The 57,671-nt window shown below is 51.3% G+C and carries 56 protein-coding genes and 1 tRNA gene (2 of these 57 running past the window's edge); 23 read left to right on the top strand and 34 right to left on the bottom strand.

Translation table 11 applies throughout. The features are described from left to right. The 19 genes from cmk to K6V98_RS06545 form a co-directional block, all read left to right on the top strand. Positions 1-169: the end of a (d)CMP kinase gene (cmk, locus tag K6V98_RS06635; protein WP_222199735.1), read on the top strand. Its footprint begins 509 nt before the window's first position; the window shows 169 of its 678 coding nt (coding positions 510-678); its start codon lies beyond the left edge, outside the window; it ends in the stop codon at positions 167-169. After that, a complete protein-coding gene (locus K6V98_RS06630; RefSeq protein WP_222199734.1) occupies positions 166-897 on the top strand; it encodes a lysophospholipid acyltransferase family protein in 732 nt (243 codons plus the stop codon). The genes cmk and K6V98_RS06630 overlap by 4 nt, the downstream gene beginning before the upstream one ends. A gap of 3 nt (positions 898-900) precedes the next feature. Next, positions 901-1,803, top strand: coding sequence for a 4-hydroxy-3-methylbut-2-enyl diphosphate reductase (locus tag K6V98_RS06625; protein WP_222199733.1), 903 nt, complete (start codon positions 901-903; stop codon positions 1,801-1,803). After that, entirely contained in the window at positions 1,784-3,211 is a 1,428-nt protein-coding gene (locus K6V98_RS06620) for a DUF512 domain-containing protein (RefSeq protein ID WP_222199732.1), read from the top strand. Before K6V98_RS06625 ends, K6V98_RS06620 begins: the two co-directional genes overlap by 20 nt. A gap of 24 nt (positions 3,212-3,235) precedes the next feature. After that, on the top strand, positions 3,236-4,582 hold the full coding sequence (gene der, locus K6V98_RS06615; protein ID WP_222199731.1) for a ribosome biogenesis GTPase Der: 1,347 nt from the start codon (positions 3,236-3,238) through the stop codon (positions 4,580-4,582). Between the two features lie 4 nt (positions 4,583-4,586). Next, positions 4,587-5,249 (top strand): glycerol-3-phosphate 1-O-acyltransferase PlsY, encoded by a 663-nt coding sequence (plsY, locus tag K6V98_RS06610; RefSeq protein ID WP_222199730.1) that lies wholly within the window; start codon positions 4,587-4,589, stop codon positions 5,247-5,249. Then, positions 5,246-6,253 carry an NAD(P)H-dependent glycerol-3-phosphate dehydrogenase gene (locus tag K6V98_RS06605; protein ID WP_222199729.1) on the top strand — a complete coding sequence of 336 codons (1,008 nt, stop codon included), beginning with the start codon at positions 5,246-5,248 and terminating at the stop codon, positions 6,251-6,253. Before plsY ends, K6V98_RS06605 begins: the two co-directional genes overlap by 4 nt. Before the next feature lie 11 nt (positions 6,254-6,264). Beyond that, the gene (gene rpe, locus K6V98_RS06600) at positions 6,265-6,948 is read left to right on the top strand and encodes a ribulose-phosphate 3-epimerase (protein WP_222199728.1); all 684 of its coding nucleotides are present in this window, start codon (positions 6,265-6,267) and stop codon (positions 6,946-6,948) included. After that, positions 6,945-8,105, top strand: a complete 1,161-nt coding sequence (locus K6V98_RS06595; RefSeq protein WP_222199727.1) for a cysteine desulfurase family protein — start codon at positions 6,945-6,947, stop codon at positions 8,103-8,105. Before rpe ends, K6V98_RS06595 begins: the two co-directional genes overlap by 4 nt. Beyond that, a complete protein-coding gene (locus K6V98_RS06590) occupies positions 8,102-8,911 on the top strand; it encodes a Nif3-like dinuclear metal center hexameric protein (protein ID WP_222199726.1) in 810 nt (269 codons plus the stop codon). The genes K6V98_RS06595 and K6V98_RS06590 overlap by 4 nt, the downstream gene beginning before the upstream one ends. Next, positions 8,908-9,624, top strand: coding sequence for a zinc ribbon domain-containing protein (locus K6V98_RS06585; protein WP_222199725.1), 717 nt, complete (start codon positions 8,908-8,910; stop codon positions 9,622-9,624). Before K6V98_RS06590 ends, K6V98_RS06585 begins: the two co-directional genes overlap by 4 nt. Then, positions 9,621-10,841: a bifunctional phosphopantothenoylcysteine decarboxylase/phosphopantothenate--cysteine ligase CoaBC gene (gene coaBC, locus K6V98_RS06580; RefSeq protein ID WP_222199724.1), complete on the top strand. Its 1,221-nt coding sequence runs from the start codon at positions 9,621-9,623 to the stop codon at positions 10,839-10,841. The genes K6V98_RS06585 and coaBC overlap by 4 nt, the downstream gene beginning before the upstream one ends. Before the next feature lie 87 nt (positions 10,842-10,928). Then, a tRNA-Pro gene (locus tag K6V98_RS06575) sits at positions 10,929-11,005 on the top strand. 252 nt (positions 11,006-11,257) lie between these two features. Next, positions 11,258-11,977, top strand: a complete 720-nt coding sequence (locus K6V98_RS06570) for a CDP-alcohol phosphatidyltransferase family protein (RefSeq protein ID WP_222199723.1) — start codon at positions 11,258-11,260, stop codon at positions 11,975-11,977. A 31-nt stretch (positions 11,978-12,008) separates the two neighbouring features. After that, positions 12,009-12,446, top strand: coding sequence for an FHA domain-containing protein (locus K6V98_RS06565; RefSeq protein WP_222199722.1), 438 nt, complete (start codon positions 12,009-12,011; stop codon positions 12,444-12,446). Position 12,447: 1 nt separating this feature from the next. Beyond that, positions 12,448-13,401 (top strand): transcriptional regulator FtsR, encoded by a 954-nt coding sequence (ftsR, locus tag K6V98_RS06560; protein ID WP_371734536.1) that lies wholly within the window; start codon positions 12,448-12,450, stop codon positions 13,399-13,401. Between the two features lie 12 nt (positions 13,402-13,413). After that, positions 13,414-13,950, top strand: coding sequence for an adenine phosphoribosyltransferase (locus tag K6V98_RS06555; protein WP_222199720.1), 537 nt, complete (start codon positions 13,414-13,416; stop codon positions 13,948-13,950). A 110-nt stretch (positions 13,951-14,060) separates the two neighbouring features. Beyond that, a complete protein-coding gene (locus K6V98_RS06550; RefSeq protein ID WP_222199719.1) occupies positions 14,061-15,470 on the top strand; it encodes a Sapep family Mn(2+)-dependent dipeptidase in 1,410 nt (469 codons plus the stop codon). A gap of 522 nt (positions 15,471-15,992) precedes the next feature. After that, complete coding sequence (locus K6V98_RS06545; RefSeq protein ID WP_222199718.1) at positions 15,993-16,856, top strand: DegV family protein; 864 nt, start codon at positions 15,993-15,995, stop codon at positions 16,854-16,856. A 544-nt stretch (positions 16,857-17,400) separates the two neighbouring features. Here K6V98_RS06545 and K6V98_RS06540 read toward each other — a convergent pair. Further along, positions 17,401-18,351: an NAD(P)/FAD-dependent oxidoreductase gene (locus K6V98_RS06540; protein WP_222199717.1), complete on the bottom strand. Its 951-nt coding sequence runs from the start codon at positions 18,349-18,351 to the stop codon at positions 17,401-17,403. A gap of 114 nt (positions 18,352-18,465) precedes the next feature. Here K6V98_RS06540 and K6V98_RS06535 point away from each other — a divergent pair, with 114 nt between their 5' ends. Further along, entirely contained in the window at positions 18,466-19,719 is a 1,254-nt protein-coding gene (locus K6V98_RS06535; RefSeq protein WP_222199716.1) for an MGDG synthase family glycosyltransferase, read from the top strand. Positions 19,720-19,948: 229 nt separating this feature from the next. On the opposite strand, the gene dut is transcribed toward K6V98_RS06535, so the two are convergent. The 3 genes from dut to K6V98_RS08795 all read right to left on the bottom strand — a co-directional run bounded on the left by dut (position 19,949) and on the right by K6V98_RS08795 (position 21,636). Continuing rightward, positions 19,949-20,392 carry a dUTP diphosphatase gene (dut, locus tag K6V98_RS06530; protein WP_222199715.1) on the bottom strand — a complete coding sequence of 148 codons (444 nt, stop codon included), beginning with the start codon at positions 20,390-20,392 and terminating at the stop codon, positions 19,949-19,951. Positions 20,393-20,394: 2 nt separating this feature from the next. Next, positions 20,395-20,838, bottom strand: coding sequence for a transcriptional regulator NrdR (nrdR, locus tag K6V98_RS06525; protein ID WP_222199714.1), 444 nt, complete (start codon positions 20,836-20,838; stop codon positions 20,395-20,397). 120 nt (positions 20,839-20,958) lie between these two features. After that, positions 20,959-21,636, bottom strand: coding sequence for a LysM peptidoglycan-binding domain-containing protein (locus K6V98_RS08795; protein WP_222199713.1), 678 nt, complete (start codon positions 21,634-21,636; stop codon positions 20,959-20,961). A 165-nt stretch (positions 21,637-21,801) separates the two neighbouring features. On the opposite strand from K6V98_RS08795, the gene lexA reads away from it, so the two are divergent. Both lexA and K6V98_RS06510 read left to right on the top strand, forming a co-directional pair. After that, positions 21,802-22,434 (top strand): transcriptional repressor LexA, encoded by a 633-nt coding sequence (lexA, locus tag K6V98_RS06515; protein ID WP_222199712.1) that lies wholly within the window; start codon positions 21,802-21,804, stop codon positions 22,432-22,434. Positions 22,435-22,459: 25 nt separating this feature from the next. Continuing rightward, positions 22,460-23,350, top strand: a complete 891-nt coding sequence (locus K6V98_RS06510; RefSeq protein ID WP_222199711.1) for a heparan-alpha-glucosaminide N-acetyltransferase — start codon at positions 22,460-22,462, stop codon at positions 23,348-23,350. 45 nt (positions 23,351-23,395) lie between these two features. Here the strand turns inward: K6V98_RS06510 and hflX are convergent, their stop codons facing one another. From hflX to lepA, 28 genes are all read right to left on the bottom strand, one after another. Further along, positions 23,396-24,685 carry a GTPase HflX gene (gene hflX, locus K6V98_RS06505; protein ID WP_222199710.1) on the bottom strand — a complete coding sequence of 430 codons (1,290 nt, stop codon included), beginning with the start codon at positions 24,683-24,685 and terminating at the stop codon, positions 23,396-23,398. Positions 24,686-24,689: 4 nt separating this feature from the next. Beyond that, entirely contained in the window at positions 24,690-25,613 is a 924-nt protein-coding gene (gene miaA / locus K6V98_RS06500) for a tRNA (adenosine(37)-N6)-dimethylallyltransferase MiaA (RefSeq protein ID WP_222199709.1), read from the bottom strand. Then, positions 25,610-26,968: a tRNA (N6-isopentenyl adenosine(37)-C2)-methylthiotransferase MiaB gene (gene miaB, locus K6V98_RS06495; RefSeq protein WP_222199821.1), complete on the bottom strand. Its 1,359-nt coding sequence runs from the start codon at positions 26,966-26,968 to the stop codon at positions 25,610-25,612. Before miaB ends, miaA begins: the two co-directional genes overlap by 4 nt. Before the next feature lie 2 nt (positions 26,969-26,970). Beyond that, a complete protein-coding gene (locus tag K6V98_RS06490) occupies positions 26,971-27,297 on the bottom strand; it encodes a stage V sporulation protein S (RefSeq protein WP_222199708.1) in 327 nt (108 codons plus the stop codon). A gap of 69 nt (positions 27,298-27,366) precedes the next feature. Beyond that, on the bottom strand, positions 27,367-28,449 hold the full coding sequence (locus K6V98_RS06485; protein WP_222199707.1) for an ATP-binding protein: 1,083 nt from the start codon (positions 28,447-28,449) through the stop codon (positions 27,367-27,369). 1 nt (position 28,450) lies between these two features. Then, a complete protein-coding gene (rny, locus tag K6V98_RS06480) occupies positions 28,451-30,001 on the bottom strand; it encodes a ribonuclease Y (RefSeq protein WP_222199706.1) in 1,551 nt (516 codons plus the stop codon). A 261-nt stretch (positions 30,002-30,262) separates the two neighbouring features. Next, positions 30,263-30,931 (bottom strand): regulatory protein RecX, encoded by a 669-nt coding sequence (locus K6V98_RS06475; RefSeq protein WP_222199705.1) that lies wholly within the window; start codon positions 30,929-30,931, stop codon positions 30,263-30,265. A gap of 105 nt (positions 30,932-31,036) precedes the next feature. Further along, positions 31,037-32,137 carry a recombinase RecA gene (recA, locus tag K6V98_RS06470; RefSeq protein WP_222199704.1) on the bottom strand — a complete coding sequence of 367 codons (1,101 nt, stop codon included), beginning with the start codon at positions 32,135-32,137 and terminating at the stop codon, positions 31,037-31,039. 219 nt (positions 32,138-32,356) lie between these two features. Further along, positions 32,357-32,878, bottom strand: coding sequence for a CinA family protein (locus K6V98_RS06465; RefSeq protein ID WP_222199703.1), 522 nt, complete (start codon positions 32,876-32,878; stop codon positions 32,357-32,359). After that, a complete protein-coding gene (gene pgsA / locus K6V98_RS06460; RefSeq protein WP_222199820.1) occupies positions 32,859-33,455 on the bottom strand; it encodes a CDP-diacylglycerol--glycerol-3-phosphate 3-phosphatidyltransferase in 597 nt (198 codons plus the stop codon). The genes K6V98_RS06465 and pgsA overlap by 20 nt, the downstream gene beginning before the upstream one ends. A 2-nt stretch (positions 33,456-33,457) precedes the next feature. Further along, positions 33,458-34,795, bottom strand: coding sequence for a 30S ribosomal protein S12 methylthiotransferase RimO (gene rimO / locus K6V98_RS06455; RefSeq protein WP_222199702.1), 1,338 nt, complete (start codon positions 34,793-34,795; stop codon positions 33,458-33,460). Between the two features lie 10 nt (positions 34,796-34,805). Beyond that, a complete protein-coding gene (locus K6V98_RS06450; protein ID WP_222199701.1) occupies positions 34,806-35,303 on the bottom strand; it encodes a YajQ family cyclic di-GMP-binding protein in 498 nt (165 codons plus the stop codon). Between the two features lie 14 nt (positions 35,304-35,317). Beyond that, positions 35,318-36,535, bottom strand: coding sequence for a helix-turn-helix domain-containing protein (locus tag K6V98_RS06445; protein WP_222199700.1), 1,218 nt, complete (start codon positions 36,533-36,535; stop codon positions 35,318-35,320). Beyond that, positions 36,532-39,207 (bottom strand): FtsK/SpoIIIE family DNA translocase, encoded by a 2,676-nt coding sequence (locus tag K6V98_RS06440; protein ID WP_222199699.1) that lies wholly within the window; start codon positions 39,205-39,207, stop codon positions 36,532-36,534. Before K6V98_RS06440 ends, K6V98_RS06445 begins: the two co-directional genes overlap by 4 nt. Position 39,208: 1 nt before the next feature. After that, positions 39,209-40,909: a ribonuclease J gene (locus tag K6V98_RS06435; protein ID WP_222199698.1), complete on the bottom strand. Its 1,701-nt coding sequence runs from the start codon at positions 40,907-40,909 to the stop codon at positions 39,209-39,211. 222 nt (positions 40,910-41,131) lie between these two features. Then, the gene (locus K6V98_RS06430; RefSeq protein WP_222199697.1) at positions 41,132-43,378 is read right to left on the bottom strand and encodes a polyribonucleotide nucleotidyltransferase; all 2,247 of its coding nucleotides are present in this window, start codon (positions 43,376-43,378) and stop codon (positions 41,132-41,134) included. Positions 43,379-43,522: 144 nt separating this feature from the next. After that, a complete protein-coding gene (gene rpsO / locus K6V98_RS06425; protein ID WP_222199696.1) occupies positions 43,523-43,801 on the bottom strand; it encodes a 30S ribosomal protein S15 in 279 nt (92 codons plus the stop codon). Between the two features lie 206 nt (positions 43,802-44,007). After that, positions 44,008-44,754, bottom strand: coding sequence for a DNA repair protein RecO (gene recO, locus K6V98_RS06420; protein WP_222199695.1), 747 nt, complete (start codon positions 44,752-44,754; stop codon positions 44,008-44,010). Beyond that, entirely contained in the window at positions 44,751-45,764 is a 1,014-nt protein-coding gene (gene era, locus K6V98_RS06415) for a GTPase Era (protein WP_222199694.1), read from the bottom strand. The genes recO and era overlap by 4 nt, the downstream gene beginning before the upstream one ends. Before the next feature lie 40 nt (positions 45,765-45,804). Next, positions 45,805-46,182, bottom strand: coding sequence for a diacylglycerol kinase family protein (locus K6V98_RS06410; protein WP_222199693.1), 378 nt, complete (start codon positions 46,180-46,182; stop codon positions 45,805-45,807). Next, positions 46,179-46,733 (bottom strand): rRNA maturation RNase YbeY, encoded by a 555-nt coding sequence (ybeY, locus tag K6V98_RS06405; protein ID WP_306792806.1) that lies wholly within the window; start codon positions 46,731-46,733, stop codon positions 46,179-46,181. Before ybeY ends, K6V98_RS06410 begins: the two co-directional genes overlap by 4 nt. Continuing rightward, a complete protein-coding gene (locus K6V98_RS06400) occupies positions 46,730-47,716 on the bottom strand; it encodes a PhoH family protein (protein WP_222199692.1) in 987 nt (328 codons plus the stop codon). The genes ybeY and K6V98_RS06400 overlap by 4 nt, the downstream gene beginning before the upstream one ends. Positions 47,717-47,726: 10 nt before the next feature. Then, on the bottom strand, positions 47,727-49,019 hold the full coding sequence (mtaB, locus tag K6V98_RS06395) for a tRNA (N(6)-L-threonylcarbamoyladenosine(37)-C(2))-methylthiotransferase MtaB (RefSeq protein WP_371734535.1): 1,293 nt from the start codon (positions 49,017-49,019) through the stop codon (positions 47,727-47,729). A 17-nt stretch (positions 49,020-49,036) separates the two neighbouring features. Then, positions 49,037-50,176, bottom strand: coding sequence for a molecular chaperone DnaJ (gene dnaJ / locus K6V98_RS06390; protein ID WP_222199690.1), 1,140 nt, complete (start codon positions 50,174-50,176; stop codon positions 49,037-49,039). Between the two features lie 99 nt (positions 50,177-50,275). After that, on the bottom strand, positions 50,276-51,349 hold the full coding sequence (locus K6V98_RS06385) for a DnaJ domain-containing protein (protein ID WP_222199818.1): 1,074 nt from the start codon (positions 51,347-51,349) through the stop codon (positions 50,276-50,278). 686 nt (positions 51,350-52,035) lie between these two features. Further along, on the bottom strand, positions 52,036-53,274 hold the full coding sequence (locus tag K6V98_RS06380) for a coproporphyrinogen-III oxidase family protein (RefSeq protein WP_222199689.1): 1,239 nt from the start codon (positions 53,272-53,274) through the stop codon (positions 52,036-52,038). Continuing rightward, complete coding sequence (locus tag K6V98_RS06375; protein ID WP_371734534.1) at positions 53,271-54,275, bottom strand: tRNA dihydrouridine synthase; 1,005 nt, start codon at positions 54,273-54,275, stop codon at positions 53,271-53,273. The genes K6V98_RS06380 and K6V98_RS06375 overlap by 4 nt, the downstream gene beginning before the upstream one ends. Positions 54,276-54,278: 3 nt before the next feature. Further along, positions 54,279-56,087, bottom strand: coding sequence for a translation elongation factor 4 (gene lepA / locus K6V98_RS06370; RefSeq protein WP_222199816.1), 1,809 nt, complete (start codon positions 56,085-56,087; stop codon positions 54,279-54,281). 192 nt (positions 56,088-56,279) lie between these two features. Between lepA and rpsT the strand changes: the two genes are divergently transcribed. After that, positions 56,280-56,540: a 30S ribosomal protein S20 gene (gene rpsT / locus K6V98_RS06365; RefSeq protein ID WP_222199688.1), complete on the top strand. Its 261-nt coding sequence runs from the start codon at positions 56,280-56,282 to the stop codon at positions 56,538-56,540. Between the two features lie 143 nt (positions 56,541-56,683). Here the strand turns inward: rpsT and holA are convergent, their stop codons facing one another. Together holA and K6V98_RS06355 are read right to left on the bottom strand one after the other, a co-directional pair. After that, the gene (gene holA, locus K6V98_RS06360) at positions 56,684-57,661 is read right to left on the bottom strand and encodes a DNA polymerase III subunit delta (protein WP_222199687.1); all 978 of its coding nucleotides are present in this window, start codon (positions 57,659-57,661) and stop codon (positions 56,684-56,686) included. Next, on the bottom strand, positions 57,658-57,671 hold the 3' portion of the coding sequence (locus K6V98_RS06355; RefSeq protein ID WP_222199686.1) for a DNA internalization-related competence protein ComEC/Rec2. Its footprint extends 2,605 nt past the window's final position; the window shows 14 of its 2,619 coding nt (coding positions 2,606-2,619); the start codon falls outside the window, past its right edge; its stop codon occupies positions 57,658-57,660. Before K6V98_RS06355 ends, holA begins: the two co-directional genes overlap by 4 nt.

Genomic DNA, 57,671 nt, shown 5'->3' with positions numbered 1-57,671 from the left:
TGATCGAGACCTTGTGCAAACGCAGCAAGCGCTTGAAGCCCGCGATGCGGCAGATGCTCAAAATATGCAACCGGCAGAAGATGCAATACGGATTGACTCAAGCTCTAAAAGTATCGATGAGCTGGTACACATGATTGGCGAGCTCATCTCCGGGCGGAGATCTCAATGAATAACGATACAAAGCAGTCGATCTATGATCGGCCACTCAAGGAGTTTTCTCTTCTCAATAAAGTTTTATTGCTGCTGGCCTTAGGTATTGTTTGGCTTGCCACAAAGATCTATTGGCGTTGGAGTATTGATGATCCCCAACAGACGCTCCTTCGTCGCACATCAGATAAGGGTGCCATCATTATCTGTAACCACACTTCTATGGCTGAGGTTGCAGTCATCATGGCTCATTTGGTTGTTTCTGGACGCCCGGTACGCGCGATAGGCAAATCAGAGTTTTTTGCTCATCCCATAATCGGTTGGGTTTTTTCTCATGGTGGTACCATTCCCGTGAAGCGAGGGGATGCAGATATGAGAGCCCTTCGTCGTGCATCACGTGCCTTAGGGCGAGGGGAAGATATTTTGATTTTTCCTGAAGGCACGCGCTTGCGCACCGATGCAGCAGAGCGTGAGGCTGTCGATCACGGAGGCTTTGCCCTCATAGCACAGATGGCTGATGTAGCTGTCATCCCGATGGCTGTTTGTGGTTTTCGAGATATTACGCCGATCGGATCACGGTTTCCTCGCCCTCGTCGGTGCTGGATGCGCGTAGGCACACCGCTTTCGTTGCAGGATGCCCCGTCTGATCTGCGTCGCCGTGATCGCCTGGACTGGCTTGGTGTTGAGGGCATGAGGCGTGTACGCGCTTTGCGTGACAATCTTCGCTCAGATCATCCGGGAAGGAAATAAGCTGTGGACACATGCAATCGGGTCATAGAGGTTGCCCGCCATGCAGGTGTTTGCTATGGCGTTGAGCGCGCCTTGCATCTCGCTCATAAAACAGCTCTAAAGGCAGATCAGCCGGTAAAAACACTTGGGCCTTTGATCCATAACCCTCGGGTTGTTAAAGATCTGAGGCTCGCTGGAGTGAGTGAGACCTCCGAGATCCCCACTGCCTTAGAAGGCGGAACGCTCGTGATACGTGCCCATGGGGTGCGCCCTGATACGATCAAAATAGCAGAGGATCGAGGCATTGATCTTGTTGATGCAACATGTCCGTATGTTTCTAAGGTGCACCGAGCTGCACGAAAGCTTGTAGATGAGGGATATCAGGTGCTCGTGGTAGGGGAGCCGGGACATCCTGAGGTTGAAGGCATTTTGGGACATGCTGGCTCTCATGCTCACGTGATTGCAGATGTAAAAGACCTAGATGATCTGCGCTTATCAAATCGCATTGGTATCGTGGTGCAAACAACTCAGACCGAAGATCTCCTCGCTGCAGTTACGGCTCAAATCATCGGCCAGGTGGAAGAACTCAAGGTTATCAATACCATTTGTCGAGCAACGCAAGATCGCCAAGCCTCGGCACTCGAACTCGCCAAGCGCTCAGATGTCATGATCGTCATTGGTGGCCGTAATTCCGGCAATACTCGTCGGTTAGCTGAGCTTTGTTCCTCGCGGTGTGAGAAGACCTACCATATTGAAGAAGCGCACGAAATTTTGCCTTCATGGGTAGAGCATGCCACGCACATTGGCATAAGTGCTGGAGCTTCAACTCCTGCCTCTCATATTGAAGAAGTCCTAGCGTACCTCTTAGAGCTTTTGCCATCCGCACAGTGTGTTTGGGAGCGCGGGCATGGCCAAGGCCGATCCTGAAATTCCTGACTATGCCCGAGCACTTGCTGATTATGGGGCAGCTCATCGATCAGCTCAGGATTACTCGGTGTTTCTTGGTGCGCGCGTCAGTGCAGTCAGGCCAGATTCTCCAGCTGATGATGCTGGCATTTGCCCCGGTATGGCGATTGTAAGCGTTGCTGGAAAACGTTTGACCGACATGATCGTATGGCTTTGGGAAGCCGATGGCGATGAGGTTGACCTAGTTGTCTTTGATCCTTCCGACGGAGCGCTTGAGTCTTGTACGCTGACTCGTTTTGTGGGCGAAGATTGGGGTCTTACCTTTGAGGATGCCATCTTTGATGGGATGCGCACCTGCGTAAATGCCTGCCTGTTCTGCTTTATGGCCATGCTGCCAAAAGAGAGTCGCAAAAGTCTCAGCATTCGTGATGACGATTATCGCTTGTCTTTTTTACAGGGCAATTTTGTCACCCTGACCAATATGGATGATACCGATGTTGCAGAGGTTATAGAAAAGCATCTCTCACCTATGAATGTATCCATCCATGCAATTTCTGAAGATGTTCGTCGCCGTCTGATTGGAAAGCATGCGCATCGTGGCATCGAAGTATTAGAAGAGCTGATGAATGCTGGTATTGAGATCCATGGCCAGATTGTTTTGTGCCCCGGTATCAACGATGGAGAAGAGCTTGAGAAAACACTTGCTTTTTGCGAGCGCCATCCTGAGATCACTAGCTTAGGTATCGTTCCTCTCGGCTTTACCAAACACCAACGTCGTTTTACCAGTTCATACTCGGATGATCCAAGCGCAGCTCGGCGAGTGATCGCTCAGGTAGAACCGTATCAAGCTCGCGCATATGAGCGTTTTGGTCGTCATACCTTTCAGCTCTCCGATGAGTTTTACGTTGCCGCAAAGCTCGATCCTCCGCCAGCAGATCACTATGATGGCTATCCGCAATTTTACGATGGGATCGGAATGATTCGATCCTTTATGGATGAAACAGACGAGCTCATCAAAACACATCCTGAGCGCTTCATGGCGATTCGGCGAGCACTTGAAGCAGCCGGATGTTCACTTATGGTGCTCTCTGGAGAGGCAGCTGTATCAACCGTAGCTGCTCTGGTGGAATCTCCTTTGCTGCAAGGCCGCGTCTTAGCAATTAAGAATCTCTATTTTGGTGGCAATGTCAATGTGACTGGACTTATCTGCGCCGAGGATATTCTGGCGCAGCTCGATCGCAATCTTAGTGGTGTTATGCTCATTCTGCCCAGCATTATCTTCAACGCACAGGGCTTGACCCTTGACGGGTATGATCGAGATAAGCTTCTTCAAGCCCTGAAGGAGCGCGGGGCACGTCCTCGCATTGCACCAACCACTCCGGCCGAGCTCCTTTCTGATCTAGAAGAAGCGCTTGGCCTTGATCACTAACGGTATGTATTTGGGAGCGCGCATATGAGACCCATTGTCGCCATTGTGGGCCGGCCAAATGTTGGCAAATCCACCCTGGTTAATCGAATTGCCCAAACCGGCGAGGCCATTGTTCATGAGAGCCGTGGGGTAACCCGAGATAGAACCTATCACCAGGCTGATTGGAATGGTATCGAGTTTGATCTGGTCGATACCGGCGGCATTGAGCCTCTCAAAAGTGATGATGCGTTTTCTGGCCCGATTCGTGATCAAGCACTTGCTGCAGCTCTTGAAGCTGATGCCATCCTGTTTATTGTTGATGGCAAAACAGGTGCTACAGAAGAGGATGAATCCGTAGCCCGGATGTTAAAACGAGCCTCAGTTCCACTGTTTTTGGTCGTTAACAAACTTGATAACCCTGCTCGTGAGCAAGAGGTGCTCTGGGAGTTTTATTCACTCGGAGTAGGGGAGCCTCATCCCATTTCTGCTTTACACGGGCATGGAACCGGAGATTTACTCGATGAATTGGTAGCTGCGCTTCCAGAACGATCTGAACCAGATCCGGAAACTGAATCGAGCGATGACCTTGTTTCTATTGCTATTATTGGCAGACCAAATGCGGGTAAGTCCTCCCTTTTCAACAAGATTCTAGGATCTGAGCGCTCGATTGTTTCAGATATTGCTGGCACCACGCGCGATGCCATTGATACGATACTTGAGCGCGATGGCAGAACCTATCGCTTGGTAGATACTGCTGGTATCAGAAAGAAGAGCACGGCAGTAGAAGATATTGAATACTATTCGCAGGTTCGCGGTCTTCGCGCGATTGACCGGTCAGATATTGCCCTTTTGGTCGTTGATTCTTCAATTGGTATGACTGAGCAAGATCAAAAGGTTGCAAATCTTGCTATCGAGCGTGGCTGCGCCCTCATTATCTTGCTGAATAAATGGGACTTACTTGAAGATGATCGAGCTCGTGACCAGGTAATTGATACAGTTAAGCGCCGCCTCACCTTGGCTCCGTGGGCTCAGCTCTTGCGCATTTCTGCACTCACGGGTCGCTCAATTGAAAAGATTTGGCCACTCATTGATGCGGCTGAGCGTGCACGCACGATGCGTATCTCTACCTCAACGCTCAATCGATTTGTAACGAGTTTGCGCGAGTTTGGCCATACGGTCATTGATGGTAAGCGCCGGTTGCGCATGCACTATGCAACTCAGGTTGCAACCAAGCCGCCAACCTTCTCATTTTTTGTCAATCATCCCGACCTTGCGACCGATAGTTTTCGGCGCTATGTCGAAAATCGCCTTCGTGAGCAGTTTGATTTAGCAGGGACCCCGATTCGGTTGCACTTCAGAAAGAAAAACGAACAGCGGTCAAAGGAGGGCTGATCCTATGTTGGTTGTAACTCCAGACCTTGCCATCGTTGCAGGTCTGATTCTCGGCTCTTATTTGATTTGTGGTATACCCTTTGGACTCATTCTTGCCCGTCTCACCGGCAATGCAGATCTTCGCCGTGTAGGCTCAGGCAATATTGGAACGACCAATGCACTGCGTGTAGCAGGGCCTGCTGTAGCTTTAGGCACGCTTCTGCTCGATGCCTTAAAGGGCACATTTTGCATCCTAGTTGCATCACATGTTCTGGCTCATGGAGCTGACCTGGCGCTTGCCTTTGTTGGCCTTGCCTGTCTTTTGGGTCATATCTTCACGCCCTATCTTCGTTTTCATGGAGGTAAAGGTATTGCTACCGGTGTAGGGGTCTTATTTGGCCTGTATTGGCCACTTGCCCTCATCCATCTCGGTATCTTTTTCGTGCTGGTTTTGATCAGTCATCGCGTCTCTGTCGGATCCATTGCCACCGCAGCTGCGATTCCGATCACGTTTTATATCTTTTTACCCAGCATGCCTGCCACGGCTCTGATTATCTGGAGCTGTATGGGGCTCTTGGTCGTTTGGGCACATCGTGCCAATATATCCCGGCTGCTTTCAGGAGATGAGCCTGCACTTTCTTTTAAGCGACGTGGCAGCGCCCAGAATAGGCGAGGTGAAACTCAATGAGAATTGCATTAATTGGCGCTGGATCCTGGGGAACTGCTGTTGCAGGCCTTGCAGCGCAAGAAGCCTCAGAGGTTCGTGTTTGGGCTCACGAAGAGTCGTGTGCAGCTGGCATTAATACAAACCATGTTAATCCGGGCTATCTCACGGACTATACCCTGCCCGAAAACGTTATTGCCTCATCAGATATTGTCTGGGCACTTAAGGGAGCAGATGGGATTATCTTTGCGGTTCCTTCAATGCACTTGCGCTCAGTTGCCAAAGCCGCCCGGCACGATATTGCACCTGACACACCGGTTCTCTGTCTTACGAAAGGCATAGAGCCTCATACCGGCCTTCTCATGACCGAGGTCATCGGAGAAGAGATTGGCCATCCAGAGCGCATCGGGGCACTTTCTGGGCCGAACCACGCAGAAGAGGTTTGCCAAGGCGCGCTCTCGGCAGCGGTGATTGCAGCAGAGGATCCGCATGTTGCGGCCTTTTTTAAAGATGTACTCATCTCACCAGCTTTTCGCGTGTATGTGAGTGATGACATCACCGGTGTTGAGATGTGCGGAGCTGCAAAAAACATCATGGCAATTATCTGCGGTATTGCTGCTGGCTCCGGCCTTGGAGACAATACCTTGGCCTTAATCATGACACGCGGACTCGCAGAGATTAGCCGTTTGGTTCATGCTCGAGGCGGAGATCCCATGACCTGTATGGGGCTTGCCGGCATGGGAGACTTGGTAGCCACCTGTACATCTGAGCATTCTCGTAATCGTATGTTTGGCGTGGCCTTTGCCCAGGGCGTTAGCTTGGAAGCGTACCAAGAGCGCCGCCATATGGTTGTTGAAGGCGCTGCAGCGGCAATGAGCATAGCCGAGCTCGCGCGCTCACTAGACGTCGATGCTCCGCTCACGTTTGCTCTTGACCACATCCTGTGGCATGGAGGCTCTATTGCAGAATCCTTAGAGCATTTAACAGATCGCTTTCCCACGTCAGAGTTTTACGGCATCAACGAATAGGAGTCGTGCACATGAGCTCATCGGTTCAGATCGCCCCTTCAATCCTGTCCGCAGACATGGCTTGGCTTGGCAGGGATTTAGAGTATGTATCACAGGCTGATCTCATTCATTTCGATGTGATGGATGGGCATTTTACCGGTAACCTCACGTTTGGCCCGGATATCTTGCGAGCCGTGAAGAGAAACACCGATCTCCCGCTCGATGTACATATGATGGTAAGCGATCCTGATCATATGGTTGAGTGGTTTGTTGAGGCTGGTGCCGATATGATCACCGTGCACTGGGAGGCTTCAACCCACCTCCATCGCACGATTTCCTTCATCCATGAGCACGGTGTACGTGCGGGAGTAGTTCTCAACCCGGCCACTCCTGCCCATGTGCTTGAGTCAATTATTTCCGATCTTGATATGGTACTGGTTATGAGCGTCAATCCTGGCTTTGGCGGTCAGCGATTTATCCCTGGTGCCCTTGCAAAAATTAAGGCCGTAAAACGCCTTGCAGAACAAGCCGGAGCAGCTCCTTTGATTGAGGTTGACGGTGGCATCTCAGCTAACAATATTGAAGAGGTCGTAGCTGCAGGGGCTGATGTTATTGTTGCTGGCTCTGCTATCTTTGGAGCAACAGATCCTGCAGCAGAAATTGAGCGAATGAGAAGCCTTGGAAATGCAGTAAAGGCAGGTCATATCCAAGCATGAGCGTTGTAAACCTCGACTATGCCGCTTCAACCCCTTTGCGCGAAGAGGCGCGCGCAGCAGAACAGGCCTTCGATGCATCACCGCTTGCTGGGGCAAATCCAAACTCATTGCACTCCTTGGGGCGACAAGCTGCTGCCGCACTCGAAGCGGCTCGGCGAGACCTTGTTCCTACCTTTGGTACCGAGGTTCGTCCTTCTGAGTTAGTTTTTACCGGTGGCGGAACAGAGGCGGTTGCCCTTGGGCTTATGGGGCTTGCCCGTGGTGCTCGCGAGCAAGACCCTCGGCGGAATCGCCTGATCGTATCTGCCATTGAGCATGATGCTGTTTTAGATAACCTTGGTGCGCTCAAGGCTGATGGATTCGTGGTTGATCATATCCGTCCACACAGAAATGGCCAGATCTATCCAGAAGATCTCGAAGCGCTTCTCGATACCGATGTTGCCGTTACTGCTGTGATGTTTGCCAACAATGAAACGGGCGTTATTCAACCAATCGCAGAACTTACCAAGCTGGCTCATCGGGCAGGATCACTCTTTTTCTGTGATGCCATTCAAGGCTGGCTGCATGCTCCTTTTGATGTGAATGAGTTGGGGATAGATGCAGCATCAGTCTGCGGTCACAAGATTGGTGGACCGGTAAGCTCAGGAGTTTTGTATCTTCGGGCGCGCACTCCCATAAAGCCTTTGCTCAAAGGGGGAGGGCAGGAGCGTGGACTTCGCCCCGGAACCCAGGATCTTCGCTCAATTATCTCGCTTGCCGCTGCTGCTCGCGCAGTAGCTGCTCACGTATCGGATGACTATCAACGTCTCATGAAGCTTTCCCGTGAACTCTACGAGCGACTTTTTGTTTCCGATCGCATTCATGCAACAGTCGGCGATATCGATGCTATTGAGCGCTTGGCGGGCATTGTGGCGATTACGGTCGATGGCTTTGAGTCAGAAGAGCTGATCTTGCAGCTTGATGCTCGGGGCTTTGCTGTGTCTGCTGCCTCTGCTTGCTCGAGCGCCTCTCTCAGTGCAAGCCATGTGCTTCTCGCAATGGGTGTTCCTGAGCAAGAGGCCTTGGGGTCGTTGCGCATCTCCTTTGATGATCGGGTATGTGAATCAGATTTGATCCGCTTTTCTGAAGCCCTGCTCGAGTTAGTAGGTGAACGATGAAGGTTTTTGAGCTTGAACAGGAACTCTTCACCTGTTTTCCAGCAACAGACGCCGAGCTGTGGGATCGTGTTGGTCTTTCGGTGGGTTCTCCCGACGATGCCGTTCAATCAATCTGTTGCGCCTTAGATGCAACGCCTTCTACCGTAGCATATGCGGCTCAGGTTGGCGCAAATGTCTTACTCACTCACCATCCTGCCTTTCTTGATCCGCCGGTACGTATTTGTCCGCCCGGGAAACGTATTCCAAGCTCAGCGGCAACGGTGTATAAGGCAATTGAGATGGGTGTATCGATCATCTCGATGCATACAAATCTGGATCGCTCACTCATGGCACGCGAGTGGCTCGCGAGACACCTTGGACTGCAGGCACGAGCTTCCTTAGAGCATCCGGAAGATTCTGATCTGCCTGGTTTAGGCTTCATCTGTGATGCCCCTCAAGCTATGAACCTACGCGTTCTTGCAGAACATACAGGCCGTGCCTTACGTACGACGCCGCGCGTATGGGGAGACCCTGATCGCTCGCTTTCACGCATAGCGGTTCTTGGGGGATCGCTCGGCTCATTTGGAGAGGCGGCCTTGCGTGCAGAGGCTGAGGTTATTATTACGGGCGAGGCTGGCTATCATGTGTGTCAAGATCTTGCTGCTCGGGGCTCTGCACTCATATTAGTAGGCCATGATCGTTCTGAGGAGCCGTTCGTTGGGCTTTTACAAAAGACAGCTGCTGAGATTGCTCCGGGTGTGAGTACGCAACGTATTGATCTCCACACCAAACAATGGTGGACTCAACAAGAAGGATACCGCTCATGAGTATTGGTCAAACCTACCTCGACTTACAAGAGCTCGATCTTGCTATCTCGCGCGATTCAAAACGCCTTGCTGATCTTCCGGAGCTTCATGAATTGGCGCTTCGCCGCCGCGCGCTTGCGAAGCTTCGCTCAGATGCACTCAAGCGTATTGCTGAGCGTAAAGACATAGAGACTGATCTTTCAGACCTAGCACAAGAGCGTAAAAATACTGAGGCTGCAGTAACACGCGCACAAGCACAGGCTCCCACCCTTGATCATCGAGACATTCAGGATTTAGAAATACGACTTGCCACCTTGGCAAAACAGCTCGATCGTATCGATTTTGAGAGCCATTCACACGAGGAAGCACTTATGCGCGCTCAAGAACGCGAACGCAAGCTCGCTCAGCAGATTGCGAGCTTGGAGGCTGCAATTAAAACGGGTGCCGCCGCCGCTCGCGAATCTGCTGGGGCACTTAAGGAGGCAATTCACCAGGCTCAAAATGAACGTCAAGCACGTGCTTCCACCCTCGACGAAGCTGCTCTTGCTCAGTATGAGCGGGCAGTTCAGCAGTTCTCGGGGCTGGGTGTTGAATACTTAGAGAAAAATACCCCTTCCATTTGTAGAACGGCACTTTCTGCTGCCTCGCTTGCCGATGTTCAACGAGCAGGCGAGGTCAGCCAGTGCCCATATTGCCGTCGTTTGCTCGTTTGTCTCCAGGAGCCTCAGTCATGAGGTCGCACACTGATCAGACGGTACTCATATGCGTCACGGGCTGTATCGCTGCGTATAAGGCCTGCGAGATTGTGCGTGACCTCATGCGACGCGGGTTTCGAGTAAAGGTGGCTATGACTGAGAGCGCTACTCAGTTTGTCAGTCCGGTCACTTTTCGAGCGCTTACAAATGAGCCAGTGGCCGTTGGCTTATTTGCTGATCCTCAAGACCCTATCCACCATATTTCCCTTGCTCAAGAAGCTGATCTTATCCTGGTAGCTCCGGCAACGGCAAATATCATTGCAAAAATGGTGCATGGCATCGCCGATGATCTGGTGAGCACCACCTTGTTGGCCGCACGCGCACCGATTGTTGTCGCTCCAGCGATGAATACGGCCATGTGGGATGCAGCGGCAACGCAGGCCAATATAGCGTCGCTAAAACGTCGTGGCGTGACCGTTATTGAACCCTCAGTTGGACTTTTGGCTTGTGGAGACACCGGACGAGGTCATCTTGCTGCCGTTGAAGATATTGTATCTAAGACCTTGGCCGTCTTGAACAGATCTGAGATTCTATCTGGCGAGCACGTCCTCATTACGGCAGGAGGAACGCGCGAACCCATCGATCCCGTTCGATTTATAGGAAATCGTTCGTCTGGTGCCTTTGGCTTTGCTTTGGCAGAAGCCTGCCGTGATGCTGCAGCTCAGGTGAGTCTCGTCTATGCTCCGAGCTCTCGCACCCCACCATCAGGCGTTGAGCTTATCGAGGTAGAAACTGCTCAGGAGATGTATGAGGCAGTTGAATCATTATTTGCATCTGCAACAATGCTCATCTGCGCAGCTGCAGTGGCGGATTATCGTCCGTCTACGGTGGCCAACCATAAGCTCAAAAAAAATCAGGCACCACTTGAGTGCATTGAGCTTGTAGAGACGACTGATATTCTGGCTAAAATGTCAGCTCAAAAAGAGAATCGTATCGTCATCGGTTTTGCTGCAGAAACTGATCATCTCCTCGAGCATGCACGTGCAAAGCTTATCCGCAAAGGCTGCGATGCTATTGTGGCAAACGATGTCTCACGCCCCGATTCGGGATTTGGCTCAGATACCACCGTCATCCATTGGATCAGTGCCTGCGGCTCAGAAGAGCTCCCCCTCATGACTAAGCGCCAGGCAGCCGATGAAATAATAACGAGAGCCTCAGCTCTCCGATCAAAGGCTGCACACAATGATCGTGGATAGGACGGGCTGCTTTTGGGTTTTACATTTTCTGTCTTGCGCTGAGTAGCAATCTTGAGTAGAGTATATCCCGCCGCAACAAAGCGGTAACGGGACGTGGCGCAGCTTGGTAGCGCACTTGACTGGGGGTCAAGGGGTCGCTGGTTCGAATCCAGTCGTCCCGACCATGAGAGTTAAACCCGGGTCAGAAGACCCGGGTTTTTGCTTTGAGCTTTGGAGCTTCTTGTGCACGAGGTCTCAGTATGGCTCGATCGTGATTAGCAGGTGCCAAGGAACGCGACTATCCTGGCACGCATGCTCACAGGAGCGTGAGCGTCCACGATGCGACGAGGTTTTCTTGAGTCTCAAGCGATCTGCGTCAGAAGTTCGTGATATGGGTAAAATCAGGCGGTGTGCATACTGGCTGATAGGGGAGAGACGTGAGTCTAAGAAAGAAGATCAAGCGGGAGCTCATCGGCACCTCCGATTATCCTTCTAACCGCATCTTCACGATCTCCAATCTCATTACGTTTATTCGACTCATTCTTACCTTTGTTTTCCTCTATTTGTTTACCAACGATCTTGATCGGCAAACAGCCCTCATTATCTATGCTGTTGCCGCTTCTACAGACTGGCTTGATGGTCAGATTGCACGCATGACCAATACGGTGAGTTGGCTCGGCAAGGCCATGGATCCCATTGTTGATCGCGCACTTTTGTTCACTGGTGTGTTAGGCCTTGTCATGCGAGGAGAGTTGCCTGTCTGGGTCTGCGCCGTCATCATTGGGCGTGATGTCTACCTTGCCTTAGGAAATGCCATCGTTCGTCATTTCCATAAACGCCCGATTGATGTGGTGCTCACTGGAAAAGCTGCAACCGCTCTTTTTATGGCCGGTTTTACGTTAATGCTCTTAGGAATACCGGTCGTAGAGGGCTTTTCTGCCTTTGCTGCGGGGTCCCCGTTTCCTGGCCTCAATGGCCAGGCTGCTCCTCTTGGTATCTTTTTTGTCTATCTTGGCATACCATGCTCGCTCATTACGGCGATTGTCTATACCGTGCGCGGCTATCGCGCTGCACGTCGCGCCATTGATGATCCTGATGGTGAGGAAGACTACCTCAATCCCGAGATCGTCGATGCTGATAATCATGGGGTAGAATAGATGGCGTTCGACATCACGTAGAGGAGCTTTCATGTCAGATGCCGTGAATACCATGCACGAACCAGAGGGCGCAGCGGATTCCACCCGTGTCTTCAGGATTCCTTTGGACGATGCAACCGCTCCAGACTTGTTTAAGAGCGTAGCCATCACATCCCCGGTTCTTTCGATTATCAAAGGTCCACAAACTGGTAACGTCTTTGAGCTTGATGGTTCAAAGGAGACAACACTGGGTCGCGACCCTGCAAACGGTATCTTTTTAAATGATATGACCGTGTCGCGCTCACATGCCAAGATTATTCCCACACCTCAGGGTATGGTGATTGAAGACCTAGGTTCGCTCAACGGCACCTGGGTTGACGGAGCGATTGTTGCTTCAGCACCGCTGCATGACGGCTCTTCTGTACAGATTGGCACCTTTACCCTCATTTATCATGAGCGGACGCCGACAGTCATCGAGACGGGTGAATAGGGTGGCGGATCGCAGCTATCTCAGCATTGGCCAGGTTGTTAACCTCCTTCGAGGAGCCTATCCGGATCTTTCTAACTCAAAGATTCGATTCTTAGAAGATGAAGGTCTGATTACTCCGCATCGCACTCCTAAGGGCTATCGTCAGTATTCCAAAGAAGATGTTGATCGGCTCGAGGTCATTTTGCATCTGCAAAAGACCCGCTATATGCCCCTAAACGTCATTAAGGATCGTCTGGATCGAGCTCCTGACCTTTCCCAGCTTGCCTTTGAGGTTGGTTTGCTTTCTGATGCTCCCTTAAAAACTGAGCCGAAAGAAACGAAGCAAAAACTACATCCGATTGAAGATCTTCCTGATTTATTAGGAGTAGAGATTGCCTTCTTGCGCTCGTTAGCTGAGAACGATCTCATTCGAATCATTAAGAGCCCGCAAAATCGTGAGCTTGTTGACGGCCGCGATTTTACGATTATCCGCTATGCCTCTGAGCTTTCGCGCTTTCATATTGAGCCCAGAAACTTGCGTCAGTATGTTTCTGCTGCGAATCGTGAGTCAACCATGTTTGAGCAGGTGCTCATCGGTATGCTCGGCATGGATACCTCCGATACGGAGCGCGCCGCTAAGCTTGATCGAGCCTTCAATAAGCTTCACGATCTCACGGACGGTGTGCGCACGGCGCTCATTCGAAATCGAGTGTTTGAAACCCTCAATGCCGAGATTGACGATGCAGAAGATGAGATCGTGCCGCATGCAACACCCATAGATACCAAGCGTGATCAGAACGCGCGCGAGACCAAGGCGGATACGCAAACGACTGACACTTCTCATACGCTACAGCAGAGCCCCCATGCTGATCGTGTGGCTGAGACTAAAACAGCTGATACCTTAGGAATTGGCTCGAGCAAGAACGCTACGAAGACCACCACGAAGCGGAGCGTCCCTTCCCGTCGCCGCCGCTGAAAGGTTCTATACATGAGCGATACGTTTGATTTTTCTTCTCTGGTCGTTGATATCCCTGATTATCCAGAACCAGGCGTTGTTTTTAAGGACATTACCCCTTTATTTGCTGATCCAAAAGGCTTTCATGCCTTGGTGTCAGACATTGCTGAGCATTTTCAAGGCGCTGGAATCACCAAGGTCGTAGGTCCTGAGGCTCGTGGTTTTATGACAGGCGCGCCTGTTGCCTATGAGCTTGGTGCTGGCTTTATTCCTGTCCGAAAGCCCGGCAAGCTCCCCAGAAAAACGCGATCTATCGGCTATGAGCTTGAATATGGAACTGACTCTTTAGAGATTCACGCCGATGCGGTTTGCTCCAACGATCGTGTGCTCATCGTAGATGATCTTATTGCCACCGGCGGCACGGCTGCGGCCACCGGAAAGCTTATTCAAGATTTGGGCGCTCAGCTGGTTGGGTATGCGTGTATTCTCGAGCTTGCTTTTTTGAATCCCCGCGAAGCTCTTGCCCAGGCAGGCAACCAAGAACTCTATAGCCTCATCACCGTTCACTAAGGTTATCCGTTCTCCGTTTGTCCTAGTACGTTCGCGGAATTTTGCATCAAAACCTTCATTGCTTGTATATTCTGTTTGTAGTAGGAAACTTCATCGAGAAAGGATTACCTATGCCTGATCCAACTGAATCCAGCACTATTGATGCATGGATTGATGCGAAATGGGAAGAGATTGTCAAAGAAATTGGCACGCTCGTAGCAATTCCGAGCCAGGAAGATCTTGAGCATGCTGCAGAAGGCATGCCGTTTGGTCCTGGTCCTAAAAAAGCACTCGATGCAGGCCTGGATCTCTGCTCACGCCTTGGCATGCATGCAGAAAACCATGAGGGTTATATCGGCACGGCAGACTATCCTGGTCGCGATGATTCTAAAAAGATCTGCCAGATCGCACACCTCGATACCGTTCCGTGCGGTCCGGGTTGGTCGCGCGATCCTCATAGTATGCTCCGCCGTGAAGGCTATCTCATTGGCCGGGGTACCTTGGACGATAAGGGGCCCTTTGTTATTGGACTCTACGCCATGCGCTATTGGCATGAACAGGGCGTGTCTTTCCCCTATACCATGCGAATGATTCTAGGTTCCAATGAGGAAACAACGCTTCGAGATGTTGAATATTATCATGAGCATTTTGAGGAGCCAACGTTTTTGTTCACGCCCGATGCGGAGTTCCCGGTCTGCTATGGCGAAAAAGGCATCTACCAAGGCGTCTTTACCTCAGCTGAGATTCACGATGGTCGTATCCTTGAGTGGAAGGCAGGGGAGGCCTTCAATGCCATTCCTACTGACGCGAGCATTGTCATTGCCGCAGATCTTGATGAGCTTCCAGCGGCTGAGCGTATGAGTTTTGAAGCCGTAGGAGATGACCGTGTGCGGATTTCTGCCAAGGGAAAAGGAGGGCATGCCAGCCTTCCTGATGGCACGATCAATGCGATCGGCTTGATCGTGGACTACTTACTTGAGCATAATCTGGTGAGTTCCGATGAGCGGCGCTTTTTAGATTTGCAAAAGGCATTGATTGATGATTGGTCTGGGGCCGGTGTGGGTGTTGCCACGTCAGATGATCTCTTTGGACCCTTAACGATCATTGGTGGTATGGCGTGGCTCGAAGCTGGAAAGCTGCACCAATCCGTTGACTCACGCTACCCAACCTCTATGTCTCGTGCGGGATTTGAAGAGATCTTAGGTGGTGTTGCTGAGCGCTACGGAGCGAGCTACGCCACTGATAATGACACTGAGCCGTTCCATATTGATCCAAACGGCGAGGAGATTCAGCGTCTGATTCGTGTATACAACGAGGTAACAGGGGAAGACCGGAAGCCCTTTACCATCGGTGGTGGCACCTATGCTCGTGAGTTTAAAAATGCCGCAGCCTTTGGACCTGAGATGCCCTGGCGGAAAGACCCCGAATGGGTAGGCCCTATGCACGGAGATGATGAGGGTATCTCTGAAGATCTCTTAAAGTGCGCGCTGAAGATTTACATCTTGGCAATTAAGGAGCTCATGGAAATCTCGTATGAGTAGGGGATTGCATACGTAGGTGAATTGGTCTCAGTGAGACACCTGCTGGTCCATCTCACGTGCTCTTACGGTCTCTTATCCTCAATGAGGCTGCTGCAATAGATTGCATGCAGATTTGAGCAAATGTAAAAGCACACCCGAGCCGATCTTGATGTATCTCGAGGTCGGCTCGGGCTTGTCATACAACGCGGTAGAACAACGCGCCCATCGTTTGCACGAAGGCTTTACGAGGATGAGCACATGTCCATGTTCATCTGCATGACTGCATAGCCACTACGTGCAGAGTCTCAGACTTGTCTGCAGCCTCTCAAGCAGCATGTACATCGTACGCTCGCCATGATCTCTGCAGGTATAGTGTGGTGCCTGATTGGGCGCACTGATTCAGAGTGTGGGAGCAGGTATACAACGAATATCGATACATACCTTAAAACGCGCAGGGATTGAGCCACGCTGAAGCCGCCTCGCCTGACGTTGAGATACACGCCTGCGGGTATAATGACATAAACCTGAAGAGAAAGGCCGTCCATGACCTGGTGCCTCGCCGTAGACTCAAGCTGTAATTTTAGAGACTTTCAGCCCCAATCACCTGCTCAATTTTTCTTCGCCCCCTTAACGATCCACGTTGGCGACCGTGAATATGCCGACGATAGCACCTTAGATGTAGAGGCCTTCTTGGATGCTGTAGCTCAAGAGGAGCGTGCAACCTCAAGCTCGTGCCCAAGCGTAGGGGATTGGGCAGAGATTTTTCGCCAGGCAGATCAGGTCATTGCGATTACGATTTCTTCTGGAGTATCCGGAAGTTATGAAGCAGCACTCATGGCTCGCAAGGTAGTACTTGAAGAAGATGCTTCAGAGGCTTCTGGAGCAGCCCAGCGCAAGATTGCAGTCATTGATTCTCGGGCGGCAGGTGCAAAGCTTGAAGTCTTAGTTACGATGATTGATCGGTACCTTATGAACAATCCATCCTTTGAGGATGCGGTCTCATATGCCGAAAGACTCGAAGCTGCTTCACAAGTTTTGTACTCCTTAAGCAGTTACGAGAATCTTACAAAAAATGGTCGCATGCCTAAGCTGGTAGGTACCTTGGCTTCTCGGTTTGGAATCCGACTCTTAGGCACTGCTGATGAAGTGGGAAAGCTGAAGGTCGTAGGTCCCACGCGCGGTGAGCGAAAGATGTATCGCAAGGTACTTGATGTCATGGAGGCAGATGGGTATCACGGTGGCATGGTTTTCATAGATCATGTTCATAATGCAGAATCTGCTCAGAAGCTCTCAGAAGCAATTAAAGAGCGCTGGAGCACTGCTGAGGTCTCATGCATGACCTGCGGAGGGCTTTGTTCCTACTATGCTGAAGAATCTGGCCTCATCATTGGCTATGAATGGCTCTAATTCTTGCTCAAACAGGGTAACTGCGAACGGTCGTCATTGTGTACGGTGATGGTGATTCGAAGACACTCGCTCAGGTTGCACTGAGGTGAGCATGGCGAAGCTTTGCTCTGAGCAACACAGTATTGAGAACAGCCGAAGACCCAGTCGCGCAACACGGACGGTATCACAAAAGCGTGCCGCGAATGAGATCGGTCATAGCTCAAGAGCGCACAGGAGATCCTCTCATTGATCGTTCTCGCATCCATGGTAAAGACAAGGCATCGAGCCGAATCTCTCAAATACTTTACTTTACATAAGATATATTATCGGGTTTATATAGAAGAACAGACTGCATGCTTCGTAATCAGAGTGACTTTCAGAGCTACGTTTCGTACCATTGCACTATATTCATCAGTTTTTGCCTAATTACTCGTTCGCATGCAAGACAGTATGCACAAGCACCGTCAAACAGAACGGAGTCAGGCTCTTGAACTGACACGCAACAGTCTGACTCCGTACAAGACCACAAACAAGCTCTTACTCACGCTTACACATATGAGGAGTCTTAGCTCAGCTGCCCCGACTCTTCCAAATATGTATAGGCGGACGATCCTGCAATGGCTCCGTCTGCGGCAGCAGTGATGACCTGACGTAAACGCTTAGACCGAATATCTCCTGCGGCAAAAAGCCCCGGGATTGAGGTGGCCATTGCATCATTCGTTGTAATGCCACCGTCTGGAGCAAGTTCGAGCAAGCCCTCAACAAGATCAGTCTTTGGTAGATAGCCAGTGGCAACAAAGATGCCCGTTGATCCTGGCTCTACCTGCTCAGTAGAAACTACATCATCAGTATTGTTCTTAAAGGAGATCTCAGAAATGAGTCCCTCCCCTCCAACAGACACAATACTAGTAAGGTACCTTACTTTAATCTTGTCATGTGCAAGCACACGCTCAACGAGATTACGTGTCGCTCGAAAAACATCGCGCCGTAGCACCATGGTGACAGAATTTGCAACACGAGCTAGATAGAGGGCGTCTTCACAGGCCGTATTGCCTCCCCCAATAACATAGACATCTTTTCCACGATAAAACATGGCATCACAGGTTGCGCAGTATGAAATTCCCCGACCTCTGAAGGCGTCCTCCCCTTCAAAGCCACCTGGACGAGGACTTGCGCCCATAGCCAAAATAACTGCGGGAACCTCCAGCTCATCTGAATTTGTTTTGATGAGAAAGCTTCCATCTTCTTTTGGCTCAAGAGCACCAACGGAGGCGGTTCGTGTTATAGCTCCTGCAGACTCAGCGTGCTTTTGGAATTTATCTCCCAGCTCAGCACCGGAAATCATAGGGATTGCAGGGTAGTTATCCACATCAGCGGTAGTAGCAATCTGGCCCCCCGGCATGCCTTGCTCTAACACTACAGCACGAAGGCTTGCACGCGAAGCATAGAGAGCTGCAGAATAGCCCGCTGCTCCTCCACCAATAATCGCAACATCAAACTCAGGGGTTATACTCATGAAATCCTCCCAACAATTTCGTGTCTAGCTCACTGATACCCATTTGTATAAATGATGAGTTCCGACAAAGCCTTTACAATAGGGAGGCTGTGTCGCCGTCTTAGAGGAATGTGTATGACCCATCCCATTGCCAACAATAGTGGAAAAGGTGTCCGTCCTCTGATCACCGTCATGCACGCCTCTGTTGGATCTGGTCATCGCGCGGCGGCTCTTGCTATTAGTGAGGCAGTTGAGCGTATGCGCGGAACGGGGTCGGTGCCTGCTCAAGCAGAGGTTGAGGTTTTAGACGTACTTGATTTTGGGCGCATTCGCTTTGATGGCAATAAAACCGCCTCATCATTTACTGGAGCAACCCGTCCTATTTACGATATTAGTTGGCGCTATACGCTCACCGGTAGGCTTTTATGGGGCGGAGGCACGGGCTGGTCTGATGTGATGTTTCCAGCCTTTAACGAATATGTACGCCGAAAGCGTCCCGTAGCTATGATTTGCACGCATATTACTGCTGCAAATGTTGCCGTGGGCGCTCGTATGATTACCGGCCTCGATTACCCTATTGTTTGTGTTCCAACTGACTATGAGATAGAAGGCTGGTGGCCTCATCGCGAGACTGATCTGTTTTGCGTGGCCACAGACTTTATGGCAGAAACGCTCCGACCACGTAAGGTACCTGCAGATCGGATTAAGATCACGGGCATTCCCGTACGCCACGGCTTTGAATCCGAAGCAGATAAGCTTCACTGCCGTGCTCAATTTGATCTTCCGAAAGATAAACAAATCGTACTCGTGATGGCTGGTGCAAGCCTTCCTCAGCCCTATGTTCGCTTTAGAGCTGCGATGGAGCAAACCCTCCCCTTCCTGTGCGATCTTGAGAACATGCACTTTGTTTTTTTGCCGGGCCGCGATAAAGAGTATTCTGCAAAACTACGCGACCTTTTCTTTGAGGTCGGATTTACAAATGCAAGCATACTAGATTATGTAAACGATATGGCTTCACTCATGCATGCTGCCAACCTCGCGATTCTTAAATCTGGAGGACTCACGATAACTGAGTGCTTGTGTGCTCGGGTTCCTATGGTTTTGCTTGGAAAATCGTATGGTCAGGAAAAGGCCAATACCACGCTTTTGACCTCATATGGTGCAAGCATGCATGCAACAACTGCAACCGAGCTGGTTTCGATCTTAAATAGGCTCTATCACCATCCAGAATCACTGAATGCCCTGCTCGTCAACGCTGACGCCCTTCGCAGGCCTCGAGCTGCAGAGGCAATTATAGAGGCAACTATGGGTTTGGTAGGAGTCCCTATTGAACGTGAGCGGCATTTTGCTCGATTTTATTGGGGAGGTCGCCCAGCCCACGTTCGCTAAATTGTACACGGCAGACCAACCTGTGTAGGTTCGCTTGCACGCCAGGTAACCTAACCCAGCCGAGCTCACGATCAACGCGTAATAGGCGCTTGACCGTGAGCATAATAGGCGCTCCGATAAACCGCAGCTTTTCAATGGTATAGCGCATGCTCCAAATATGAATTTACCCATGTGTTCTGCTTGACTAGAACACTCGCTGAGGATGTAGGTTGCAAGAGGATGGCAGAGCCTAGTGCGTTCCGCTTGATCCAAAACCGCCAGCGCCACGCTCGGTATCATCAAGCTCTGCAACCTCTTCGAGAACAACCGAAGGCACTTCTTGAATGACGAGCTGTGCGATGCGCTCACCACGCTCGATATGAACCTCGGTATGCGGATCAAGATTGATACAGATAACCTTCAGCTCACCACGATACCCAGCATCAATAAGGCCAGGAGTGTTCGCAATGGTTAAGCCTTGCTTGAGTGCCATACCACTGCGTGGCTGCACAAAGCCGGCATAGCCTTGAGGTAGTGCAATGGCAAGCCCAGTAGAAACCAAGGCACGGCCATAAGGAGGAATCGTAAGGGTCTCATTTGATCTGAGATCAAGACCTGCATCAGCCTCATGAGCGTACGCGGGCAGGTCAACAGAGGAATCGAGTCGTTTAATCTGTATGTGAATATGTTTCATACTTACCTCAACTTATCGAGTTCGGAGAGAAACTCATCAATGTCTTTAAAGTCACGATAAACGGACGCAAAGCGAATATAAGCTACCTTATCAATGTTCTCAAGTCGTTTGAGAACCATATCGCCAATTTCGTGAGACGTCACAACGCCATGCTTAGTAGCGCGAATCTCTGCCTCAATCTCATCAATGAGTACATTGAGGCTATTGAGCTCTATATCTCGCTTTGAGGTGGCACGCATCAGGCCGACCAATAGCTTGTTCCGATCAAAAACCTCAGTGGTTCCATTCGTTTTTATGACCTCAAGCGGATCTTCACACCTCTCAAAGGTAGTAAAACGATGGCCACAGCTCCTGCATTCTCGACGTCTTTTCACAGCATTCGGCGCCTCACGTACGCGCGAATCGATTACTCGCGTATCACTGGCTCCACATCGAGGGCAAAACAAGGATCCTCCTTCAGGCTCGAGTAATCGGCTCCCCGCCAAACACGCGACCGTTAAAAAGCCACGCTCTGCGAGGGCTATGAGTTGTCAGGCAAAAACATCATACTCAGTCTAGCATGGAGCCTATGACCTAGCGCCATCAGATGGAAGCTCAAGCACCTGGCCTGGTTCAAGCATGGAAGATGAGAGCTGGTTCTTTGTACGGATCTCTTGCACCAACTCCTGCGTACTCATCCCATCTACGCTTCGCGCCTCAGCAAGCGACCAGAGAGAGTCGCCCGGTGCGATGCGTACCTGCTCATACACAATAGAGCGGGCTAGGTTTTGCTGAGAGATGCTCGAATAGACGGTAAACACAAACATAGAAGCTATGAGCGACAGACATACGGATAGTGCAGCGAAGGACGCAAGGCGAGAGTTCTTTTTACTGAAGCGCTGTTTGGCAAACGAATCAAGACATTGGGCTTTGGCGGATGACACGAGGCGGCTCTGATTAAACAGCTGAGGCAATGCAGAGTCAGCAAAACTATGAGCGCCGCGTGAGGCAACCTTTGATTGCGAAATATCACAAGGTAAGATCTGAGGATCTTGAGACACCAGCTCGCCTGCGCTACATAATCCAATAACAACTTGAGTTTCATCCGAAAGTGCAGATTGAGGCGTTTTCATGTCACAAGAAGCTCTATGAGCGTGTGACGATGTGCTCAGACCTCCGGAAATGACTGTAAAGCCCTTTTGACGTGCATGGCTATGGGGTGCTGCAAGGGCTAGATTGCCAACAACTGGATGCTTCTGGCTCACATGATCTCCTCTCACGATATGCGACCCCTTAGGTATATCTGCTTGCGCGGACAAAAGACTGGAATAAGAACGCGTGTTCGTGTATCATTATCTTCGAACAGATGTTCCTGTCAAGAGATTTTTAGAACATACGTTCTATATTTCCTCCATTGAAGGGTTGTTTACATGGCGCGAAAGATCACCAAGAGGCAACTGCAGATCTACGAGTACATCAAGTCCTACCAAACTCAGAACGGGTACCCACCCAGCGTTCGTGAGATGGCTCAAGCGGTCGGCCTATCCTCACCATCTACGGTGCATGCACACCTCAGTGCCCTTGAGGATCATGGTCTTATCAAGCGTGATGCCTCAAAGCCTCGTGCGCTTGAAGTCTTCAATCAAGATGGATCATCAGCTGCCTCATCGTCTTCTGGTGTCGCTCATGGAACGGTCGAGTTGCCATTGGTAGGTAGAGTCGCGGCAGGCCTTCCCATTCTGGCAGAGCAAAATATTGAGGATACCTTCACCTTGCCGGCAGATATTGCCACTGATTCCAGCTCGTTCATCCTTGAAGTCCATGGTGACTCTATGATTGGCGCTGGTATTTTTAACGGTGACTACATCGTGGTTCGCGAACAGCGAGCTGCTATGAATGGAGAGATCGTTGTAGCACTGATCGACGGAGAGGCTACCGTTAAGACATTTTATAAGGAACGCGGGCGCGTGAGACTGCAGCCAGAAAATGACGCTATGGAGCCCATCTATGCCCAAAGTCCTACTATCTTAGGCAAGGTAATTGCCCTATTCCGTCGCCTCTAGTTGCTCGCATTTTTGAGTCTTCGTCATGAGCAGATCAGTCTCAGCTGAGCCGGGCGCATATACGGCGCGACCAAAAATTGTGGGTCTCGATATCATCAGAGGAGCAACCGTTCTTTCTATGATCGGGTTTCATCTCTGCTATGACCTGGTAACTTTTGCTGGTATCTCGCTCAGCTGGTTTGCAGATACACCATTGCAAGCGGTGTGGAGAGCTTCAATTAGCTGGACTTTTCTTTTCGTGGCTGGGTTTTCCACCAGCCTCTCACGTAATAACGCATGGCGCGGCTTGCGTTATGGTGCCATTGCTTGCGCTATTTGGATCCTCACTTCACTGGTCTCAGTTGATGTATCCATATCATTTGGCATCATGTTTTGTATGGCTGCATCCACCCTACTTCATCATATGTGCGCCGCTTGGTCTCGCCATCTACCTGCTCAGTTCTTACTTCTAGGCTTTCTTATACTCTTTGTTGCAACCTATTGGATTCCGCTTTCTACCTATCCGGTAGCGGGTCTTGCATGGCTCGGATTTCCCTCACCTGCCTTCACATCGGGAGATTACTATCCCCTCATTCCCTATTTCTTTATCTATGGTGCAGGTACTGCCGCCGGAAGACTCCATTCGAACATGCAAAGGCGCATGCAAACTAACACGCAGCAAGATGTAAGCTCAGAGCTGAACATACGAGGTGATTCTCTGCAGCTCAGCTTAGAGGAAGAGCATAGAGAAGCCTCTATTCAGAAGCTCACGAGGCTTGAGCGTATGCACCTGCACATTCGGCAAAACATACAGAGCTCTGTCAGCATCCAACAGCTCTTGAGCTTCATTGGACGGCATAGTCTTGTCTTTTATCTCCTACATCAGCCCATACTCTTGTGTCTACTTGCTCTCGTCGCTTCTCCTGCATTTTTCTAGGACAAGATTTCATATAGGCATACGTGAGACCGCTCGGTTATAAAGCTATGAGTTTTGATGCCGCTCAAGCTCAGCAGCAAGTGCTGTTGGTACCTTTACCACGAGGTGAACGCCATCTGCACGAAACTCTTCTTCCAAAATAGTGGCTTGCTCGTGCAGAGTCGCCAAGAGTGCCGATGCAGCATAAGGAAGGGTGACACTTACCAGCTTGTCCCCGCGCGCAGCCTCAACTGCAAGACGATCACAGAGTTCTTGCACTCCCCAACCCTCAGTAGCAGAAAAGAGGATGGCATGAGGATAGGTATGTGTGAGATCTTGGCGGTCAAGCTGATCCACGAGATCGATCTTGTTCAAAACAAGTAGTGCTGGGCGCTCCCCTGCCCCAATTTCTGTCAGTACATCTTCTACCGCTTTAATATGTCGCACTAGATCAGGATCTGAAGCATCAGCTACCTTGAGAATCACATCTGCAGATCGAACCTCAGACAGGGTTGACTTAAAGGCCTCAACAAGCCCATGTGGGAGTTTCTGAATAAAGCCCACGGTATCGGTCAGCGTCATGTGCCTACCGCCAGGCAAGATGAACGCACGCGTTGTGGGATCTAAGGTTGCAAAGAGCTGGTCTTGTACATAGACCTCAGAGCCCGTGAGGCGGTTTAAGAGCGTTGATTTACCCGCATTGGTATAGCCTGCGAGAGCAACACGAAAGACAGAAGAGGCGAGCCGACTTTTTGCTTGCACATCACGGCGCTCTTCAAGATCGCGTAAGCGTCGTTTTAATCGAGCAATTCGTGATCGAATGAGACGCCGATCTATCTCAAGCTGAGTTTCACCCTGACCAAAGCGACTGCCAATACCGCCCCTTGTTTGCTCTCGAACGAGATGTGCCCACATGCCGCGCAGGCGCGGGAGGAGATATTGAAGCTGAGCTAACTCAACCTGCAAACGTCCCTCTTTTGTTTTTGCATGCTGGCCAAAAATATCAAGAATAAGGGCAGTACGGTCGATGACTTTCACATGTTGACCAAGAGCTCGCTCGAGATGGTTTTGCTGAGAGGGACTGAGCTCATCATCAAAGATCACCGTGTCGATGCTCAGTGAGCGCACCAGCTGAGAGAGTTCTTCCACCTTACCTGAGCCAAGATAGGTTCGCGCGCGTGGATGATCAAGGCGTTGTACCATCCTGCCGACGACCTCAGCTCCCGCAGTATCTGCCAGGCGCTCAAGCTCATCTAATGAACGATCGAGTGGCCATGATGAGATTGCGGTGTCTACGCCAACCAGAAAGGCACGCTCAGTGGGAATAGTTGTTTCATGTACGTGGAAGCGAGCCATCTCTCTACGCACTCCAACGATCGAGAATCACAGCTGCGAGATCTTTATCTGCATACTCATCAACATCAATCCACTCAGATCGTGGATCACGACGCCACCATGCAAGTTGACGTTTGGCATACCGTCGAGATCGAAGCTTGATGGTCTCAACCGCCTCTTCCAAAGAGACGGTCCCTTCGAGGTAGGCAATGAGTTCCTTATATCCAATGGCCTGCTGAGCTGTTAAGGCCTCACCTAAGCCCTGCTCCATGAGCGTAGCAACCTCTTCAAGCAGGCCCGCCGCCATCATCGCGTCAACGCGCTCATTAATGCGGTGATACAACACCTCTCGCTTACGGGTAAGCATAAAGATTCGAGCGTCGTAGTGAGGCTTCAGATGCGAAAACCCCCTTACCTGGTCTGCATAGCTCAGCCCTTCATCGCACATCTCAAGGGCTCGAATGGTTCGCCGAGTATTGTTTGGATGAATGAGCTCAGCGCTTTTGGGATCACGCTTAGCTAGGAGCTGGTGCAAACCATCTGAGCCCACGTCTTGTAAGAGAGCCTGGTACTGCTCTCGGCGTCCATCTCCAATCGCGCCTTTGGGAAACTCCATTTCATCGATGGCAGCTGAGATATAAAGTCCCGTTCCACCACAGATTAAAACAGGTGTTCCAGCTAATTGAGCGAAATCGATGAGCTGACGGGCATCGCGCTGATAGAGCGCAGCTGTATAGGGCTCATCAGGATCCGCTAAATCAATGAGCTCCAAAGGAGCGCGGCGCTCATGAGGTGGTGTTTTTGCAGTACCAATATCGAGCCCACGGTAGACCTGCATGGCATCAGCTGAAAGCACAGAGATCCCTAAGCACTCAGCAATACGATCTGCAAGCTCACTTTTTCCCACGGCGGTGGGTCCGGTAATCACCAAGATTGGAGGTGCACTCATCGCGGTCCGCCGACGAGCTCTCCGCTCAAATAAAAGGTCTTTGTTGTATCGATGGCGATATCTACCATCTTGCCAATATACTCAACAGGGTTTGCCCCGTCTGGGAGTGGACACAAAACAGTTTGGTTCCAAGGGCTTTTGCCCATGAGCTTCATTGCATCCTTCTTGGACGTACCTTCAATGAGCACGGGCATCGTGCTGCCAGATGCACCTTGGTTAAAGGCATAGGCCGTATCTTCTATTACCGAGACCAGCCGATTGAAGCGATCAAGTATGTGCTCGCGCGGAGTTGGATCATCAATTTTTGCGGCAGGAGTACCCGCTCGCTTGGAATAAATAAAGGTAAATGCCTGAGCAAAGCGAGCCTCACGAGCCAGGGTGAGTGTTTCTTCGAAATCCTCTTCAGTTTCTCCCGGAAAGCCCACAATGATATCTGTCGTGAGCGCAATATCTGGAATACGCTCACGAACCGCCCGTATCAATGAGAGATAGTCTTCTCGCGTGTAGTGGCGATTCATCCGCTTTAAAACACGAGACGAGCCTGACTGCACTGCCAAGTGAAGATGAGGCATAACGGCAGGAATCTCAGCCATAGCATCAATGGTTTCAGGCAAAAGATCTTTTGGATGAGAAGAGGTAAAGCTAATACGTTCAATACCCGTCGCGCCAACCTCACGCAAAAGATCGGCAAAGCGCGGCTCGCCAAAAAGATCTCGACCATAGGAGTTAACATTTTGTCCCAGCAGGGTAATCTCGCGAACACCCTTTCTCACCAAACCAGTTACTTCATCCAAGATCTGATTGGTCTGTCTGCTTTTTTCTCGGCCGCGCACATAAGGAACTATACAGTAGCTACAAAAATTATTACAACCCGTCATGATGGGCACCCATGCATGATAGGTCGTGGCGCGATGCCACGGCATGCTCGTTGCATCCGTTTCTTCACGCTCGTTAGTGCGCACAGCATGCCCGCCCGCTTCAAAGACCTGGGCAATGAGATCTCCTACGTGAGCAATAGAATGCGTACCAAAAATGACATCAACATTGTCGAGGTTCTTGAGCAGACCTTCACCGTCGCGCTGGGCAATGCAGCCACCGACAGCAATGACCCGTCGCCCGCTGGGTGGATCAGGCAGACTCTTACATGAACTAACCTGGCCATAGAGGCGGGTATCGGCCGCTTCTCTGACACAGCAGGTCATGAAGATAACAATATCAGCATCAGCCGGGCCTGCCGCTTCATAGGCACCAAGCGAGTCTAAAAGACCGCTTACGCGCTCAGAATCGTGCAGATTCATCTGGCAGCCAAAGGTGCGGATCGTATAGGTTTTACCCGCAAGTATCGAGGCGGTCATGCTCACCCAACCTGCTGAATATCATCTGCAGTAAGGCCATATTCGGGCTGAACTGCACCAGCGCTGATATGGTGCACATAGACAGAAAGCCGAATAGCAGTTCGGGCTTCCCCGTTGATTATGATGTCTGAAAAGACAGGCGCACACGAGATATCAAAGCCCGTGGGAATCAGAAAGCCACGAGCAATAGCAATTGCCTTAATTGCCTGATTAACTGCCCCAGCCCCTACACATTGCATAGTAACCGGTACGCCATCTTTTACCATGCCAGCAATTGCTCCAGCAATTGAGGCCGGTGATGACTTTGATGAGATCTTAAGAAACTCCACGAAGGCTCCTGCGTTTAAGCTGCTGTATTCTTGTACTCTAACCTATGAAAACCCCTGCGGCAAGCATCTCTATTCATCTTGAGCTATGTCGAATGAGATTGTAATTCGATCACGGCGCACTCGTATACGAGGAGTATCAGTGAGGCGAATATAGTAGCGAGCAGCGAGATCAGAAAAGCTCGACTCAACTGCTCGTGAAAAGGCGTCAAGATCATCTTGGTCTATCTTTAAACCACGGCGATCACGAGACAGATCAAGGCGACGAGGAGTAGCATCGGGCTGACGCTGCCGCAACAGCCGGGCAGCAACACCTCGTAGAGGCTTAATCTGTCCGCTCAGGATTCGGTGAGCGGTTCGCTCAGAGATTTCTATGCCCAGCCCTTGCGCAATACTCAAGAGATCAGCAGCATCTGCAGCAGCACCAAGCCGGTCAACAACGGGCAATTCGCCAACACACTCAATAAAAAGGAGGCGCTCAGCATCAAGGTGTTCGGCTGCATGAGCCATCAAAGTTGCTGCAACCTCGGTTGGTGTACCAATATAAACCTCACAGCTACGCTGATTGGCAAGGGCAAACTCACAGCTCGATCGAATGATATTTTTAGGTCCACGTACACAGTGAGCTACCCCTTCATCATCTTTTTCAACGGCAGGCCAGCTCGACTGATCTGCTCGCTCATGGAGCGCCTCAGTATCGACAAGAATTTTAAACGATGAGCCCTGGTGTTCGCCTGAGGCCATCAGACGTGCTTCTTGAACGTTTTGTTTAATGGAAAAAAGAGCCATGCCTCGACCATGAACTCCCCACTCATCCATCTTCATCGATTCAAGCTTTGAGGTTACGCGAGCATCAAAGATGCGCTCAGCCATGGAAGACGGAATACCCGAACCATTATCCAAAAAGATCAGGGTTCTTAGATGCTCTTCTTTTGCAGTCGCAATATAGATGCGAGATGCTCCTGCATCACGTGCATTACGGAGCATCTCGATCACAATATCCTCAACGTGGCGAATGTCGTGCTTTGCTTGGCGGCGCTCAGCTTCAGAGATGCGGAGCCTGACAAAGCCAGACCCTAAGTTCTCCTCGACTCTCAGATTGCCCTCTCCGGTGAGCGAGGCAACGAAAGAAATGAGATCTTCAGAGCCTTCCATATTACTTAGCAATATCCATCGCGCGGCTCTCGCGGATCACAACGACGCGAACCTGACCGGGGTACTCCATCTCTTCCTCGATCTGGCGAGCAATATCGTGTGCCAGCACGGTAGACTCAGCATCTGACACCTTGTCTGGCTGAACCATAACGTGAACCTCACGACCAGCCTGCATGGCATAGGTTCGCTCAACACCCGGACGTGAATTTGCGATCTCTTCAAGCTTTTCTAGACGCTTAATATAGTTCTCTGCAGATTCACGACGTGCACCGGGACGAGAAGCTGAGATGGCATCAGCAGCCTGGATGAGCACATCCAAAACAGTTGTTGGCTCAATATCGCCGTGATGTGCCTCAATAGCATGCACAATGGCTGGCTTTTCTCCAAAGCGCCGAGCCAGATCTGCACCAATAACGGCATGCGGACCTTCAACCTCATGATCCACTGCCTTGCCCAGATCATGTAAGAGACCGGCTCGCTTGGCCTGGCATGGATCCATTTTAAGCTCGGTCGCCATGATTGCCGCAAGCTCAGCAACCTCAATTGAGTGACGAAGTACGTTTTGACCAAAGGATGTGCGGTAACGAAGCGCTCCTAAGGTTTTAACAATCTCAGGATGCAGATCATGAATACCACAGTCAAAGACTGCCTGCTCGCCAGCTTCCTGCACACGCTCATCTACTAAAGCCGCAGCCTTCTCATACATCTCTTCAATACGAGCGGGATGAATGCGCCCATCTGCAATGAGATTCTCGAGTGCTACGCGCGCGGTCTCACGACGAACGGGATCAAAGCTTGAAAGAACAACGGTTTCAGGCGTGTCATCAATGACTAGGTTGACACCAGAAATCTGCTCAAAGGTACGAATATTGCGCCCCTCGCGGCCAATGATCCGACCCTTCAGATCATCAGAAGGAATGTGAACTGAGGTAACGGTGACCTCAGCCGTGTGATCTGAGGCACAACGCTGAATAGCAAGAGAGATGATCTCGCGCGCTGTCTTTTGTGACTCGGCACGAACCTTCTGCTCAGACTCACGAATGATCGTAGCCGCCTCATGGGTAACTTCAGAGCGAACCGTATCAAGCAGCTCCTTATGAGCATCCTCACGACTCAGCTCTGCAATACGCTCAAGCTCAGCTGCCTGGCGTGTTCTTAAATCGTCAAGCTCGCGACTCTTCCGATCAAGCTGGCTTTGCTGGCTTGATAGCTGGTGCTCACGCTTATCCAGGGCATCATTGCGTCGATCGAGGGACTCCTCGCGCTGCATAACACGGTTTTCAAGCGAGCGAATTTCAAGCTTGCGCTGACGCTCTTCAGCCTCTGCAGCCTGACGATTCTTGATAATCTCTTCCTTGGCCTCGAGCAAGGCCTCTTTCCTCATGGTCTCTGCGGTGCGTCGCGCGTCAGTCATAACCTGTTCTGCTTCAGCTCGGGCCTGATCGACCTTAGCCTCAGCCTCACGAAGACTGCCGGACTTGGCGTTGCGCATGAGAACCACGGTGACGCCTGCCCCCACAAGGAGACAGACGATACCGATGATGATCTCCATGACAAAACTCCTTCAACGTTTCAGTGCATCAAAACGCACCCGCCGAGGCAGGTGCTGCATTTGCTCAAGGTGCGTCCATCTTGAAAACGAAGCGAATATACGTATCAATCTCATCAGTGATGAGCGCAGAAAAGGTAAACAAATGTTGGTTTCATCCTACGTTGCAGCAGGTAGTTTGTCAATCATAAGCATGGGCGATGAGCGGGGATAACGGCTAAAAGCCATGTGAAAATATACTCAGAGGCAGGCTCTGCAAAAGAGTTACACTGAACTCATCTCAAGCCGAGCTCGAGCAGCAGCAGCGGCAATATCGTGAGAAAATCCACGTCCTACCAAATGGCGTGCAAGCTTTTCAAAAGCACGGTTTTCAGGAATTGAACGACGCTCAAGGATGAGACGTGCTCGATCAAGCTCGCCATCTGAGGTAAAAAATGCTTCAGGGTATTCAGGGAGATCATGAGGATCGAGACCAATTTGGGAAAGTGCAGCCTCGATCTTGCGACGACCCCAGCCACGACGAATACGCTCTTGCACATAGGCTTCCATAAAGCGAGCATCATTTTGAAAGCCACGTGCTTGAGCACGTATGAGCGCAGCCTGAATTGTCTCAGCATCAAAACCGAAGTTCGCTAGCTTGCGTTCAAGCTCTGTTGAGGCATAATCGCGCCGTGAAAGCACCTCGGTAAGCGCAACAAAACACGTACGATGCATCAACTGAGCAAGCTCAGCTCGAACAAACGATAGCTCTTGAGGAAGACAAAGCTCGGATATGTTCAAGGCCTTGGCCACACGCACGGGCACATGCAGGCTCTGCAGAGATCCATCTGAGAGCTTCAAGATAAGATTGGCTTGGGCATGCGTTGGAGACGAATAGCGGCGTGGTGCGCGCTTGGAAAGCTCAACCTCAATTGCCTCAACCTCAGGATTCATGCCACAGCCCTCGCCTCACACGATGCGCGCGCCGTACACGATCCATACGGATCAAACGAAACGCGGAAAATGCGCTGCCGCCCACCTGCATAGAGATCATTCGACTTACTTAGATGAGACTTTGGTTGCTTCAGGATTTTCAAGAGCCTCCCCGACCGGCTCATCATCAAGCTCTAAACCTGCTGCCACCCGAACACGATGCTCAATCTCTTCGGAAAGCTCTGGGGTTGCTCGCAAAAAGCCCTTAGCAGCCTCGCGGCCCTGTCCTAAGCGCTCTTGCTCATAGGTATACCAAGACCCAGACTTATTAATAATGCCAAGATCAACGCCCATATCAAGAATGGAACCTTCTTTAGAAATGCCCGTTCCATACATGATGTCAAACTCTGCTGAACGAAATGGAGCAGCGACCTTGTTTTTGACAACCTTGCAGCGAACACGATTGCCAACGATTTCGGTTCCATTCTTGATACTTTCAGCTTTGCGAATATCAATACGAACGGATGAGAAGAATTTGAGCGCTCGGCCGCCTGTGGTGGTCTCAGGGCTTCCGAACATGACACCAATCTTCTCACGCAACTGATTGATGAAGATACAGGTAGTTTTTGACTTAGATAGGGATCCGGCAAGCTTGCGCAAGGCTTGGCTCATCAGACGAGCCTGCAGACCAACCGTAGTATCGCCGATTTCTCCCTCAATCTCTGCACGTGGAACCAAGGCAGCAACCGAGTCTACAACCACAACATCAATGGCACTTGAACGTACCAGCATGTCACAAATTTCGAGCGCCTGCTCACCAGTGTCTGGCTGAGAGATCAATACCTCATCAATATCTACACCAATGCGTGCAGCATAGCCTGGATCTAAGGCGTGCTCGGCGTCAATAAAAGCGACAACGCCGCCTTGAGCCTGAGCTTCTGCCAAGATCTCAAGCGAGAGGGTGGTTTTACCAGAAGACTCAGGACCGAAGATCTCGATAATACGCCCGCGCGGCACACCTCCGATGCCAAGAGCACAGTCGAGCGCGATGGACCCAGTAGGAATAACCTCTACTTCAAGCTGAGGCCCGCCATCACCGTATTTCATAATGGAACCATCACCAAAGCGCTTTTCAATTGCAGCTTTGGTAGCCTCAATCATGCGCTCGCGCTCCTCACCCGTGGTGCGCTCCTGAACTCCTTTGGTAAGTCCGGTATTCTTAGCCATACGGCACTCCTTTGGTCTTCGTCTGCGGATCATAGCTTACTACGAACATGCGTTCGTCGCAAGACTATCTACCTTATGATGCATGATGAGATCTCACGAGATTCCTGCGAAGACAAACACATCTCTTACAGACCACACACCATGACCTTAAAGACAAGGTCAGCGCTGACCTGACCCGCTGCTGAGCGATCAAACTTAGCACAAGGATTCATAGAAGTTCTATGACGTAGTGAGCTGGAAAAGTAGTAATTCAAAGCCTGCCACCACAGCGGCATAACGCACGCAGCGGCGATCTCCTTGCAGCTCAAAGCGGTGAGCAACGACGTGATCAGGAGTCGCTAGGCCAATATAGACTGTACCAACCGAATTGTGTTCGTCTCCACCACCAGGGCCTGCATATCCGGTAAAGCTCAAGGCATAGTCTGCAGAAAATACTCGCCGAGCCCCATCTGCCATCTCGCGCGCAGTCTCAGCTGACACGGCAGAAAAGCGCTCAAGCGTCTGGTGGGAGACGCCTAAAACCTGCTCTTTGATTTCATTGGTATACGTGACCATGCCACCACGTAGTACCTGAGATGCACCGGCCACATCTGCGATGAGCGCAGACGCGAGTCCAGCAGTACATGACTCAGCCGTAGAGACATGAGCGCCCATATGGCTCAGGTGATCTACAAGCGCCCCTGCAAGCTCTAAGGCTCGGACGTGAGCCTCTGCCCAAGTACTAAACACGAAAGACGACATCGCGCGATCCCAAGAAGTATTGAATGCCGGAAATTACAGTCAGAATAACCGCAAGCGCAAAGGTGATGCTTGAGAACCAATAAACTACGATCCCAGCTGGGCTCATGCCAAGGGCTCGCCAGAGCAAAAACCCGCATAAGGCAACCATTGTTGTGGCAGTCTTCCACTTACCGAGGGCGTCTGCTGCGATGACCTTACCATGAGCTCCTGCAACCATGCGCAGGGCTGAGACCAAAAACTCACGGAGCAAGATCAAAAAGACAGCCCAGACACTCACCGTTCCCTGCTCAAGCAAGATCAGAAGAGCAGAAAAAACTAGGAGCTTATCTGCGATAGGATCCAAAAACTTACCAAAGTCTGTTATCTCTCCCCGTGAGCGAGCAAGCTCTCCGTCTACCTTATCGGTGAGGCTCAAAAGCACATAGACAACAAAGGCAGCAGGAGCTGCAGGAACCGGCCCGATATGATCCCATACTGGGATGGCAAGCACCATAAAGACTGGAATCAGAACAATACGTATGCAGGTTACAATATTCGCAGGCGTCCAAACAGAGGACGATCCTTGTGTTGAGGACATACTCACGAAGCCTCTCTCCCCTCGACCATGCCGATGAGCTCATAGCAAAAACTATCAGTAAATAACACCGGCACAATCTCTCCTGGACGTGCACTACCAGGATGTAAGTGGACGGCACCATCGCTATCAGGAGCCTGGAACCACGCATGCCCGATGAGTTCACCATCCTCATCAATACCATCGACGAGCACGTCTGCTACGGTACCAACCCGAGCAGCGGTTGAGGCAAAGCCGAGCTCTTCTGCAAGATCCATACCGGCCTGAGCGCGCTCAAGCTTGGTGGCCTCATCAAGCTGATCAGGAAGTGCAGCGGCTCGGGTGCCCTCTTCTTGGGAATAGGCAAAAACACTCGTGTAATCAAAGCCAGTATCCGCCATAAACGAGAGCATTTCTTCTGCATCTGCCTCAGTTTCTCCCGGAAAACCGGAGAGATAGGTTGTACGGATCACCATATGAGGAATTTCGTGGCGCAGGTGAGCAAAAAGCTGATCAAGCTCAGCACGGCTCCCCTGCCTTCGCATACGCCGCAAGATCGTTTCATTGACGTGCTGTACGGGAATATCGATATAGGGCAAAATCTCAGGAGTATCTCGGATTGTGTGAATAAGGTCTTCTGACATACCTTCAGGCTGGAGATACAGCACACGAATCCAGACCTTATGCGGTCTGACACAGGCAGCAACTGCACGCAAAAGGCCTGCCAAATCATGAGGTCCGGGAGCATGCGGATCGAGGTCTTGCCCCCAAACACCAGTATCTTGGCCAATGAGCACAAGCTCTCGTACACCACCAGCTACCAGCTCGGATGCTTCAGCCACAATATCAGCAGCTGCGCGAGAGTGGTATCTGCCTCGAATATAGGGGATGGCACAAAAACTACAGTACCTGTCACAACCATCTGAGATCTTAAGATAGGCGACTGAGCCCTCAACCGTTCTCTTGACAGCTGGAATATGACCGGGTGCCGTGCGCTTCACATCGAGCACCTGGTCAAGTACGGAAACAATCCCGTCCTCTTCATCGGTACGCACAAAAGCAGCTACCTCAGGTAGCTCAGAAGGAAGGTCTGCTCCATATCGCGACGGCACGCATCCGCACATAATGATTTTAGAAGATCGCAACTCGCCTGCTTGACCTTGAGCAATCTCCAAGGTCATCTCAATGCTTTCACTGGTTGCTGATGCAAGAAATGAGCAGGTATTAATGAGTACTGCGTCTGCTGCACCCACATCTGGCGTTTCATCATAGCCAGCTGCTGTGAGCAACGAGCGCATCCGGTCAGTATCGACCTCATTTTTTGCGCAACCAAGTGTTATATAGTGCAAGCGTGCAAGGGACATCTACTAAATCCTAGCGATAGTTTGTGAATTGCAGGGGTTGACCATAGTCAGCCTCACGAAGTTGAGCAATAACTGCTTGTAGAGCATCCTTAGATGCAGAGCTCACACGCAGACGATCACCCTCAATAGCAACCTTCACCTTAGCCTTTGAATCCCGAATGTCTTTTCCTATGCGCTTTGCAAGCGCCTGCTCAATGCCTGAAACCACATGGCCAACAACACGAACCGTGCCACCCGTTGCTGCCTGAGGCTGATCCCAAGATACAGCTGATATCTCAATGCCTCGACGGATGAGCTTTGAATTCAAGAGATCAATAATCTGGCGAGCTACAAAATCAGCCGGGGCAGCTATGGTGATGCTTGCCTCTGGCTTCGATAGACTCAAAGAAGAGTTGGTGTCTTTGAGATCATAGCGCTGCGAAATCTCACGGATGGCCTGCTGGCAGGCGTTATCAACCTCTTGCATATCAACTTCAGACACAATATCAAAACTAGAATCCTTCGCCATGGCAAAGCTCCTCTCTACTCAGCTGTACCTTCGTCGGACTGGCTTGCGTCCGTCGTATCACTGGTATGTGCATCCTTTGACTCCCCTTGAGCCTCAGCTGGGGGCTTTGGCACCTCAATCGTGATCTTGCCAACTCCAGAAGACTTGGTGTCATACCGAAGCTTTTCCCCATCACGATAGACCTCAACGTCAGCAGTTGAATCAGTCGAGACGGTCATCGAATCCTTCACGGTATACGTTTGACTAAAGCCCTTAGTAATTGTCCCCGTTTCTTTTGCGTATGCGCCATCTATTTCAATCTCAACCCAGGCAGTCGCTTTTCCGGTATAGACAATCTTTACCTGATATTCCGTAGGTAGCGCCTGTGGAGCAGGAGCGGGAGTCTCAGGTGAGGTACTTGTCTTTTTAGTTGTCTGCGCCGTTGATCCTGCCGACTTTGTTGGAGCCACGATGGCAGGCTCTGAACCAGCAGATACCGGGCGTGCGCCAGTGCAGCCTCGTACCAGTAAAAGCACCAAAAGAATGATGAGAACTGCAATGACTCCCAAAAGACCAAGCGCGACTCTGCCATCTGAGAGCAAAGCCGCGATGTCAAAGTCTCGATGACCCATCGTCTGGCGGCTTCTCTGCGAGCGAGGTCGTCTGCCAGCTCTTGGACCCGAACAAGGACGCCGGTCTGCAAAATCTCCGCGTGAGCGCCCTCTGGTGCCTGAGCGAAGACGGGATCCCATATGCGACTGGGCAACTGGAGAGCGGCGAGTAAGCGCGCGGTCACGATCGACAAACTCAGACTCTGATAAACGCTCATCCACCTCATCACGGGCAAAGCGAGAATCGGGCACATAGCCAGCTTGAGGTGGGCGTTGAGCAAAACGCGAGCCCGCCGAGCGCGTATCAACCATAAGATAGCGACCGCCTGCATTTGCCGATCGAGGGCTGGCATCCATTGCTCCCGTAAAGTTTGCTGGTGTGCTCGCGCCCGGAGAGTGTTGATAGCGATACAGGCCATCAAAATAGGCATCTACAACGGTGCGGGGATTCAGACCTAAAAAACGCGCATAGCTCGCAATCATGCCTTGCGCGTAACCGCGCTGAGGCATGGCATCAAAATTATCAGTTTCAAAATATTCGATAATCTGCGGACGCATCTTGATGGTATTTGCAACCTGCTGAATGGAAAGGCCAAGCTGCCTTCTCCGATTGAGCAGCATCTCGCCAAAGCTCTCACTCATCCCAGTCCACCTCCGTACTCATCCTCAACAAGCGGAGACAGTCGTGCCTCAAGCTCTTTGAGCTCATCCATATCGAGGAGAACTTCACGGGGCTTAGACCCATCAGGAGGACCGACAATCCTCTTCTCCTCAAGCATATCCATGATACGGCCTGCTCGCGCATAGCCAACCTTCAAACGCCGCTGCAATCCTGAAGTTGAACCGAGCTGTGAGTCAACCACAATTCGAGCAGCATCCCAAAGCAGTGGATCATCGTCTACAGTCGAGTTATCACCCGCACCACCTACTACCGAGGCGGGAGCTGCAGCGGAGAGAATTTCTTCATGATATTCAGCGCTGCTATGCTCTTTTACAAAGCTCACAACTGAGACAATTTCCTCATCAGAGACATAACAGCCCTGGATACGCTTAGGCTTTCCCCAATCGACTCGAGAGAAAAGCATGTCACCTTGGCCAGTGAGCTTTTCTGCACCCGTTTGGTCAAGAATGACTCGAGAGTCAATACCGGTTGCCACCGTAAGGCCAATGCGGTTGGTGATATTGGCCTTGATGAGACCGGTTACCACGTTGGAACTGGGGCGCTGCGTCGCCACGATCATGTGAATACCGGCGGCGCGGCCAAGTTGGGCGATACGCACAATGCTTGCCTCAACGTCTTTTCCGGCGACCATCATCAGATCGGAAAGCTCATCGATGACAATAACGAGGTAGGGCATCTTGGCCGGCGGATTATCGTAGTGATCAAACTCACCTGCCGCCTGCTTTTCATTAAAGGTTGCAATCTTGCGCACACCGATGCGCTCAAAGATTTTGAGTCGCCGTTCCATTTCTGTTACAGCCCACTGCAGAGCACTTGCCGCCTGCTTAGGCTCGGTTACCACCGGCACATACAGATGAGGAAGACCGTCATAGGGAGCAAATTCAACCCGCTTGGGGTCAATCATGATGAGGCGAACATCTTCCGGGAAGGTGCGCATAAGAAGCGACATGACAATCGAGCTAATGACAACCGATTTACCCGAACCGGTGGTACCCGCAATCAAAAGATGGGGCATCTTGGCTAGGTCTGCCACCATCGGTGCACCCTCAGCATCGCGACCGAGTGCAAACTCCAACGAACCGCCGGTGACATAGGGCAAGATATCGCCAAAGGCAACGGTTTGACGTGTGCGATTTGGAATCTCAATACCCACGAGCGACGTGCCAGGTATGGGAGCAAAAATGCGAACAGAATCAGTTGCTAGAGTAAGGGCAATATCGTCTTCGAGACTGTTGATACGGCTTACGCGCTCACCCTCACCGGGTTGAATCTTAAATGTAGTCACGGTAGGACCTGCAATCCAGCCCACAACCGCTGAACGAAGACCAAACTCTTGCAGCGTAGATTGGAGGGAGGCTGCTGTTTGCTCAAGTTCTCGGGCAGACGAGGTCGATGATGCAGACGCAGGATTATGCCGCAACATGCTACTCGGCGGCAGCTGACGAGTTTCATCTTCTGAATCGGAGGGGTCATCGCAGAGCGTTGTTTTATGGTCTTGGGCAGATGCATGGTCATCAGGCTGCTTGCTGACTGCGAGAAACTCTGGAATGGGGCGCTGTGTCCCGGTGCGGGCATCAAGCACAGGCTGTGCATGAGGCTCAACAGCCTTGCCCGTCTCCTTTGTAGCCTCAGCTGAGGATGCTGCCTTTGCAGCGTGTTTGGAACCTCTGCGCTTCTGTTTAGTTTCTGAAGGAGCAGCATCTGAGTCTAACGCGTCTGAGGCTGAATCTAACTGAGGCGCTTCAGGCTCTTCATGAGGGCTCGTAACAAAGCGATCAGGTACTGGAATCAGTGTCGTCGGAGCGGTATCAGCGGCAGTGCGAGCTCCCCCATCGATCAGGGGATTCTCATGTGGATCATCCGCCTCATCATCTGCCAAAACCGTGATTTTTCTATCACCCAGATAGGTCGTCGCACCAAAAGACTCATCGGGCGCTCCAACGAGTGGCGCGCGCTCAGCGCCCCAAGGACGCTGATTCACATCGGCTCTTTCAGCCTCATTTTTAAAGCCCGTATGGCGAGAGCCAAAGCGATTAAGTATGGCTTCTACCACTTGAGAAATAGAAAAACCAATAACAACAAAGCCGAGAATAACCAAGCCTATTGCAATCACTACAGAGATCGTGGTACCAAACGCAGTCTGTAGCGCAGAGGCAATAAGAGCGCCTGTCCAGCCTCCTGAGGCAACGAGCACTGAAGGATCGAACATGAGCGTGACCTTATAACTCACCCCAGGAGCAACAAGACAGAGTATCGCGAGAACAGCAACAAAAATAAGCGCGCCACCAAACCACGCACGCACCGGAATATGCACGCGGGCAGGCAGAAACACCAAGGCAGATGCGGCCAGCAAGACAAGGGGCACCACATAGGCACCCAGGCCAAAGCCAAGGCGGTAAAAGTCAGAAATTATTGCCGCAACCGGGGCAGAAGAGGGAGCAACTACACAGATGCAGGATACAACTGCAGCTACTGCAACAAGGACACCAAAGATCTCACGACCTGCTCCCTCACCAAGCAAGGGATCAGCCACAACCTCAACCGCCTTGTCTTTTCGAGCTCGCAGCTGCGCTCCAGCATCAGCGCGGTTGGTTTGAGCCTTCTTTTTTGGTGACGCTCCCGCCCGAGCCATCTTAAACCTCCATCACCACAGGGATGATCATCGGGCGTGTGCGATAACGATTCCAAATAAAATTGGAAAGTGAATCGCGCACAGCCTTACGAATGGCATCAGTTCCACTTGCAGTAAAGTTAAACGATCCCTTCGATATGGTACGACGTACCGCCTCTGATGCCTCATCCGAGAACTGATCATCAATGGTAAAGGAAACGCCACGGGCTGAGAAATCAAGCTCTTCGATGAGCTTGCGCTTCGAGGACATGATCGCCACAGCGGTGACCATGCCATCGCTCGAAAGCTTTTGACGGTCGCGCAAAACAATCGGATCAGTATCGCCAATACGCAGGCCGTCTACATAGACCACGCCACTTTCAACCGCACGGCCACGTGTAACCTTACCGCCTCGCATCTCAAGCGAGTCGCCATTGTCCATAATAAAGATACGATCACGTGCGATACCCATTTTCTCACCCAACGACGCATGAGCGCGCAGATGAACGGCCTCACCATGAACTGGCATAAAATGAGTTGGCCGCGTCATAGCAAGCATAATCTTTAACTCTTCACGGCAGCCATGACCTGAAACATGTACCAAGCAACGGTTTTTATCGTATACATCGCAACCGAGCTTAGCCAGGCTATTAATAAGCTGCTGTACAGCCTTTTCATTACCAGGAACCGGAGTTGCTGAGATGATGACCGTATCGCCCTCATGGATCGATAAGGTCTTATGCTCTCCGTTTGCCATACGTGAAAGCGCAGAGAGCGGCTCTCCTTGAGATCCCGTACACATCACAACAATGCGCTCTTCTGGGATGCCATTGAGCTCAAATGCGTCAATGAGATCGCGCTCGTCAATATCTAAATAGCCAAGCTCTCTGGCAACACGCGTGTTGGTAAGCATGGAGCGACCCGTAACAACGATCTTGCGATCGCACGCCCGCGCCGCATCGCAAATCTGTTGAACGCGGTGAATCTGGCTCGAAAAGGAGGCGACAAAGACACGGCCTTTTGCATTCTTAATGGCTTCATAAATTGAAGGCCCAACTTCGGACTCGGACTGCGTAAAGCCAGGCTGGGTCGCATTCGTTGAGTCTGAAAGTAATAGATCGATGCCTTCAGAACCAAATTTAGTTATGAGGGCATAGTCGGGACGCACCCCATCAACTGGCGTTTGATCGAGCTTGAAGTCCCCCGTATGAAAAACAGTGCCCTGAGGCGTTTTAATACGCAACGAAAACGCTCCAGGAATGGAGTGTGTAATAGAAACAAAATCAACACGGATGCACCCAAGATTGATGTGCATACCACTTTTAACCTCGCGGAATTTCTGCGAGCGAATACGAAACTCTGACAGCTTGCCCTCAATCATGCCAAGCGTCAGCTTGCTTGAGTAGATGGGCACCTTGATATTCAGATCTTTGAGCAAATAGGGCAAGGCACCAATATGGTCTTCGTGACCATGCGTAATTACGATGCCACGGAGCTTATCTTCATGCTCTAAAACATACGTATAGTCTGGGAGCACCAGGTCTACACCTGGTTGATTATCATCAGGAAACATGAGGCCAGCATCTACAAGAATCATGTCTTGCCCGCATTCAAATACGGTCATATTCTTGCCAATACCGTCCAAGCCCCCGAGGGGGATAATACGGAGCGGAGCCCCACCTTGCGTGTTGGCTCTGCTCTTACCGGTTGTTGTTGAACTCATAGGTCGGTGTACGTTCCTTTCATCGATTACATGGTATTGCAGCCTGAGTATGAATGCGACATGAGGTACTCAGGCAATTCATGCAGTGGTATGAGTGTACCGTGCCAGACAGGTAAGCAAACAGCAGATATGCATCGCCTACACGATTACCGAAAACTCACGATACTCACGGTTATAAGAAGCGGCCCCGCATAGGCGAGGCCGCTCATCGCAATAACTCAATCAGACGTCATGACGCCGACGAGGACGACGCCCGCCATTATCCCCAGGACTTCTGCGAGGTCGCTCAGAGGAATCAAAACCCGGACGCTCAGAGCGCGGACGACGTGGACGGTCGGTGCGCTCACGGCGCGGTTCAAAATCCTCGCCCGCTGGTGCTTCAGGCTTATTGACTCGATCAAGAGAGATCTTGCCGCGATCATCAACCTCGATGACCGAGACCTCAACCTCATCACCAACATGTAAAACATCTTCAACCTTCTCAACACGGCCACTTGCAACACGAGAGATGTGCAGCAGACCGTCTTTGCCCGGCAAAAGGTTTACAAAGGCACCGAAAGGCTGGATTGAAACTACACGTCCGGTGTAGACCTCCCCTACCTCAGGAACCTTGATAATGAGTTCAATGCGCTCAATGGCAGCCTCGACGCTCTCACCAGTTCCACCAACGTAGACCGTACCGTCTTCTTGGATATCAACATTGGCACCCGTCTCATCTTGGATGCTCCGAATAATCTTGCCGCCCGATCCGATAACGTCGCGAATCTTGTCGGTTGGAACCGAAATAGAAACAATGCGAGGCGCGGTTGCGCGTGTCTGCTCGCGAGGTCCTTGCAGCTCAGAGAGCATGGCAGAAAGAATATGAGCGCGCCCAGCCTTTGCCTGCTCTAAGGCACGTGCCAAGATCTCAAAGGTAAGACCCGTCGCCTTATTGTCCATTTGAAGAGCAGTAATACCACGCTCAGTACCACAGACCTTAAAGTCCATATCGCCCAGGAAGTCTTCAATGCCTTGGATATCGGAGAGAATCACCGTCTCTCCTGCTTCTTGAATAAGACCCATGGCAATGCCGGAGACAGGGCGTTTAATTGGCACGCCACCATCCATCAGTGCCAAGCAGCTGCCACATGCACTAGCCATTGAGCTTGAGCCATTGGACTCCATAACCTCGGAGACAACGCGGATGGCATAGGGGAACTCATTTTCATCAGGAAGCACCGGTACCAACGCGCGCTCAGCCAGATTGCCATGACCGATCTCGCGACGCTTAGGAGCACCAACACGACCAGTTTCGCCCGTGCAATAGGGAGGGAAATTGTACTGGTGCATATACCGCTTGCCAGAAACCGGCTCAATCGTATCAAGACGCTGTCCTTCGCTCAGCATACCGAGCGAAAGCACCGAAAGCACCTGCGTCTGGCCACGCTGGAAAAGACCCGAACCATGAACAAGCGGCAAATAACCCGGCTTGATCATGAGCGGACGGATCTCATCTGCAGCTCGCCCATCGACACGCTCACCAGTCGTTACGACCATCGTGCGCATAGCCTGCTTTTCAAGCTTTTTCAGCTGTACGGGAATATCACGATCCCAAAGCTCCAGCTCTTCCTCGCTAAATTCAGCACAAATTGCCTCCTTCAGCGCAGCAACCCGATCTTGGCGGGCAAGCTTATCAGCATCTGCAAGAGCTGCAGCCATCTCATCATAGTGTGCAAAAACGCGATCATGAACTTCTTCAGAGGGAATATCGAGCGGATACTCGCGCTGAACAATCTCACCGTTGATACGCTCCCACTCAGCTACAAATGCAAGCTGAGCATCGCAAAACGCACCGATTGCCTCCTGGCCAAAGCGCATGGCGTCGAGCATATCCCACTCAGAGATCTCTTCTGCCCCAGCCTCAACCATTGAGATGAAATCGCGCGTACCAGCAAGCTCGAGATCCAAATCTGAGGTCTCGCGCTCTTCGTAAGTTGGGTTGACGATTAACTCGCCCGTTTCGCGATTGCGCCCAATGCGCACGCATGCAAGCGGCCCTTCAAACGGAACGCCACCAAGCATCATGGCAAGCGAGGCACCCATGGTGCAGATGACATCGATCGGATTAATCTGGTCTGCTACCAAAGACGTTGCAACGATTTGCACCTCGTTGCGAAAGCCATCCGGAAAACTCGGACGAATGGGACGGTCGATCATACGAGCCGTAAGCGTTGCCTTATCCGAAGGGCGACCTTCACGCTTGAGATAGCCACCAGGAATTTTGCCAACGGCATACATGCGCTCTACGAAGTCTACCGTCAGCGGGAAGAAGTCGTAGTTTTTGCGCTCACGAGAGACCACAACTGTGGTGAGGGCTGTGGTATCACCCTGCTTTACCAAGGCAGCGCCAGTTGCCTGACGGGCAAGCTCTCCAGCCTCTAAGGTGTAGGTCTTACCGTATAGATCGAAGGTTTTAGAAACGAGTGTCATTTTTCCTCTCATCTCCGTGTGCCACATTGCACACGGGCTTCCTCATGCCCGAATTACATGGTATTGCTCGGGCGGTGTAGGGCGCGATTCTTCGAGCCCTCACATGAAAAGGGGTGCGTTCCCGCACCCCTGCATGCACGTTTGTTACTGAATATTGTCGCGGATGCCAAGCACGCGAATCAGCTCACGGTACTCCACGATATCCTTTTTCTTGATATACGAGAGCAGGCGACGACGCTTACCAACGAGCATCAGCAGACCACGACGGGTGTGATAGTCCTTCTGATGAGACTTCATGTGCTCGGTCAGCTCTTTAATGCGATCGGTCAAAATAGCGACCTGCACCTTAGAGTTGCCCGTATCTGTAGCGTTTTTGCCAAACTGTGCAGTAAGCTCAGCCTTGCGCTCCTTTGAAATGGTCATCTGCGCACCTTTCTTTTGTGAGATCTGAGATCTCATACGATTCGCCTCAGTCTGGGAAGCCGTCTGCGCGGACGAACAACCAAGATAGAGGTATTGCCGCGTGACAGTGTAGCACAGCTGATCCCTTCCCCAGGGAAAGCACACAGAGGGTTTTGGGCGTTTTTCTGTGCAGGAATCTTACCGGCACGCGAGCATTTGAACGTGCCTTACCGCCCAAGCATAAACTCCATGCTTTTGAGTCGCACTTCCAAGTGAGTTGCAGCCCACCGAAGGGCTAGCTCTGCGAGATCAAAGGCAACGCTGGTATCAATGTCTTCTGCGAGCAAATCATCAAATCTCAGCGGTAAGAGTACCTTCAGCCAGCTTTGCACAGCTTGAGAAACAGGGATCGCAGCCGGTAAGGTTTTAGCACATGAGGCGCAAATGAGTCCTCCTGCCTCAGCAGAGAACCTGCTCACATCCTCATCATTGCAGCTCACACACGTCTCCCACTCAGGTCTATAGCCGATATGCGCCAGCAATTTAAACGTATAGGCACCAACCAAGAGATCTAACTTTGCTCCAGAAACTTTTGAACACCAATCGAATGCGGACTGAGTAATTGAAAAAACAAAGGGATCCTCAGTATCTTCAAAGCAGGCGTGCCGTGCGAGATCTGCGATAGCAAGCGCAGCGCTCAGCGCTTCAAGATCAGGCGCCGATCCAAGAGGAGCTGCGATCAGCTCAGCTTGACTCACAATATCGAGCGATCTACCACGAGCTAGTAAAACATCGATCGTAGTACAGAGCTCTGAGCGAGCTGCAAGGCGCGACCCCGGCTTGCGTGCACCCTTTGCAACTGCTTGGATGCGCCGACCGTCCTGGGCAAGCAAGGTAAGGATGAGATCAGTCTCTTTCAGCTTAACCTTGGCCAGCACTAAAGCGGCAATGCGATACGTACGCGATCTACTCACGACCCGTCGGCTCCATACCCAAAGAGCTGGATTTCTCGGTCTGAATCACGCCAGCGCGTTTTGACCCCAACGTCTAAGTCAAGATACACACGAGCTCCAAAGAGGCGCTCAAGATCGCGGCGAGCATCAGTACCAACGCGCTTGATCATCTCACCGCCCTTGCCAATCAAAATCCCCTTTTGTCCCTCTCGCTCAACATAAATCGTGGCATGAATACGAACGAGGCCACCCTTGCCACGCTCAAGCGTGTTGCAAACAACGCCAACCGAGTGAGGAACCTCCTCTTTTGTGCGCCGTAATACTTTCTCACGGATAAACTCTGCTACGAGCATTTCATCAGGCTCGTCGGTATCCATGTCTTCAGGAAACCAAGCAGGACCTTTGGGCAAGTAGCTTGCCACGAGCGAAACAAAGGCCTCAACATTGAAGCCTTCTTGAGCAGAAACAACCATGACATCCGCAAAGGAAACAAGGGTGCTCGCTGCTTGAATCTGGTCATGCACCTGATCTTGACCGGCAAGATCTGCTTTAGTAATAACCAAAAGCTTAGGCACAGAAAGCGCGCTCATACGCTCAAGGATCCAAGCATCACCTCGACCAAAAGGAGCAGTGGCATCCAAAGCAAAAACGACGACATCAACATCGCTCATCTCACCGAGCGCTGTGCGATTGAGCTCAGCTCCCAGCCCATCTTTTGGCTTATGTAAGCCCGGCGTATCAACGATGACGATCTGCGTGTTCGGCCTTCTCACCACCGCCCTCAAACGCCTCCGCGTTGTTTGAGCTACCGGAGACGTAATGGCAATCTTTTCGCCCATGCAGGCATTGAGCAGGGTTGACTTACCTGAATTGGGACGTCCAACCAAGGCAACAAAGCCACTCTTCAGCTCACCCGCGCCCTGGCCGAGCACCTCATCGGGAAGGTGCGCATCTTGAAGACTTGCAAGATAGGCATCCAGCTCGTCATCAGATAACGTATCAAGATCTTTTTGGCTTAGATCGTTTGTCATATAACTCAAGCCTTTCTTTGCGTGCAAAAACAGATGTGGCTTACCAGAGCCCAAGGGCGTGAGAAAACACCAGAAGCCCTACGAGGGCTGACATGACTGACAAGACATACACACTTGCTGCCGCAATATCTTTTGCCCGCTTTGCGAGAGGATGGATTTCAGGAGAGGCAAGATCAACGACAGCCTCAAGGGCTGTATTTACCAGCTCTGCATGGATAACAAGAGCACAGCACATAAGAATGATGCACCACGAGATCGGATCGAGAGCAAGCCACGCAGATACGATGAGTGCTACCGCTCCAATTCCGAGCATAACTTTGATATTGCGCTCAGTTTTAATGGCGATGCCAATACCTTCGAGCGCAAACCGAAATGAGCGAATAAAGGTAGGATGATCGCGATCAGATCCTGGGATCACTCTGCCTCCCTCTCATACATGTCGGGCTTATCAAAGAGATGACGGGTAGTAGGACCGATCCTCACACACAAGGGATCCTCACCTCGAAGCTCAGCCAAGCGCTGCAAGATGACCAACTCTTCTGCTTCCATCTCTTCAGCGTCCTCATCGATGAGATGATCATAGCCCAGAAGATGCAATACACCATGCACAAGCATGAGGCGAAACTCTTCTGCAGGAGTGGAGCCAAACTCCGGAGCTTGAGCGGCAATAACATCTGGAGCCAAAATCACATCTCCAAGCTCAATGGGTATCTCCTCGTGAAGGGTCTGCCTCAGCTCTAAGATCTCTTCCAGGTCGTCACCCTCAAAAGCCAAAACATCAGTCGGCCCTTCCATGGATCGCCAGGCGCGGTTGAGATCAGCCATTTCCTGCACATCGACAATGCCAACTGATATGGTCGCGTCTTGCGGAATTTGGTACATCTCAAAAATCACTGCAATAGTTTGAGAAATCTCTTCAGTCGGTATCGGAAGCGCTGTCTCAGTTTTTACGGCAATCTCTACGCTCAAGGCCGCCTCCTTGCCCTGCCTGTTGAGCTCTCTTGGCGAGCATCAAAGGCATCATATGCCTCAACAATTTGACCAACTAAACGATGGCGAACAACATCTGAGCGTCCAAGCTCTACGAACGCAATATCGTCAAGACCCGATAAGATCTTATCGATTCCAGAAAGACCGCTTACTGATCCTGGAAGATCGCGCTGCGAGGTATCGCCGTTCACAATAAAAGACGAGTTAAAGCCCAGTCGCGTGAGGAACATGCGCATCTGTTCAGGCGTGGTGTTTTGAGCCTCATCTAAGATGACAAAGGCATCATTTAAGGTACGTCCGCGCATATATGCTAAGGGAGCAATTTCAATCATGCCTCGCTCAAGCTGCTCTTGAGCACGCTCCCGATCAGTGAGATCAAACAAAGCATCCAGTAAAGGGCGAATATACGGATCGATTTTTTCTTCTAACGTTCCGGGCAAAAAGCCTAAGCTCTCCCCTGCTTCTACAACCGGACGTGTAAGAACGATTTTGCCAACTTCTCGCCGCTTTAAGGCACCAAGCGCCATAGCCATGGCTAGATAGGTCTTTCCCGTACCTGCAGGCCCTGTACAAAACGTGATGGTATGCGAACGAATGGCCTCAACATATCTGCGCTGGCCAAGGGTTTTCGGACGAATTGCCCGCCCGCGAAACGTTAAAAGCACATCGTCTGCTTGGCCAGCTGCAAAACTTTCATGAGCACGAATATCGCCTAAAAGCAAGACAGCGTCATCAGGAGCTATAGGTGTTGAATCTTTAGCTGATTGAAAGAGCTGGGTAAACAAGCGATAGAGCGTCTCGACCTCATCAGTCATGCCCGAAATGACAATATCGCTTCCTCGCACCACTAAGGAGGCATCCGTTTGAGCTTCGAGCGCTCGCAAGACCGCATCATGAGGGCCGGTAATATCTGCTGGATCAATTCCTGTTGGAATATGTAAGCGAACGGTCGTTACATCCACTGAGTCCCCCTCATACGTGTGCAGGCATTCCTATGAGCACACCTGATTCATCACATCCTATGATAGCAACGGGAATCAAATGGTTGAGCGACAGCTCTTCCGTGCCTTCTATACGAACACGATGAAATGAGCCGAGCGTCCCGCAACGTCCATCCTCAATTGCTGCGTACTCCACGGTTCCAATACGCTTTTTCGCATCTGAAAGCGTCATAGTTTGAGCAAGCTCACGAATAGCAGCAGCACGAGACGCTGCAAGTGCTGGCTCTACTTGATCTTGACGATTAGCAGCTACCGTGCCCGGACGTGGGCTATAGCGAAACACATGAAGCCGAGAAAACCCAACGCGTTCACAAAAGGCATGCGTCGAGGCAAACTCTTCATCAGTTTCGCCTGGAAAGCCTAAGATCACATCTGCTGATAGCGCAATTTGGGGCACTGAGGAGCGAATAGCATCAACGAGCTGCAAAAGATCAGTATCGGTATAGGGACGTGCCATACGACGAAGCACGGTCGTGCTTCCTGATTGAATCGGAAGATGTAAAAATGGAGCGATCCTCTCACTCTCGCTGCCCATAAGCTCGATCAGCTCATCATCAATATCCATAGGCTCAATGGAAGAAATGCGCACGCGGCCAACCTGCGTACGACTTAAGATTTCTTGAATGAGCTGGGCTAAGGATCTCTGTCTGCCTTGAGCGTCAAGACCGCGATATGCTCCAAGATTGACACCGGTAAGCACCACCTCAGCAGCGCCTGCATCGACTAACGCGTCAATTTCGCTCAACACTGATTCAAGCGGCTCTGAGCGCTCAGGACCTCGAGCCTTCCAGACGATACAAAAGCTACACCGATGATTGCAGCCATCTTGAATCTTAACCCCAGGACGTGCCCGACGGATCAGCCCCGCTCGCTCACCAGAAGCAAGCTCACCAGATGGCATATACGATGTAGGCGCATCTGGATGTGACATTTCATTAAGGCTCAAGGCCTTACGAGCAGCAGAAACAACTCGTGTTTTTATCGGCTCGGCTATGACGCGATGTGAAAGACTTCGCAAGGCCTCAGCATGAAGATTGACCGCACATCCCGTTGCAATAACGAGCGGAGTTCGTGGAAGATTCAAGGCTCGCCGAATTGCCTTCCGTGTTTTTGCCTCTGCCTCCCCTGTTACCGCACAGGTATTAATTACCACGAGGTCAGCGTGAAGATCCTCAACGATTGGAAATCCAGCTGAAGCAAAATCAGCTGCAATGCGATCGGTCTCAACACGATTAACACGGCAGCCTAAATTAATAACGCTCACGCACGGTAGCATAGACTCTACTCAATCATGTCATCAATGGCGTGGCGAATACGCTCCCCGACCGTAGGCTTATGAGCATCGTGCTCGCCCATTGCCACTTGAAACTCTTCTAAGAGACGACGAGCATCTGCAGAAAGCTTACGGGGAATCTCTACAAAAATACGTGCGATCAACCGACCGCGAGAGCCGCCTCCACCTAAACGGGGCATGCCATAGCCGTCACGAATGACGGTATCTCCCACCTGCGTACCTGGAGCAATATCAAACTCAATGCACTCGCCTTCCAAGATGCCATCGATGGTAACCGTATGACCGAGCGCAGCATCTGCCATTGAAATCGTAAGATCAAAGATCAAATCGTCGTGGTGGCGCTGGAAGCGCTCGTGCTCAGCCACCTCAATGGTTACCAGCAGATCACCAGCAGGAGCCCCGCGATATCCTGCCTCTCCACCACCCTGTACTCTAAGTTGACGACCCGTAGAGATGCCGGCAGGAATCTTAACCTCAATCCTCTCGTGCGTAGGTACCCAACCTTGGCCAGAGCATTCTTCACAGGGAGTATCGATCACCGAGCCTGAACCGTCACAATCAGGGCAGGGAGCGCTTGATTGCACCGTGCCAAAGATTGAACGCTGTGCCGTGGTAACAAAGCCTGAACCATGACAGGTAGGACACGGCCGCTCCTCTGCTCCTTCCGGCTTTCCGCTCCCCTCACACGCCTCACAAGGAGCCAAGCGATCATAGATGACCGTCTTTGTTGTACCAGCTGCCGCCTCTTCGAGACTAACCGTAAGCGAGACGGCCATATCACGCCCGTGAGTACGACGCGCGGATCTGGTCTGCGCTCCACCTCCAAAAAAGGAAGAGAAGATATCGTCCATCCCCATACCACCAAAGATATCGGAGATATCTACATAGCCAGAACCCATGCCCGAGCCATCAACCGAACCATACCGGTCATACCGAGCACGTTTTTGCTCATCAGAAAGAACCGAATATGCTTCGTTCACTTCTTTAAATCGCTCTTCGGCATCGGCAGCCTGATTCACATCTGGATGAACTTCACGAGCACGGCGCAGAAAGGCTCGTTTGATCGTTCGCTGATCAGCCTCGCGATCAACACCTAATACCTCGTAATAATCCCTTGTCTGCGACACAGCGGCGCTCCTTTTCATCCTGCAGAACTCATGTAGAAAAAACAGCAGGCAGTATGCTCACAAAAGCTTGTATACCCAACTTATTACCTTGTTGATTGCCTACGAGCCAAAACGATTGACGCCCGGATGCATGCACGTAGAGAGCGTAGCTAAGATGAAAGCCCACATAAGGCTATTGGCCGCACCTTGCAACAGCGTCTTTGCACCGCGCCGCCACCAGAGCAAGGGACGACGAAAGGGCTCGGCGCTCAAGATTCCTGCAATACCTGCAATCAAAGGAATCAGGCTCATCATCACCAATATGGGAGCCATGCCAGGAATTAATCCAAGTCCTAAGAACGGCAATGCGATACCGGTCAAACTAAAGCCCCTGAGCGCTCTGCCTTCAAGGCGCTCAGCAGCAACACGGGCACGAACGATAAGATCTCCGGGTGCCGCCCCATTGGTTCCTGCATGCCCCTCACCACGCCGACGAATGACATCACCATCGTGGGTGTCAGCAGCAAACTCAACAACCAGCTCAGACGTAACCGCATGCCGACCGGTACCGGCACATGCCGAGCAGGGCTCTTGGATAACACGCCCAGAGCCGCCACATTCCGGGCAGCGCATCTGAGCGGCTCCCCCGCCAAACAAAAATGAAAGATCAACAGAAATAGAACCAGTTCCAGAACAGGTAGGACAAGGATGTGCATGCTCAGATGAGGTGGAGCCTGAGCCGCCACAGACCTCACAGGACTCATATTTTTGATACGTAAGCCCGCGACGAACTCCTGCGCGCGCTTCGGCAGGAGACAGATCGAGCTCAATCACTATATCTGCACCAGCACGGGGGCTATAGACAGCACGTGGCTGAGAAAAGCCCGACATATCAAAGGGCATTCCGAATGGAAAGCCACCAAACCCGTCTCCTCCACCAAAACCTTGAGAAGCACGGCCGGGAGTTCCCACAAAGGGCGAGCCTGAACGCATAGCATCATAACGAGCACGCTTCGCATCATCAGATAAGACAGCGTAGGCCTCAGAGACTTCTTTAAATCGCTCCTCAGCATCAGGAGCATGGTTGACATCAGGATGAAGGGTGCGAGCCTTTGCCTGAAACGCCTTCTGAATTGCCCGCTTATCTGCATCGTGGGGCACGCCCAACAAAGCGTAATAGTCTTTTTCATTCATACCGGCCACGAGCTCGGCTGACCTCACCTTCAAGTTGAATACGTACGGGAAATACTATTCTTATATTTATTAATTACAAATCGATCTTGCAATCCACAAATTATTTCGTAAAAAGCGTAATCGGAAACAGTATCGCCCCACACTCTCAGTGAAAAGACTGAGAGCCCTGCACCAAGTAGAAATGAAATAGCCCTACGACGACTGATCGTATTCAGATTTGACATTTCGACTCCATGCAGTAGATAACTATTTTATATAATCCAACCCTCCTAACAGCTTTGCTTGATATCGCCAAATTAAATATTTCTCTAGCTCCTTTTGCCAATACCTACTTTAGCAATGCTAAAACCATCGATTAAAAGAGCGATTAATTCGAAAAAAGCAAAAATAGATAATGCGATACGCCAGAGAACTACGTTGTCAGCCTGCAAGAAATAAACACCAGTCGCAACGGAAATAAAAGCACCGAGTTTAAAGATATATGAGGCTAGCAGTAATCATTTATGACCCATAATTACCCCTCTCCTTTTTTAAAGAAAATAATCTATTTAATGAACAATGCTAATACTTAACTCCGTTTTTCTGCAGCAACTTAATCTTCGTTAATTCCCAACCTTATCGCAGCGCTTCTTAAGCTTTCTAAAACTTATCGCAACATGTTGCGCTAACCTCGGAACTATAGTTTTCTATTCATCATCGTGCGCTAGATCCCAAAAAAGCCCATAGAGCTCGTTTCCCAACAACCACCCTTGCTCAGTTGGGATGAGGCCGCCCGTTGAGCAAGATCGGGCAAGCCCACGCTCTATCGCTTTGGTACAGGCACATTCAAGCAGAGCTTTCGGAATCACCGTTTGAGCCCGGCGTATGCGCTCAGCAGAAATTCCTCGAGTCATACGAAGGCCAAGCATCAGATCTTCTGCCAGAGCCTCACGCGCAGCCAGCATCTCCACACTAAACCTCAGATCAGACAAGGAATGCGCTGCAATAATCTCACGCGGTGAACTGGTGCAGGCAAGGCGGAAGCGCTGGGCCGAAGCGGGAGCGGTCGGCAGCCCTGGGATATGAACGCGCAAACCCTCATAGGTCGCTCGATCAAGCATACTTGCTGCAGCACTTCCCAGCCCCAGATAGGGCTTTCCAGTCCAGTACACACAGTTATGCTTGCAAAGCTGGTCGTCTTTGGCATAGCTTGCAACCTCATATCGAGCAAAACCCGAATCGGTAAGAGTTTTAGCTGCAAGCTGCATGCCACGAGCCTCACTGTCATCATCAGGCCAGGGCATGATCCCGCGCTCACAGAGACGCTCGAGCTCCGTTCCTTCCTCAATCATGAGCGGATAGCAGCTTATATGTCCCACCCCTGCAGCAATCACCTCTTGGATCCCTAAAACAAGTCCTGCCTCAGTTGCGGTGGGAACCCCACACATGAGGTCGACTGATACCAAAAGGCCTGATTGAACAGCTAGGCGTATGGCTTGGCGTGCTCGCTCGGCAGTATGAATGCGACCAAGCGCTAAAAGTGCGGCAGGCTCAAGCGACTGCACGCCAATAGATACCCTGGTTGCTCCTGCACCATGCGCAGCACCGAGCAAATACTCATCAACCGATTCTGGATTAGCCTCAAAGCTCAACTCAAACTGGTCATAAGCTGCAAGTGAAGCAAGCGCTGCTACGAGATCGGCGAGCCTGTCGTTCCCAAGCAGGCTTGGGGTACCTCCTCCAATATAGGCAGTACGCACCTGACCAATAATTCCAAGATCTGCAGCTTCTCTCACGAGCCGTGTGAGGCTTTGAGCATAAGCGTGCGGCAGGCTCAGATCTGAGCCACAAGCTTCTGTGGCAAAGTCACAATATCTGCAACGTGCAGCGCAAAAAGGAATGTGCAGATAGACTGAGGTAAGTGCGGTGAAGCTAAGAGATATCATACGGTCATGTCATGTGCATAGGTTTTGGCTGCATAGCGCACCGCTTGAACGAGACGTATGAAATCTTCAAAGGTCTCACATTGGACGGAACGAGCCCGCCATTCGGCAGCATGAGGCATACCTTTGAGATACCAAGCGCAAAAGCTGCGTGCCTTCCTCATATGGCCACCCAAATCATGTAAAAGATTGAGATGGTCCTCTAAAGCATTGAGCCGCTCATCTACGGTCTTGTGTTCGCGTACCTGCTGCCCTGCAAGAAGCGCCCGTGCATCCTCAAAAATCCATGGATTGCCATAACTGCCTCGTGCAATAAACACAGCCGACGCCGCCGTTGTTGTAAGCATGTCAACTGCAGCGGCAGCACTCAATACATCTCCGGTACCAATAACCGGAATCGCTACACGCTCGGCTACCGCATCAATAACAGACCAATCAGCTTGGCCAGTATAGAGCTGGGTAGCACTTCGCCCATGCACAGCAACTGCAGCCACACCCTCTTGCTCGAGACGCTGAGCAAGATCGGGCGCGGTAACAGACCCCGCCAAGCGCGAACGACGCATCTTGACCGTAATGGGAACTTGAGCCTCACGCACACAGGCAGCAGCGATCTTTGCCGCTCGCACAGGGTCATCCATCAGAGCCGCCCCCTCCCCCTTGGTGAGAACCTTGCGGGCGGGGCAGGCCATATTGATATCGATCAGAGCAAGTTTGGATCCAAGACGCTCTTGGATTGCTACAACAGCTGGGCCGAATTGCTCAGGCTTTGCACCAAAAAGCTGAACGGCAATATCGGGTTCTTCATCTGCGGGCACCACAAGTTCCCAGGTTTTCTCGCTGGCATACGCAAGACCTGCCACCGAAACCATTTCTGAATAGGCCAGCTCAGCGCCATGTCTTCTAGAGATAATTCGATAGGCAGCATCGGTCACACCAGCCATAGGTGCGAGCATAAAAGAATTTTGGCTGAGACGCTCTACCAGAGCGCGGGAGGCATCTGCCACCGCTTAGTCATCTACCTTCAAAATTGCTAAGAAGGCCTCTTGGGGCACCTCAACCGAGCCAATCGCCTTCATACGACGCTTGCCCTCTTTTTGCTTTTCCAAGAGCTTGCGCTTACGGGAAATATCGCCACCGTAGCACTTAGCAAGCACGTCTTTACGTCGAGCCTTCACGGTGCTTCGAGCAATAATCTTGTTACCAATCGCTCCTTGAATAGGTACCTCAAAGAGCTGGCGTGGAATGATCTCTTTTAAGCGATCGCAGAGGCCACGCGCAAGCGCATAAGCTTTATCACGGTGGACAATAAAGGAAAGCGCGTCAACCTCATCTCCTGCGAGCAAAATATCGAGGCGAACAAGATCTGCCTCACGATAACCCGAGAACTCATAGTCTAGAGATGCATAGCCTTTCGTGCGGCTCTTGAGCTGATCAAAGAAGTCCAAAATGAGCTCAGCTAAGGGAATATCAAAATGCATCTCAACTGAGCGCTCAGTCAGATGAACCATATCGGTGGTAATGCCTCGATGCTCAATAGCGAGCTGCATCACGGCACCAGTAAACTCAGGCGGACAAATAATGGAAGCCCTTAAGAACGGCTCTTCAATGTGCTCAATATTCACCGGCTCAGGAAGATCTTGAGGACTCCGAACCGCAATCATGTCTCCATCAGTTTTAAAAACATGATAGTCAACACTGGGGCTGGTAGCGATAAGACCTAAATCGAATTCACGCTCAAGACGCTCCTTCACGACCTCCATGTGCAATAGACCCAAAAAGCCAACACGGAAGCCAAAGCCCAAGGCTGCTGAGGTTTCAGGTGTCCAAACAAGAGACGGGTCGTTCACGTGGAGTTTATCGAGGGCATCGCGAAGATTCTCGTAGTCTTTATTGTCGATAGGGAAAAGCCCGGTATATACCATGGGCTTTGCCTCTCGATAGCCCGGCAAGGGAGCCGGACAGCGACGGGATGCGCCTGTGAGCGTATCTCCTACGCGCACCGCCTCAGGATCCTTGAGACCGGTCACTACAAAACCAACTTCGCCCACACTCAGCTCATCAACAGGGGTCTCAGCAGGGCGTTTGACACCAACTCCGTCTACCAAAAAATCGTAATTGGCCTGCATCATATGGAGCTCATCGCCCTTGGTGATTGATCCATCAAAGATGCGCACCATCGCAACAACACCGCGATACTCATCAAAATACGAATCGAGAATGAGTGCTTTAAGCGGTGCGTTTATATCTCCTGTTGGCGGAGAAACCAACACCACAATCGCCTCAAGCAAATCGTGGATGCCCTCACCGGTTTTACCAGAGACACATACCGCGTCATCAGCAGGAATTGCCAACTCATCTTCGATTTCAGCGCGAACCTCATCGGGGTGAGCGCTGGGTAGATCGATCTTATTGATTGCTGGAACAATATCGAGATTGGCATTCATAGCGAGGTTAGCATTCGAGACCGTTTGTGCCTCAACGCCTTGCGTCGCATCAACCACAAGCACCGCGCCCTCGCACGCTGCAAGCGAGCGTGAAACCTCGTAGGTAAAGTCAACATGGCCAGGTGTATCTATCAGGTTGAACTGATAGGTCTCACCATCGTCTGCATCATACATAACGCGGACGGCATTTGATTTAATCGTAATCCCCCGCTCACGCTCGATATCCATAGTATCGAGCAGCTGAGAGGCCATATCGCGCTCCTCCACCGTACGGGTGAGCGAGAGGATACGATCCGAAATGGTGGACTTGCCATGGTCGATATGAGCGACGATGGAAAAGTTCCGAATGTGTGAAGTATCAAAAGTAGTCATAGAAGTAATAATAGCGAATCTGAATCGAATGTGTGCGTATGCATCGTGCACACTTCATGGTACCCATGCTGAATCCACAGTGCCTCCGCTTGCGAGCAGCGCAAAGCATGGTACAATCCCCGGTTGTTCAACGGAACCGTGTCTCGAGTCCGGAGTTCAAACGGATACTGATCGCGAAAGGAAGCTAAGAAAGTGGCTAACATCAAGTCCCAGAAGAAGCGCATCCGCACGAGTGAGGTGGCCCGCGTCCGCAATAAGGCCATTCGCTCCGAGCTCAAGACGCTGGTAAAGCACGTCCGTGCAGCCGTTGAGGCGGGTAATCAGGAGCAGGCCGCTGCTGCTGCCACGCGCACCTATCGTGCACTGGACAAGGCTGTTGCTAAGGGCGTCATCCACAAGAACCAGGCTGCGAACCGCAAGAGCGGCGTTCAGAAGCTGGTTAACTCCCTCTAAGGTACGCATCTCATGCCTATGCCATACCATGGCTCGCGTGAACAGTCGTGAAAATCGCTTATCTCAAGCGTTCAATTGAGTATATGAAGGGCTCCATCGGAGCCCTTTTTCGTAGCTACTCGTGCTAGCACTCGCGATCCCGCTCACGAGCGATGCATGCCCAAGATGGTCTGAGAGATCCAAAGGCGCAAAGCTACCTGAGAGTCCCGCGATCCTTTCAGTGCTTGCTCCAATTCTGCAGCAGCGTCCAAGGCAGCGATCAGCTCGTCTGTGGTATATGCTCTTGCCCAGCGGAGATGATTTCTCACCTGCCACTCCTGCACCTTCAAAGCTTGAGCCAAAGAACGCCCCTGCCCACGAGCATCAAGCGCTTGAGCAACTAAGAGCTCGCGGATTCGACCCACAACCAAAGCATAGATGCGAATCTCTGATCGCTCAGGCTGAAGTGCGAGCATCTCGAGTGCGCGAGGCAGATCACGAGCAGCTACAGCGTCTAACAAAGCCCACGGCTTCGCCTCAGCAGTCCGCACAACCAAGCGCTCCACATCTTCAAGCTCAATCGGACGACCTTGTAGTTGTGCGGCAAGCCGGCTGATTTCGTTGCGCAAAAGACGCATATTATCTCCGGCACGATCAATCAAGGCTTCTGCGGCAGGAAGGCTTAACCTATGACCCATGCCCTGAGCCATACGTACCAGATAGGTCGGTAGCTCTCGAGCACTCTTTTGCGAGCAGTCAATAATCGCATCTTTTCCCGCCGCAGCAATCGCCTTATACAGGCGGGTGTTTTTTGCCAGCTTATCGGCAGTGAGGAGCAAAACGGTCGTTGGTGAAGGGTCATGAAGATAGGAAACAATCGGTTCGCTCACGGCCTTTGTGAGACGATCACAACCCGTGAGGATCACGAGCCGAAAGGCTGCGCCCATCGGCAGGGTATTCAGCGAAGAAATGAGATCATCAACGGCTTGATCTTTTTGCATATCCCGCTCATCAATATTGAAATCAGCCATGCCCGTTTGAGCTAAACGCTCACGCATTTTACTGAGCACGCGATCGCGCTTTGGCTCATCTGGACCCAAGGCCAAATACACCGGGAGTAGTTGTTTTGCTGATGCGCTCATAGATGATCAA

Source organism: Collinsella ureilytica, assembly GCF_019795105.1.
GTDB lineage: Bacteria > Actinomycetota > Coriobacteriia > Coriobacteriales > Coriobacteriaceae > Collinsella > Collinsella ureilytica.
This window is presented reverse-complemented; position numbering and strand designations above follow the sequence as displayed.

What these genes read in the sequence shown, in the direction of transcription:
- K6V98_RS06630 (WP_222199734.1), top strand. Translation starts at nt 166, where the DNA reads ATGAATAACGATACAAAGCAGTCGATCTATGATCGGCCACTCAAGGAG.
- K6V98_RS06620 (WP_222199732.1), top strand. Translation starts at nt 1,784, where the DNA reads ATGGCCAAGGCCGATCCTGAAATTCCTGACTATGCCCGAGCACTTGCT.
- der (WP_222199731.1), top strand. Translation starts at nt 3,236, where the DNA reads ATGAGACCCATTGTCGCCATTGTGGGCCGGCCAAATGTTGGCAAATCC.
- plsY (WP_222199730.1), top strand. Translation starts at nt 4,587, where the DNA reads ATGTTGGTTGTAACTCCAGACCTTGCCATCGTTGCAGGTCTGATTCTC.
- K6V98_RS06605 (WP_222199729.1), top strand. Translation starts at nt 5,246, where the DNA reads ATGAGAATTGCATTAATTGGCGCTGGATCCTGGGGAACTGCTGTTGCA.
- rpe (WP_222199728.1), top strand. Translation starts at nt 6,265, where the DNA reads ATGAGCTCATCGGTTCAGATCGCCCCTTCAATCCTGTCCGCAGACATG.
- K6V98_RS06595 (WP_222199727.1), top strand. Translation starts at nt 6,945, where the DNA reads ATGAGCGTTGTAAACCTCGACTATGCCGCTTCAACCCCTTTGCGCGAA.
- K6V98_RS06590 (WP_222199726.1), top strand. Translation starts at nt 8,102, where the DNA reads ATGAAGGTTTTTGAGCTTGAACAGGAACTCTTCACCTGTTTTCCAGCA.
- K6V98_RS06585 (WP_222199725.1), top strand. Translation starts at nt 8,908, where the DNA reads ATGAGTATTGGTCAAACCTACCTCGACTTACAAGAGCTCGATCTTGCT.
- coaBC (WP_222199724.1), top strand. Translation starts at nt 9,621, where the DNA reads ATGAGGTCGCACACTGATCAGACGGTACTCATATGCGTCACGGGCTGT.
- K6V98_RS06565 (WP_222199722.1), top strand. Translation starts at nt 12,009, where the DNA reads ATGTCAGATGCCGTGAATACCATGCACGAACCAGAGGGCGCAGCGGAT.
- K6V98_RS06555 (WP_222199720.1), top strand. Translation starts at nt 13,414, where the DNA reads ATGAGCGATACGTTTGATTTTTCTTCTCTGGTCGTTGATATCCCTGAT.
- K6V98_RS06550 (WP_222199719.1), top strand. Translation starts at nt 14,061, where the DNA reads ATGCCTGATCCAACTGAATCCAGCACTATTGATGCATGGATTGATGCG.
- K6V98_RS06545 (WP_222199718.1), top strand. Translation starts at nt 15,993, where the DNA reads ATGACCTGGTGCCTCGCCGTAGACTCAAGCTGTAATTTTAGAGACTTT.
- K6V98_RS06540 (WP_222199717.1), bottom strand. Translation starts at nt 18,351, where the DNA reads ATGAGTATAACCCCTGAGTTTGATGTTGCGATTATTGGTGGAGGAGCA.
- K6V98_RS06535 (WP_222199716.1), top strand. Translation starts at nt 18,466, where the DNA reads ATGACCCATCCCATTGCCAACAATAGTGGAAAAGGTGTCCGTCCTCTG.
- dut (WP_222199715.1), bottom strand. Translation starts at nt 20,392, where the DNA reads ATGAAACATATTCACATACAGATTAAACGACTCGATTCCTCTGTTGAC.
- lexA (WP_222199712.1), top strand. Translation starts at nt 21,802, where the DNA reads ATGGCGCGAAAGATCACCAAGAGGCAACTGCAGATCTACGAGTACATC.
- K6V98_RS06510 (WP_222199711.1), top strand. Translation starts at nt 22,460, where the DNA reads ATGAGCAGATCAGTCTCAGCTGAGCCGGGCGCATATACGGCGCGACCA.
- hflX (WP_222199710.1), bottom strand. Translation starts at nt 24,685, where the DNA reads ATGGCTCGCTTCCACGTACATGAAACAACTATTCCCACTGAGCGTGCC.
- miaA (WP_222199709.1), bottom strand. Translation starts at nt 25,613, where the DNA reads ATGAGTGCACCTCCAATCTTGGTGATTACCGGACCCACCGCCGTGGGA.
- miaB (WP_222199821.1), bottom strand. Translation starts at nt 26,968, where the DNA reads ATGACCGCCTCGATACTTGCGGGTAAAACCTATACGATCCGCACCTTT.
- K6V98_RS06485 (WP_222199707.1), bottom strand. Translation starts at nt 28,449, where the DNA reads ATGGAAGGCTCTGAAGATCTCATTTCTTTCGTTGCCTCGCTCACCGGA.
- rny (WP_222199706.1), bottom strand. Translation starts at nt 30,001, where the DNA reads ATGGAGATCATCATCGGTATCGTCTGTCTCCTTGTGGGGGCAGGCGTC.
- K6V98_RS06475 (WP_222199705.1), bottom strand. Translation starts at nt 30,931, where the DNA reads ATGAATCCTGAGGTTGAGGCAATTGAGGTTGAGCTTTCCAAGCGCGCA.
- recA (WP_222199704.1), bottom strand. Translation starts at nt 32,137, where the DNA reads ATGGCTAAGAATACCGGACTTACCAAAGGAGTTCAGGAGCGCACCACG.
- K6V98_RS06465 (WP_222199703.1), bottom strand. Translation starts at nt 32,878, where the DNA reads ATGTCGTCTTTCGTGTTTAGTACTTGGGCAGAGGCTCACGTCCGAGCC.
- pgsA (WP_222199820.1), bottom strand. Translation starts at nt 33,455, where the DNA reads ATGTCCTCAACACAAGGATCGTCCTCTGTTTGGACGCCTGCGAATATT.
- rimO (WP_222199702.1), bottom strand. Translation starts at nt 34,795, where the DNA reads ATGTCCCTTGCACGCTTGCACTATATAACACTTGGTTGCGCAAAAAAT.
- K6V98_RS06450 (WP_222199701.1), bottom strand. Translation starts at nt 35,303, where the DNA reads ATGGCGAAGGATTCTAGTTTTGATATTGTGTCTGAAGTTGATATGCAA.
- K6V98_RS06445 (WP_222199700.1), bottom strand. Translation starts at nt 36,535, where the DNA reads ATGAGTGAGAGCTTTGGCGAGATGCTGCTCAATCGGAGAAGGCAGCTT.
- K6V98_RS06440 (WP_222199699.1), bottom strand. Translation starts at nt 39,207, where the DNA reads ATGGCTCGGGCGGGAGCGTCACCAAAAAAGAAGGCTCAAACCAACCGC.
- K6V98_RS06435 (WP_222199698.1), bottom strand. Translation starts at nt 40,909, where the DNA reads ATGAGTTCAACAACAACCGGTAAGAGCAGAGCCAACACGCAAGGTGGG.
- K6V98_RS06430 (WP_222199697.1), bottom strand. Translation starts at nt 43,378, where the DNA reads ATGACACTCGTTTCTAAAACCTTCGATCTATACGGTAAGACCTACACC.
- rpsO (WP_222199696.1), bottom strand. Translation starts at nt 43,801, where the DNA reads ATGACCATTTCAAAGGAGCGCAAGGCTGAGCTTACTGCACAGTTTGGC.
- era (WP_222199694.1), bottom strand. Translation starts at nt 45,764, where the DNA reads ATGACAAACGATCTAAGCCAAAAAGATCTTGATACGTTATCTGATGAC.
- K6V98_RS06385 (WP_222199818.1), bottom strand. Translation starts at nt 51,349, where the DNA reads ATGAATGAAAAAGACTATTACGCTTTGTTGGGCGTGCCCCACGATGCA.
- K6V98_RS06380 (WP_222199689.1), bottom strand. Translation starts at nt 53,274, where the DNA reads ATGATATCTCTTAGCTTCACCGCACTTACCTCAGTCTATCTGCACATT.
- lepA (WP_222199816.1), bottom strand. Translation starts at nt 56,087, where the DNA reads ATGACTACTTTTGATACTTCACACATTCGGAACTTTTCCATCGTCGCT.
- holA (WP_222199687.1), bottom strand. Translation starts at nt 57,661, where the DNA reads ATGAGCGCATCAGCAAAACAACTACTCCCGGTGTATTTGGCCTTGGGT.